The organism is Psychrobacter sp. CX14, assembly GCF_057396205.2.
This window is the reverse complement of sequence record NZ_CM183187.1, coordinates 576,715-634,385: the sequence shown is the minus strand read 5'-3', so window position 1 is coordinate 634,385 and position 57,671 is coordinate 576,715. Positions and strand designations below refer to the sequence as shown.

Below are 57,671 nucleotides of genomic sequence, written 5' to 3'. Positions count from 1 at the left end.
AGAGCGCGTACTAAAAGGGGTTGAAGTACCTTTACCCGACGGTATTAGCGTGACTGACAAAGATGGTACAGTTCGACGACGTATGCGGGTCAGATGGTGGTTAAAGGATTTGCAATCGCAGCGCATTGTAGACATTGCACGTGCCTCAACCTTTGACTTAGCGCAAGTGCCTCAAGACGCTGTTATTGACCATGTAGATTTTGAACTGAAGACGGATAAGCCAGTATTTATTGGTCATTATTGGTTAACAGGGACACCTCAACCATTAAGCCCGCAAGTAATATGTACTGATTATTCAGTTGCTGGTAACGGTTACCTAACCGCTTATCAATTTGATACTGAGAATCTGCTACCACTTTCAGAAAATAACTTTGTTCAATATAAACACGATAAAGCAGCAGATTAAACCTTAAATTAAATAAAGGATATGTCTGTGTTTGGCTTATATTTGCATGGGTGTACACTATAACCAATGATTTTTAAAAAGTTACTTTTTATTGATTCAAAAGTTTTGTATGATAGATGTTTTTTGTAAGGAAACTCAAACAATGGCGAATGCCAAAAACACCCAAACTTCAGAGTCAGCACTTGGTCCTATCCAGTCTCCAGAAGGCAGCCCGAAAGTCGGTATTATCATGGGATCGCAGTCAGATTGGGCAACCATGAGCTTGGCGGCACAGCTACTGGCTGACTTCGGTGTAGCATTTGAATGCGAAGTGGTTTCTGCGCATCGCACGCCTGACAAATTGTTTGATTACGCCAAATCCGCTAAAAGCAAAGGCCTGCAAGTCATTATCGCCGGTGCCGGCGGTGCGGCTCACCTACCGGGTATGTGTGCTAGTCAGACAGAATTGCCAGTACTGGGCGTACCTGTTAAATCATCGACACTGAGCGGCTGGGACAGCTTGTTGTCTATCGTTCAGATGCCAAAAGGCATTGCCGTTGGTACCCTAGCGATTGGTACGGCAGGTGCTTATAACGCAGCACTGCTTGCGGTACAAATCTTGGCACTGCATGATGAAGCGCTTGCTAAGCAGCTGGTTGAGTTCCGTCAAAAACAAACAGATACTATCTTAGCCAGTCCAACACCAGGTATTATTAACTAATAGACTTGCTGTAAATAGTTAAATAGTCACAGTAAATAGTACGATATTATGCCTATTCATTTAATTGATTGGCATAAAGGACGATATAACAAAGAGGTGCTATTGGCACCTTTTTGTTTTTCTGTCATTAACCTAATTTATTCTTTAGATAACAGATTTGCTTATTTTCAATTCACCTAATTTCATTGTATTAAGAGTCAACTATGACAACAGCTAATGCTTATCCTGCAACCCAATCTATCCGCACTATCGGTATTCTTGGTGGCGGTCAACTCGGTATGATGCTTGCAGAAGCCGCTATACCGCTTGGCTATCGCTGTGTGTTTTTAGAAGACGCGCCAAATTGCCCTGCGTCATTGTATGGTCAAGTGTTTACCAGCGAGCAACTTGAAGACTTTATTGCTGCGGCTGATGTTTTTACCCTTGAGTTCGAAAATACGCCTGCCGATACAGTTGCGCGCCTTAAGCAAATGTCTGAAGCGGGACAAAAACAAGGCATGTTCCCACCACCACAAGCGCTGGAGGTAGCTCAAGACCGACTCAAAGAAAAAAGCTTGTTTAACGAGCTCGGTATTAAAACAGTACCCTTCTTAAGTGTCGGCTCAAAAAATGAACTGCATTTAGCCTGTGATCAATTAGGGTTACCTTTGGTACTTAAGACCAGCCGTGGCGGTTATGACGGCAAAGGTCAATTTGTGGTGAAGACTCAACAAGATATTGACGACGCTTGGAATGCTTTAGGAGATGCGGTCAGCGGTGAAGGTGATTTAACCCCTACTCCCGCCCCACTGATAGCAGAAGGGTTTATTGACTTTAGCCGTGAAGTATCTATCATCGCGACCCGTGCGCAAGATGGCACGATGCGTACCTATGATTTAATAGAGAACAATCATTATCATGGCATATTAGCCACGTCACAAGCACCTGCGATTGGCACCAGTCACTTATTACCAGAAGCGAAATCCGCTATTGAAACCTTGATGACCCATTTGGATTACGTCGGCACGATGGCTTTAGAGCTATTCGTCACTAAGAATGAGGCGGGTAAAGACGTTATCTTAGCCAATGAAATAGCCCCTCGTGTTCACAACTCAGGGCATTGGAGTATTGAAGGCGCTGTCACCAGCCAGTTTGAAAATCATATCCGTGCCGTGGTTGGCTTGCCATTGGGGGATACCGACAATGTGCTCCCATCAATTATGGTCAATGTATTGGGTGAATATCCTGACGTATCAGACGTACTGGCTATCGATGGTGCTCATTACCATACTTACCATAAAGAAGAGCGTGCTGACCGCAAAATTGCTCATATTACCTTGATGCCAAACGATGTGGTGTATTTAAACCCTGCATTAAAGCGGTTAATATCCGTACTACCTAACAAAGTAGGTATGCAAGACCATATCCTACCTGAATTAAAGCCTCTCAAAGAATCTACCCAAGAACCAGTCACTGAGTCATCACCACCTAAGGACATCTAATGAAAATTTGGATTGATGCTGATGCCTGCCCTTTGGTCGTAAAAGACTTAATTACTAAAACTGTCTTGCGTACTAATACCCCTGCGATTTTTGTTGCCAATCAGGTCATAAAACTGCGCAAATCTCCTCTAATTACCATGAAAGTTGTGGGTTCTGGGTTTGATGTGGCTGATGATTATATTGCCGATAATATCGAAAAAGGCGACTTGGTGATTACCAGTGATATTCCTTTGGCGAATGATGTGCTGGATAATGGTGGTCAGGTGCTGACGCCACACGGCATTATTTATGATAAAAATAATATCAAACAAAAGCTGAACGCGCGAGACTTTATGGACACCATGCGCTCAACAGGCGTACTGGACTTGACTCAAATGGGCGGTCAAAAGCCCTATTCTGATAAAGACAAAAAGATGTTTGCCGATGGGTTAAATAAACTGGTGCGTTAAGCTTTAAAAAGCTTGTCCTTTCCCTACAAACTCAACGCCATCCGGTATGCAGCCACTCGTCCATTTTCCAACACATTCTCAATAACCTCAAAGCCATTGGCTAAATAAAATGGCTTTGCTGTTAAAGTCGACTCTGCGCTAAGCGTTGTCATCCTTTGTTGAATATAGTCTTCTTTCGTTCTATTCAGTAATTGTTTGCCTATCCACTGCCCCTGGCAATCAGGTTTCACATAGTTGAGCAATATCTCACCTTTTTTTGACACTAAAATAAAACCAACAATCTGCTCATCGTACTTATAAACCAATGCATAATTGTTGCTGATCCATTGTTCAACATTACTTTGCGTTTTATTCGCTAGCCACTGCTCAATTGCAACAGGATCATTTTGATGATCTGCAACGCAGGATAGAATACTGTCCCTAATCACATTCGCAATTTCTTCTGCATCCGCTATTTTTGCGGGTTCAATCATCTCAGCTTTCCTATTTTAGATTGCTTTAGAAACTCACCTTTTACCATTCCCACATCAAAACCTATAATATTATCGATACTATTTGAAACAATTATAACCATCCATAATCGTTCATCATTTGGGCTAAATAAGTTGGTGCATTAAAGATAAAAGTTAACTTATATATTAAAAATTTTAACTGTAATGCTCTTTAATAATTCTTAATGCCTTTTCTAAATAATTACTTTCCTCAGGTGAGGTAGCATCTCTTAAGTGGAAAGGAATAAATTCTTTAAATTCATCAAAACTACAAGGCGTTTCCATTAATAAAGCGTCTAACATCTCATCACGTAGTAACCTTTTATCTTCTGAAAGATTTGGATTATTTTTTTCAGATTTTTCACGCAACGCCAATAGTTTATTTCTTAAACTAACATTTTGGAATTCCTCAAAATCTTGCTTTAATTTGGTTTCTTCAAATGTTACAACAATATCGTTCTCTATATCTGAGGCTATTTCATTATTAAACGATTCTTGAAATTCATAATAAGTTGTTTTGCTTACTGATTTTTGCTTCTCAACAATAGCCTCTAACATTTGAACGATACGTCGTATTTGATCATCCGGATTTCTAAACCAATCTGTCGACCAAATACGTTGAATATTCCAACCAAGCCCTTCTAGTATTTCATGTCTTAACCTATCTCTATCACGAGCTGACTTTGCTGAATGATACGTAGCTCCATCACACTCAAGCCCCATAATAAACGCTTCAGGATAGTCGGGGTGTTTAACAGCTAAATCTATAAAAAAACCTGCTACGCCAACCTGCGGTTCACAATCGTAACCCTGCTCTTTTAATTTCTTCATGACTGATATTTCAAAGTCACTATCTGGCTGTTTTCCTGTAATTTGCGTTCCGTGTAAGTGACCTTTTTCGCAATATTCTAAGAAAGATTTTAATGCACTCACACCTTTACTATCTGTCCGAGATAAAACATCACTCGACCCCATTGACGATAAAATATGCATGCGCTTTCTTGAACGAGTAAATAATACATTTAGTCGCCTCCAGCCGCCTTGCTGATTTATGGGTCCAAACCTCTGAGCAACTCTACCGCCAACCACTTCTGGCCCATATGTCATAGAGATAATAATGACATCTCTTTCATCACCCTGTACGTTCTCAAGGTTCTTAATAAAGATTGGTTCTAACTTGTTCTCATACTGTTCATAGGCGCTGCTAAAGTGAGGATCTTCCTTAAGTTTAAGCTCAAGTAAAGCTTCTATTTCATCGCGCTGTCGACTGTTCATCGCCACAATACCAAGAGACTCATGTTGGTTGTTCTTTATCAGATCAGCAAGCAAATCAATAGACTTTTGTGCCTCTACGGTGTTTACACCTTGCAGGAACGTACCTTTGACATGACTGTATCGGATTCCAAATTCTTTAGACTCACTATAAGGCGATGGAAATAAAATCAGCTTAGAGTCATAAAATTGAGCATTAGAAAAGGCAATTAGAGACTCATGCCGTGAACGATAATGCCATTTTAACTTTCTCGTCGTAAATATAGGATTTACAGCATCTAAAATACTTTCTGACTCTTCTAAAGTCGTTGTATCTTGTGCTTCACCATCATCATCACCGTCATTACTATTAGAAACACTTTTAAAAAAATTGCTCGGAGGTAACTGCTTAGGATCACCAACTATAACAATGCTTTTTCCGCGAGCAATGGCACCTATAGCATCTTCTGGAAAAATCTGTGACGCCTCATCCATGATAACAAGATCAAACTCAAACTTGCCAGGCTTCAAATACTGTGCCACTGACATGGGGCTCATCATAAAACAAGGCATTAAGGCTTGAACTGCACTAGATGAACGATCAAGTAACTCACGAATAGCAATATGACGTGTCTTTTTACTCGACTCATGCTTAATAAGCGAGGCTTCAGTTAAAGTGGATACTAAACCTGAGCTATTACCATGAGGCACCTCTACTTCTGATGCATTGGAAGCAATTTGTTTTCTTTGCAAATCTAGAATTTTTTTATCGTACTCGCGAAACCTTTCAGCAATATCTATATGTTTGCTACTACTGAACTCTCTAATACCTTTTTGATTGGTGAGGATATCTTGACTAAGCTCGCTGTATAAACAAAACTCGACACTATCTTTAACCTGCTGAACGTTAATAGTACCAGTATATAACAGGGAAACCACATCAAAAAAACCACTATCTAATAGCGCTTTTTCGGCTCTTAATAATAACTGCCAATCCATTAAGTTACTTGAGCTATCTAATGCTGTTTTATTACGCTCAATTAACTTGGTCAGACTGTTGCCAACTTGTTGGGTCCAATCTGCTTCATGGACATGGTTATTATGATAAAAATCATTTTCAACCTGCTCATACTCTAAATAGAGCTCATAGACTCGTTTTGCTTCTTGCTGAAGGCCCTGATATGTTGCAACTGTTGGATTAGATTTCAAATAGTTAAAGATGGCTAAGTTTGTAGATAATTTTCTAGCAATACCTATCGTTTTCTTGTAGCTATCGATCAGTTCTTCTGATATATCAAAATTATTGATGGCTAATAGAAAATCCTCTCTTAAAAATGTGAACTTATCCAGAAATTTAAGAGCCTCTACCTGAGACCTTAATAAACTATGTAGACTCTGATTCGCAATCTCTAAGTCCTGTAATGATGTCTTAGGATCAATACTCAGTCTTTGTATCGAAGCAATAAAGTTATCCAAACTTCGTGCAAACTCACTCAAATCAGAGGCAGAATCATCTTTACTTAGCCTAGATAATAGAGGGTCATGAGAGTGATTAAAAAATATGCTGAAAGTAGACTGTAAAGACCTGAGTTCCTTCTCAATAATAGTTATTTCATGCTCTAAGTTACTGTTATAAATATCTTTCAAATCAAAAGCCAGCTTTTGATCCATTCTTAATAACGAGGTACCTATGTTAGCCCGTTCATCAAAGTTTGAGCCATATTCTTGGCGTACTCTTTTATACCATTGCCTTAGAGCAACTGCCCGTGCTATAGGCGTCTCAGCACCTTCAAACTGTTGCTGCATCGCTGGGTCACTATCACTGATACTCTTAGCTTTATTGATTAGTTCAATATAAATAATCAGTGCATCAATTTTAGGCTCTAACTGAGCTAAAGTAACCGCAGGTAGAGGACTCAAACTTAGAACATAGCTTTTAGAAGCTCGCCACTGTGATGAGAACCATCTAAAAAACCCACCCTGTTCTAAAATAACTTTATGTTGTCTTAATATATTAGCTTCAGGTAGCTTTGTTAAATCAAAAACCTCTGAGAGCTCTTTATGTAGTGGATCTATTTCTAAAAAAACTTCTGTTAGCTGAGGTAACACAATATCTAATGAGGCACTATCATAGACATCATTTCTATGATGCCATAGCTCATTTGGCAAAGCGTCGATCAACCCAACCAGAATTCTAAGTTCATTAAATCCACTTTTGCTAGCTTTTATAACTGGTTGAATGCTTGGCGGTAGCTGCTTGCTAATAGTATTTAATGTTTGATTAACGGCTTCGATGCGACTAAGTAATTTATGTACTCGTATAGATTCATTCGATAGCTCCTCAACGGTTAATGAGGGCATGTCCATTCGCTCAAACGATATCAGTGATTTTAAATGCTCAATATTTTGGTCAAACTCTTCTACATCATTAACCTCTAAACTAACTCCCTGTGGAAATATTGATAATAACTGATGGTAAGAGTCTCTTATTAAACCTATATCATCTAAAAACTGTTCAACCTCATTTGTATATGTGGTTATTTGAGCTAAGTGATTCAGCTTTATTTTCTCTGAAACAGCCGGTAATTGCGTAATAAAGGATAATGTATCCCTTAAAACGACAATATTATCTGTCTCTAATCTAAGTTGAGTCGCTATTGGAACCCAACTTTTATATAAATCTTTTAATACATCCTCCCAGTTTTGAAGTGAACTCAGCAGTTGTTTAGTCTCATAATCCATGTAGTCATCTTTCTTAACTCCATACCATGCATGTGACTCAATACTGTCATTACTGGATTGAAAGACAACTTTTGCATACTCTCTTTCAAAAATAGTAGCGTCTTCTAGGGCATTATGGATAGTCGACTCATTGATTGAGGCTGACTCCTCACGTTTATACTCAATATCACTTCTATTAATTCCAAGTTCAAGACTTAGCCGAGTAGTTCTGTTTAATATCTCGTATATCGTTCGCCCCGTATCTTTCCAGACAGTATTAATTAAAGCAACATAGTCATTTAGTTGCTCTTTATACCTTTCATAACGACTGATACTGGTTTCAAAGTCCTTTGGGGAATTATAGCGATTGAAGGACTCCAGCTGACTGCTTAAATCTTGTAGGATTTTTAATTTATTGGCTTTATGGCTATGTAGTTCTAGACAAAAACTTCCTAGACCAACATTATCAAGTTTAGACTTAACAACATTTAATGCTGCCATTTTCTCTGCAACGAAGAGCACCCGTTTTCTATTATTAATGGCACTCGCAATTAAATTAGTGATGGTCTGAGACTTTCCTGAACCAGGAGGCCCTTCTATTACTAAATTTTTACCACCAACTGCATCAATCAAAGCACTATGTTGAGAGCTATCAGCATCATAAACTAAGGGAAACTTATCATGGACATCTGCTATGTCGTCAATCGCATATTCTTGATCGTCATCATAGCCTGACTCTCGATTGTCGGAACTACCAAAGAGTTGAGAAAGTACAGGATGACTTTCAATTTTATTACTCCCCCAATTGCTTGGATCTAAATCTCTATACATTGCCTGTTTTGAAAAGTTAAGCAAAACGACACTAGCATAATATTTAATAGACCATTTTTTCTTTACCTGAATAATAGATTGCTCTACCTGTTTTAAATAAGCACTGGGAGACATATCCTCTTCAATCTCAGGTAGTAATAAACCAAAGTCATTAAGCAGCTTTTGCTTAAGAGTTAAGTTGGTTTGTAACTCTTCATCATTCATTTGAATGCTATAAAAGAAACCTGATCTCTTATCACTCTTTCTACTGATACTAATAGGTATATTAAATAATGGTGATAAATTAGCTACATCAGAGTTGTCATCTTCATACCACTCCAAAAACCCTAGGCTTATAAATAGAGTGTTAGCCCCCATCTCTTCAATAGAACTTTTAGCAGCTGATCTTATAACACGGGCTTTACTATCTAAGCTATTAGGATATAACAAAACCTGAATATCTTTTTCTGCTTCAGGAGACCTACACTCTTTAAGGTCATAGTCTGTTTGAATACCTAGATGCTTAGCCCATTCTTTCGCAGTTGGTGTACGGATAGATCTTTTATTATTTTTTTCATCTATAACTGTGAATTTTTCTAATGCCTCTAATTCTTTAATATCAGGCAAGGGAACAGCATTGATATTGATAGTATGTTTCTTTAATAAAAGCTCAGAGATATTATCTAACTGGTTATCTACAATCCTTAAGCTCTTAGCTGGGTGCTTATAATTTATTAATACATTACGTCGAGAAAGATCCAACATTCTCTTTCTTAGCTCCTCTAAAGAGCTGTATGAGAATTTATTGTCTTTTATTGCTGTATTGTCTTGATCTTTCGGCATGCTATAGGCACTCAAATTAAAGGTATATATATTAATATCTACTAAAATTAGGTTGTTAAATCTAATAAACCCTATCTCTATTCTAATAGATATAACTACGCAATGGGCACAATAAATAAAAATTATAGCAACCTTAATTATAAACAATCAAAGTTACTCTCACCCTCACCACGCCCATTAATTATTCCTACAAATACTGCGCTCACCCCTCAACTCATTCGATTAATCGTTTTTATTTAAAAAAATAACTATAAATCAAAGACTTACATTAATTCAAAAATAATTATCTAAAAAATTAAAAATAAGTGTAAGAAAAGCCGCCCGTGCGACGTCTAATTAATAACAGACAAATAACTTGCCATTGATTTGAGTACGACATCATTGAGAGGGCCATAAGTTTTGAGACTGTTATCACCTATCAATTATTTAACCCTATCAATGGAATACATCATGAAAAAATCAGCATTTATTACCAGCTTAGCACTAGGTTCACTTATGACCATGAGTGGGGCCAATGCAGCAAACCCTTTTAATGCCAAACCTATGCCAAACGCTCACCAAAGTGACAGTAAGGCAGCAGACGCTAAGTGCGGCGAAGGCAAATGCGGCACAGTCAAAAAACCTACCAAAAAAACGGATGCCAAATGTGGCGAAGGCAAATGTGGCGGCAGTAAATAGCGCCTCTATTGTTAAAACCAATTTACCCTTTTGATCAGTCGTACATTAAAACAGTCGATAATCTAAATAGTTAAATTTAACCAATCAATCTTATTTAAAACGGAATATTATTATGAATACCAAATCAATCGTTGCAAGTTTAGCCCTAGGCTCATTAGTTACCTTAGGTGGCTGTACATCAACCAATCCTTTTTCTGCAAATTCAATGGATTCAGGCTACAAAAATGGCGAAAAAGCCCATCAAGGGTCATGTGGCGCTAATAAAACAGCCGAAGCCAAATGTGGCGCAGAAAAAAGTGCTGAAGGCAATTGTGGTGCCGATAAAAAAGCAGATAGCTCGTGCGGTGCAGACAAGAAAATGGATGCTAAATGCGGCGAAGCCAAATGTGGTGGCAATAAATAGCATTGATTAATTGAACAAACTGCTACTGGGTTGACCTTCTAGCCTTACCCATACAATCAAAACTATAAAGGACCATTATGACGTTACCACTCTCTAGCTCAATTACTCCCTCTAAAGATACTACTGCGCAACCTATTAAACAGTTAGGCGGTGCAGGGCTTGGGTTTCGTCGTGAGCTTTTAGCAGAGATGGGTAAAGCAGATCTGTCTGCTATCGATTTTTTTGAGATATCGCCAGAGAACTGGTTAAATTCTAACGGTCAAATGGGCGGTCAATACCACAAGCAGTTAAGATCATTTACCGAACAACATCCCTTTGTTTGTCATGGTTTGTCGCTATCAATCGGTAGCACAGCCACTTTAGATACCGCACTTTTAAAAAACATCAAAGCCTTCATGCAGACCCATGATATCGGGCTATACACCGAGCATCTGTCTTGGTGTAGCGACACATCGGGTCATTTATATGACTTGCTCCCTATCCCTTGTACTGAAGAGGCGGTTTATTGGGTGGCTGATAGAATTAAGCAGGCACAAGATATTTTGGGTCAGCAAATTGGGTTTGAAAATGCCTCTTATTATTTTAGTCCCCCAACGAATGGCGTCAGCTGTGATATGAGCGATGCTGAATTTATCAGTGCCGTTGCCAATGAAGCAGACTGCTTACTGCATTTGGATGTGAATAATATTTATGTCAACAGTCAAAACTTTGGCTTTGATGCGCACGAGTACTTACGGCAACTGCCACTTGAGCGTACCTGTTATCTCCATGTGGCGGGGCATCATACTGAAGAAGATGGGCTAATTGTAGATACTCATGGTGCGAGCGTGATTGATCCTGTTTGGGTGTTATTATCGGACGCTTATGCTCTTATCGAGCAAAAAACAGGACGTCCTGCCAGCGCCTTACCGACCTGTTTGGAGCGTGATTTTAATTTTCCAAGTATAGATGAGCTGATTGGTGAAGTGGCCTATATTCGCCAGTTGCAGTTGCAATCACATACGTCAGATAAGCCACAAACGAGTTCTGCCCAAAAAGCGACGTTATCCTATCCGTCCTTGTCTGGTTATCAAACTAATAATGCTCAGCAGACTAAGGACGGTCAGCATGACCTTATCTAAAGTTATCCCTGCTGGCGCTGATACCTCGGTGGCTTCTGAATTAACAGGCATCTCACCTCTGGCAGAGTTTCAGCAAAATTTTGGTCAATATTTACGAGAACAAAAGACTGGGATCGATAATTCCAACTCAGACAGTGCCTCGCCATATCTTACAAACGAGACTCTCACAAATGTGACTCTCGCAAACGGAGCATCCATTCCCAGTCGTATTGGCAATTTATATCAAACTCTTGTATTTAATAATATTAAGGGCTTCTTAGATAAATGCTTTCCTGTTTGCCAAAGTTTGATTAGTGATGATAAATGGCTATATATTTGCAAGCAGTTTTTCCTTAAGCATCCTTGCCATAGTCCTTATTTCACAGAGATTAACCAGCACTTTGTTGAATATTTATCTGAACCTAATGTATTAGAATTATTTGAGCTTCCGCCGTATTTTGCCGAATTAGCACATTATGAATGGGTCGAACTTATGGTCGATACCTATATTCTTGAGGCTATGCCGAGTATTGCACCGACATTCGACACTGAGCAACCACTCAATGAATCGGCTTTGGATGCAAGCAATTTGGGCTTAAGCTATTTAAGCATTAATCCAAGCGTGCAAAACTTACACTATCAGTGGCCGGTACACCTGATTAGCTCAGACTATCAGCCCGAAGAGCCTGAGGACAGTTTTTATTTAGTGTATAGAGATTATCAAGATAAAGTACAGTTTATGACAGTCAATGCGCTCACTTATGCCCTCATCGACTTTATCAGTAGCTATATTAGTAGCCATGTCAGTAATCATAGTCCCATTGAGGCAACAGACAATGGGCTGACCAAATTAATGCAAGCGTTTGCCAACCACTTAGGGTATGAAGACGAGCAGATTTTAGTATCCTTTGGCATACCTTTAATTCATCAGCTAGTGGATCAGCAGGTTTTATTCACATCATAAATATACTATTACCGTCCAAATATTTTGAAAGTTTTTCTAACATTGCATTGAGAATATCATATGAGCTTTGCCAGCAACACACTTAGACCCTTTAACGCCGTTATTTCTCGGTTAGAATCGTTAGATTTTATTGCACCTTTAGCGATACGCTTATACCTTTCGCCAATCTTTATCAGTGCCGGCTGGAACAAGGTCACTGGCTTTGAAGATATTGTGCAGTGGTTTGGCAATAGTGATTGGGGATTAGGACTACCAATGCCGACGCTAATGGCAGTACTGGTTATTTTGGCAGAATTAGTTGGTGGCATTGCGTTATTATTAGGGCTAGGCACGCGCTTTGTGTCATTCTCTTTGATTATTACCATGTTGGTAGCAATGTTTAGTGTCCACTGGGCAAATGGCTGGTATGCCATTACCCCGACTGATCCTAGTACCAGTCTATCAAGTTTGATGAATATGTTTGGCTTTTGGGGCAGTGAGGCCAGTTTAGAGAATACCAATGAAGCGGGGTTACGCTTGGATAAAGCGCGAGAAATTTTGCAAACTCATGGTAATTATGACTGGCTAACCGAAACAGGTAATTTTGTGATACTAAACAACGGTATTGAGTTTGCGGCAACCTATACTGTTATGCTACTGGTCACCTTATTTTATGGCGCGGGTCGTTATGTGAGTTTAGATTATTGGTTAAACCCTTCTGCCTCTAAGCGCCAGTATCGTTACACGGCATAGTTAGCTTATACCTAGCACTTAAATTTATACCTTCAATACTAACAACCGTACCCGATAACTTGTCCAATAACGGTACACATAAGAGCTGTTAAAATGAACCACGCCAGTCAGCTTCCTGTCCCAGAGCATTCTAGTATTACCCCGCAGTTTGTCGAAGCAGTTCGTCATCAAATGCTTGCGTTTGCTCGCCTACAATTGGACGATTATCACCTGGCAGAAGATGTGGTTCAAGATGCGCTACTCTCAGCGCTGCAATATAGTGGTCAATTTAAAGGCAATGCGGCTTTTAAAAGCTGGGTATTTGCCATTTTAAAAAATAAAATTATTGATAATATTCGCAAAAATAGTAAATACTCTACGATATCGAGCCTGCAAGAGAGTAGCGATGGCAATGGGGATAGCTTATTGGATGCCCTATTTGATGAGGCAGGGTCTTGGTATCCAGAGTGTAAGCCGAGTCAATTTGATGACAGTTGGTGTGACCCTGAAGCTCATGTCCATTCTGAGGGATTTTGGCAGGTGCTCGAAGCTTGCTTAACCAACCTACCTAGTGAGCAGGCACGCGCATTTTTAATGCGTGAATATATCGAGCTTGAGACGAGAGAAATCTGCGAGTCGCTGAAGATAAGTAGCAGTAATTATTACGTATTAATGCATCGAGCACGACTTGGTCTTCAGACTTGTTTGTCCATAAAATGGTTTAACTATTCTGACGAATAACAGCTCTTTCGGATAATAGTTCTCTTGTAACACCCTGTGCTCTATTAAACTTGCCTCAAACTCGAAAACTAAAAATAATGTTAGAGAACTGTAGAGAATTCATCGAAATTAAGGCCATATAAACTATGAAAAACTGTAAACGTATTACCCAAATAGCCAGTGATGGACAAGAGCGCCCGTTACGCCTGACTGAGAAAGTACAACTGCATTCCCATCTGTTATTATGTCCGGGGTGTCGCGCCTTTTATGACAACAGCAAAACCTTAAGTAAAATCATGAAAGACTTCCAGTCCAAAGATACTAATAGCCCCTCTGAAAATTGATCTTTCGAGGTGGTCCAGTAAATAAACTACTAAAAGCTTCTTAATTGCTTAAAAAGGTTAATTGCTTAAATAGGTTAATTGCTTGACATTGTCGAATGGATGGCATACTAAGCCCTATCCACACCGAACCCTATCACCTCATCAATACTTTTTGCACCTGCTAATACCATCATTAGCCTATCAATGCCGAGCGCAATACCACTACACGCTGGTAGCGCATCGCAAGCCGCCAATAGACGCTCATCAATGGGCATAACAGGCAACCCTCGCTGAGTACGTTCAATATTATCCTGCTCAAATCGCGCCCTTAATGCCTGACTGTCCGCCAATTCATCATACGCATTGGCAATCTCAATGCCATTGATATATAACTCGAAGCGTTTGGCAACCTTATTACCGTCACTATCCGTTTCGATTTTAGCCAAAGCCGCGGTTGCAGGGGGATAATCGGTTATCAAAGTCAGACTATCGTGACCCAGATTAGGCTCTACTAGGTGGCTAAACAACAAATCTAACCACCCTTGATGATCCTCTCCCAAATCGATACCAGACAGACCATTATGCTCTGCAATAGTCGATAAAACATGGCAATTGGCACTCAAAGGGTTTACACCCACATGATCCATAAATGCTTGGCTATAACTGTAATGTGTTAGTACTTGCACACGTTCAGAAACCACAGTGAGCAATTCAGCCAGCTCTAAAGCCAGTTCATTTAGACTAAATCCAGGACGATACCACTCAAGCATCGTAAACTCACTGTTATGACGGTGACCCACCTCATTATCTCTAAATACAGGACAAATCTGATAAATCGCCACTTGCCAAGCTGCCAACATCCGCTTCATGACAAATTCTGGTGAGGTATGAAGGTAGTAAGTTCTTGGAGTATCTTGGAGGGTAATATTGGCAGAAATTGACGGCATAAACACATCTGTATTGCCCGCTTGAGAAAGCAGAGGCGTTTGCACTTCTAGCACATCACGCTCTGCGAAAAACTGACGTATCGTTGCTAACATTTGCGCCCGCTTTTGTGCCATCGCTAAGCTCATGGTTGGGTGATAATCTATTGGCTGAGCGATATGATTATTCGACATGGTTTGTTTTGCCGTATCCTGTTATTTTGAACTGAATGCTTAGGGTGTGTTAAGACACCAAACTCAACTACTACTGCGAATTTGACGGCTTATCGACCGCTTCCCATATCAGTTGCTCACCGGTATCAAAGTCTTGAATTAACATATAAGTGCCATTTGATGTTTTAGCTTGAGCATTTTTATCCGCCTCATCGTTGCTGTGTTTAGCATTGGCATAATAATTTAAGGTTAAATGACTGGTTGAGTGATGCATAAGCTCTCGCAATGTATCTTCTGCTTTTTCACCCATCATACTACACCCCATGAGCGTTTGCGGCCCATAGCCAATCAGTAGTTTATTATCTGGGGTCAACACATAATTACCGCCGATGCCATTACAGTCCGATGAAAAGCTGGCGTAGGAAAATGTGGCTTTGGTATATAAATCACGCTTTGCCGTATCAAACCGACCAAGTATCAGAATATCCGCATAACCAAACGCTTCGATAGGTTGACCACTACTATCAAGCGCTTGACGCAATCGCCAGTTATAGTCTTCAAGAAAGTCTTTGCTTAATAAGGCATTAACACCATTTGGCTTAACAATAGGCTTTAGCGCCCCCTTAAAAATCATACGTGTCGTGCTTTTAGGGTAGGAAGGCATGTCTAAGCTGATGGCTAAATATGCCGTTTGTGGTAACTTACTGGCAGCAGCGTTAGGCATATCCGCGAGCTGGTTATCACTGTTTATCCACTGTAGTCCAAATCTTCTTGAAATATACTGATGTGGGTCGGTTTCTCTCAATATCTTCTTAAGCTCTGATAATGCTATGCGTTGATTATCAGGCTGTTTGCTCTGACAGGTTGATTTCGTATTGATATCATTATAGCTATACGGAAAGTCGCCCGATAAATCATCCAAAAATGAAACATCATATCGCTGACAGGCATCGTTAAACACCAATTTATTTGGGCGAATATCAAGCGTCAAAGACTTAACATGGTCATGCGCTAAGTTTTGCTTTGAATCTTCGACGTTTACCAACTGCCATGTGTAGCGATTAACCAACGCAAACGGTGCCTGCTCGTAAGTTAGCTTTGGCGGCTTAGGGTAATTAGGCGTTGCCGAGGGCTCAACAATAATAGCGTCATTGCTAGTAATAACGGATTTAATACTTTCAACATCCTGCGCTACGTTTTGTCGAGCCTGATTTAGGTTATCAGAGCTCTCAGAAGCGATTGTATCAGCAGCTAACGCATTATAAGACCCTATCAGTAGTATTGCTGACAATAGAATCTTATAACCAAAGCATCTTTTCACCCTACACCTCTTCATCCTCTACTCCGATAAGCCAAGCTTAGTAAATAGCTCTTAATTGAAACCACCCTAATGCATGACGTTTAATTAGAACAGCCATTCACGGCGTAGCGCATAGTTTTTACGAAGGGCATCAAACGCCTTAGCAGATACAGCTTGCTCACTGCTATCGACACTGCCTCTAAGCAGCTTATCATCGGCTTTGATATCATAACACTCAGTCAGCTGTTGCGGATTATCTTTTAGCTGCTGCCACTGATATGGATTATCAGGCAATAAATCAGCCATTAAGTTCTGCTCTTTAATAGTCAAGATATCTGCCCCCCTATCGCCATAAGAGCGTACGAAAGTATCAAAAATCATCTGCGTGCCACGCAATTTACCCTCAAGCGTATAGCCTGCAATATGTGGTGTGGCAATCGTTAATCTATTCAATAACTCGGCACTAACGGTTGGCTCATGTTCGAACACATCAAGCACAACCTGACGCTCAGGATTTTTATCCAAATCCGCCAATAAATCTGCTTCATTGACCACAGCACCACGTGAGGTATTAATTAGCATTGTATCTGCCGGCATTTTTTCTAAAACAGTACTATTAATCATATGCTGGGTAGGCAACTCACTATAGCCCAGCAGGGTCAATGGCACGTGTAAGCTGATGACATCACTGTTATTAATCACTTCATCAAAGCTGGCATTATTAATCACGTTTCTCGATTGAAACGGATCATAACCCAACACTTCCCAGCCCAAATCAAGCGCGTAACGGGCCAGTGTGGTACCGATATTACCCAAACCAATGATGCCTAATTTGACAGGTTTATTTAATTTACTGGCATCATCTAACCAGTATTCTGGACGCAACTGCAAAATAGCAGTCATCACATACTGCGCCACTGAATGCTTACTACACCCTGCCGCATTGGCAAAGCGGATACCTCTTAGACTGACATAACCTTCATTGACATGATCGGTACCGATAGTCGCTGAGCCAATAAATTTAACGCTGCTATTGCTGTCTAATAGCTGTGGCGTTATCTGAGTAACCGAGCGAATCAACAGCACATCTGGCTGATGCTGCTCTATCGCCTCAGCATTAATATCACGACCCGCCATATCAATGACTTTTACCGGATGCTGTATAACCTTTTCATTAAAATAATCATGTAAATGAGCAATGTTACTGTCTGCTAAAATGGTAAGCATAATAGTGCGTCTTCCTGAGTTATTTTAGTTATGAAAGGCTGCTTTGAATTTCTTCTTATTGAAATACACTTATTCTGGATTTTTTTTGTTGGGTTTATCCTCTTCTGGCTCATCCGTAGAGTCCTCTTTTTGAGATAAATCAACAGGCATATCGGCAAAAGGATAACGACTAAAAGTTACCACATCTGGTGTAATTTCAAACGACATAGGACGGTCGGCCGGTTGCCATTGATGTTCATCAAGCTGTGCGTAACAAGGCGCAAAAATCACGTTTCTATGCTGAGTAATCCATTCGCGCCATACTGCTAGACCAATAGCCAATACCACAGGTCCGATAAATAAGCCGACAAAACCAAAGGCAGTTAGTCCGCCCAATACCCCAATAAAGATAATGATGAATGGAATTTTGGTCGCGCCTGAAATAACAATTGGACGAATTAAGTTATCTACCCAGCTGATGACCAACATACCCCATAGAACTAAGCCGACTGCTTCAGGCGTATGGCCTTGAGTGAATAACCATAAGGCCACCCCTGCCCAAGCGAATGGCGTGCCAAAAGGCACTAGGGCGACAACAAAAGTCATGAGGGTTAGTAAAATAGGGTTCGGTGCGCCGGATAAATAGTATCCCAGACCGGCTAGTAAAGCTTGAGCCAAGGCTGTCAAACCAATGCCATAGACTACTGCTTGAGTGGTTGAGCCCACTGAATCAATATAGCCATCGATACGATTGCCAATAATATTACGTAGTGCTTGGCGAATCTGTTTCATGAGATTAATGCCATCACGGTAGAAGAAGAACAGAGTCATTAGCGCCATACCCAGCTTTGCCATGGTACTTAGCGCCACATCTAGCGCTACTTTGCCATAGTACAAGTGTGATTGTAACCAAGCTCTAAACGTACTTAATGAGGCTTCAGGATCTTTGTTAATCTCCCATAGGATGTCTTTTATTTGCTGGCCGATTACAGGCAGATTTTTAATCTCTTCTGGCAAATCGACATAGCCGACTCTCACACGGTGCAATACTGTGCTATATAAGTTAATCGCTTCTTGCTGCAGCACAAATAGCCCGACAACAACTGGCACACCCAATATCAAAGAGATAGTAACGGTCATAATGCCAGCGCTTAAATCTGAGCTAAGCTTGACCTTCTCATGAAAGAAGTTATAAAAAGGAAACGTCACATAGGCCAAAATTGCCGCCCACAAAGCAGGCACAATAAAAAACTGCACCACTCTAAAGCACAGAACAAATAAAATGACCAATAAAGTAGCAGTTAACACGCGCTGCGTGACCAGCTCTCGTGTCCAGTTCTCAATCATAACAGCGCATACCCAATAAAAAAGTGAATAGAAAATTTGGCTCAAATTAGCTCAATATATATAGCTTAATATTATGCGATACCCACAACAAAATAAATAATGCTAACTTGTAATTTTTACTTACAATATTGCTGCGGGTAGTCACTTTAGAATAGCTCAAAGTAGGGATAACAACCTCTTATCATTCTAAAATCAGGAATCAAATGGATACTCCTCCTCGTCAACGCTTCCTTATCTTAAAACTCTCCGACACAAAAAAGCTGACCTAAAGCCAGCTTTTTTATTATTTAAACAGTCAGACATTTTAATCAAGACTGCATGATATCTGTTTAATTATTTAATGTCTAAAGCTTGATAATAGCGCAGGGATACCAGGCAACATGCCCACCATTGCCATTACGGCTGTTAACAAAACAAACATACCGGCAGGAATAATCCAGCGGCTCATACGGCTAAGACCCGCACTACGCTCTTTAGAACCAATTAAGCCCATGTTATCCAGTAGCATGGTTAATGACCAACCAAAAGCTGGGTTAACCAACGCTGATGCGAAAACCACAATCGCTGCAGATTGCGTAGTTTTACCTTCACGGGTCATCTCCATCCCTGCTTCAAGTAGCGGAATAAACACCCCAACAATCAAGGCCACACACATCACCGGCTCCCAAATGGCTAAGTCCATCGGATAACCCCAAACCGCCGCAACCACACAGAATAATGCAGTCAAAATAGCGCCGGCGGGAATTGGGCGCTTCGCAATCGCAGCTGGTACGATATAGGTTCCCCAAGAGGATGTGAAGTTTGCACCGCCCAATACAGAGCCTGCAATTTGACGAATTGAAGCACTGGTCATGGTGTCATCAATGTTCATCACCACACGTCCAGTACGCTTTGGATAACTGATTTTTTGGAATACTTGATGTCCTAGGAAGTCAGGTGACCACATCGCCACGGCCAGTACCGCAAACGGTAGTACCACCATAAAACTTTCTAGATTTGGCAGGCCCAACATCCAACCACTGTTCTCACCCCACCAATACATCGGGCTTAAATGCGGCATACCTGGCGCAGTTTCAAAGGCAAAAGGGGCACCTAATAAGTAAGCTGTGCCACCACCTAAAAAGCAGCTTAACGGAACCGCAAGCCAACGCTTTTGATAATTCTCTAATATCGCATATAGAACGATTGTGCCTAGAATCACAATAAATGCGATATGCGGCATGTTAATACTTTCTGACCAAGCCAATAGCTTAGAGACTTGAGATGTGGTGCCGATAAAGCCAAGGTAGAGCAGCAGACCACCACACACCCCTTTACTGGTCAAATTAGCTAGTAGACTCCCCCCTTTACTTACTGCCAGTATCAAACCAAATAAACCAATAAGCAGACCAAACGCCATTGGATGACCGCCTGCGAGTACCACAATAGGAATTAGCGGGATAAGCGGACCATGTGTACCGGCTAAGTTAGCAGTCGGTAGAATAAAGCCTGAAAACAAAATCACAAAGAATGAGACGATTAATAGCTCATACCGTACGTTTTCTAAAATAAAGGCATCACCCAAATTAAGCGCACCGGCGAACGTCGCAGCGATAGCACCAACCATGACTACTTTACCAATAGTTGCTGCTAGCGCAGGAATGGTATCTTCGATTTCAAAACGATAATCGCGAAAAGGTAAGTTAGCCGTCCAGCGCTTAGGCTGCATGATTTGTAGCTCGTGATTGAGATATTCATCGCGGCTTGAAAAGCTAGAGCTTGGTTTATGCAGCTCTTGGTAGGTGCCGGATAAGGCAAGGGTATCATCAGACACAGAAGCGTGCGGGGGTTGCCCTGATTCAGGCAGTGAGTGATTACTCATAGTATCTCCTTATACTAAAATATCTTCCATGAGTGAGGTTGGAGTAATTACTAACAATCGATTATCACTATAAATCTTGAATCAAAGTACTATCGACTATAACGTACATCTGTTTAATTATTGTATTCTAAGATTACGGAAAATACGAGCATAAATTGATGCTAAACAACTGATTTATCGATATAAAATAAAAAGAACCCTCAATCAATTTGATTGAGGGTTCTTTATTATCATCTAAAAGATGATAATACTGCTTGCGATAGTGCCGCTTAATCTAAACGATTAGATTAAACTTAGATACCTGGTGCAGTTTCTACTGCATCTGGAACGCCTGCGTCAGTTTTACTTTGAACACCTTCACGACGCGCAGATAACTTCTCGCGGATACGTGCAGATTTACCAGAACGCTCACGTAAGTAGTAAAGTTTCGCACGACGTACAGCACCGCGACGTTTCACTTCAATGCTATGGATAATTGGTGAATGAAGCTGGAATGCACGCTCAACACCGATACCGCTTGAAATTTTACGTACAGTGAATGCAGAGTTTAAGCCACGGTTACGCTTAGCGATAACAACGCCTTCAAATGCCTGTAGACGCTCACGATCACCTTCACGAACTTTTACTTGAACCACTACTGTATCACCAGCAGAGAAGTTAGGACGCTCAAGTAGTTGTGCACTTTCAACTGCTTGTACTAATGGATGAACATTACTCATGAGATTGCTCCTCACATGGGATGGCATAGGCTACCGCGCGTACCACCCGTTTATAATAATAACCCCACCGGCCCGATATGGGCGAGGATAGGGAAACAGGAATATGAAACTGGTTTTTCGATCGTTATTGATATGGCATCAATAACCTTAACAGCCGCTTATAATAAAGGGCGTTAGCTTTGAATCTAATATAGGTCAATTATAAAAGCACTTAACCACAGTTAAAAGCGGATCGGTCTATCACCGATTACTTTAAATCGTGCTTAGCCTTTTTAAGCAAGCGTGCTTGCTCAGAGGTTGGCGTGAACTTTCGCCACAAGTCAGGACGCCGTGTTTGCGTACGCTTTACTTGTTGTACAAACCGCCACGTTGCAATATTGGCATGATGCCCAGACAATAACACTTCTGGCACTTTTAAACCTTCAAATTCATGAGGCTTTGTATAGTGAGGACAATCAAGCAATCCTTCTACAAAGGAGTCTTGCTCAGCCGATTTTGCATCACCCATAACATCGGGTAATCGGCGTATCACACTGTCCATCAGCACCATTGCAGGTAGCTCACCACCGGTTAATACAAAATCTCCAATAGAGATTTCCATATCAACATAACGCTGCAAAAGTCGCTCATCTATGCCTTCATAACGCCCACACAATAAAATCATCCCATCGTATTGCCGCAATGACAATACAACCGACTCATCTAAGCTCTCTCCTTGAGGAGATAAATAGACGACCGGACAATGCTCTGAATCTGTGAGGCAGCCATGTTGACTGGCTTGCGACTTAGCAAATTCAATGGCTCTCGCCAAAGGTTCTGCCATCATTACCATACCGGGGCCACCACCAAAGGGGCGCTCATCAATACGGCGATAATTATCTGTCGTAAAATCACGTGGATTAATGCAGTCAATAACCACTTGCTTATTTTGTACGGCTCTACCAGTAATGCCATAGTCGCTAACAGCGGCAAACATTTCAGGTAAAATGGTGATGACAGCAAAATACATTAAGTCACCTCCACGTAAACAAGATAGCAATAACTGACTTTTTTAATCTGATAAAAACTTAATAGCAGCTAAGGCTAAAAGTCTTTTTCCCAATCAACAAAAATCTGTTTTGCAGCTAAATCAACATCATCGACAGTTTGCTTGTGCCAAGGAATCATGCGTGGCTCATCATCGATACTGTCGCTACTAGGCACTACCTTCATTATCGGGTGTGCACCGGTTTCAAACAGCTCTTTGATAGTGCCTAAATATTCTTCCTGTCTGTTAATGACGCTCAGTCCTTCAAGATCGGACCAATAGTACTCGTCATCTTCAGTGCCAGGTAAGCTGTCTTTATCAATCCAAATACTAACCCCATTCATGGTTTCAGCAATATTACGGTCCGGTATCTGCTCAAATTGAGCGACAATACCAGAGCCTTGCTTACGCCACTGGGTGACAGTTAAGGGCTTAAAGCCCATTGCTGTCTTCATCCACCAAGGAGAGTAACTAAAAATAGCTTCACGGTCCTCAGTTTCACTAAAAACCCATAACCAGCCTTTAATGCCGTATGGTTTTTTTAGTTGTCCTATTTTCATAAGACTGTCAGCGTTTGGTGTTGTCATAAGACGTGCTCAGCCACAGTTAAAACCAAAATAAAAAAACAATTACTTAAAACTTCGCTGCAATGAGATACACTCCCATTGCAGAACAAAGTATTTATTAAGCAGATGCTTCTTCAGTTGCTGGCTTATAACCTTTAGCAAGTGCTTTAACGCGATCTGAAGGCTGTGCGCCTTTTTCGATCCACGCATTGTAAGCTTCCATATCCAAACGAAGCTCAACATCTTGACCTTTCGCTAGTGGGTTATAGAAACCAATGTTTTCGATGTAACGGCCATCGCGTGAACGACGCTGATCTGCTACAACAACTTGATAGAATGGGCGTTTTTTGGCACCGCCCCGTGCTAAACGAATAACAACCATTTGAGTTCTCTCTTCCGTAGGTATACCAAAAAGGGCATAATTATATCAGAATACTATTGACTTGGAAACCATTAAGTTAATTAAAACTCTAACCACTGTTAAATGACTAAGCGATATCTCAATGACTAACCCATCATCCCGTCCATTTTTATCTCGACTACGCCTAAGACCTTACTCCAACACGTGGCAAACCACCATTGCAGTTATGCTAATGGTCACCGTCAGTGTGGTGGTATCTATCTGGTTTTTTTGGCGCAGCTTGTATCTACCCGAGCTAAAAAACCATGCTCGATACTTAACCACTGAGTTAAAGCTGGTAACAGCGACTCGTGAGTACTGGGCAGAAAATGAAGAGGTTTCTCACTGGATTCTCGCTAACAATCATGTTGTCGTCGTTGATGATCCAAGTCAGTTTCCTGATGTTTCAGATAAAGCTGTTGTTGGATTCTTTACCGATGTTATTCAGCAAGAGATCAGCCAACAGCTCGGTCGTGATAGTGTGGTTTACTTTAAATTTAAACCGACACCACAGCTTTGGGTTCAGGATACAGCATCTCCAGAGTTTTGGATACGTGAACCTGTTATATTTTATGCACAGTATAGCCCAAGTTCACTGGTTTTTTTCATTTTAGGTATCCCAATTTTTACTTTAATCACTATTTTGTTACTGATACGCCAGCTGAACCGACCGTTACGTAAGCTTCAGCAAGCAGCGACCAACTATATTCGTTTGGGCAGCGCCACCACCCTACCTACCAAAACAGGCACTACTGAGATTCGCCGTGTAAACATGGCTTTTAACCGTTTATTCACAACCTTGAACCAAGCACAAAAAGAAAGAACCATTATGCTTGCCGGTATCTCGCACGATTTACGTACACCTTTAACACGCATGCGCCTAACTGCAGAGATGCTGCCAGATGAGTTTTTACGTGAGGGTCTAATTTATGATATTGAAGATATGGATGCAATTTTAGAGCAATTTATCTCGTTTATGAAAGATGGCTCGGATGAAGCAGTACGCTTGACCAATTTGGAGAGCATATTTAATGAAGTCATGGTGCAATTTGCACCTATGGAGTTTATTTATCAGTCTGATGGTCTGCGAGAAGTACCAGTACGGCCATTATCCATTAAACGTCTTATTATCAACTTAGTGGTTAATGCACAGCGTTACGGTAAACCGCCTATTTATATGACAGCGACAATCACGCCCACGTTTAATTCTTCAGAAGTCGATTATGATGACGAGGATGTAGTGTCCACGCCAGGGATGGTGCGTAAAGCCAAAGAGCAGTTGATTATCTGCGTCCGTGATTGCGGTACAGGGGTTGCTGATGACCAGCTAGAACGCATTATGCACCCATTTGAGCGTGGAGAAGCGGCTCGTACTACCCAAGGTAGCGGATTGGGTCTAGCTATCGTTAAACGCATTACAAGCCTACATCACGGTACCGTTGAAGCGATTAATCACCCAGAAGGCGGATTGCAAGTCTGTGTACGTATTCCCCTACTTTCAGAAGTAGTACCTAATGGCAATACCTCTGCTCTTCAGGATAGCTCGAAAGACTAAGCTCAAGATTTAAAAGTTACACCCAAAATAAAAGGTCTACGGCAAATTGCTGTAGACCTTTTATTTTCATAGCTTATTATCTAATGCCAAAAAATTTGACTAATAGTAGGGCGTGTCCTCAATTCGTACGATTACATTTAAATGGGCTAAAAATAGCTAAATCTTGTCATACTGCCTCAAATAACGGGTAAATATCTCGATATTTACAGCATTATTTTCCTTGTCTGACTGCGATTTAAATTATTTTTATCACCATTTTCAAAATGAGGACACGCCCTAATCATTAACCTCTATTAACTAGCTTCTAAGCATCATCTTCGATAATTTTACGAGCGCCTTTTTCTTGCGTTAAATGATCTGCGGCAATCGTTTGGGCCAAAGGCTTAATTGGCCAACGCATGGTAAAGCGTGCGCCGCCAAGCGTTGGGCTCTCATCCACCGACATATTACCATTAAACCAGAATGCAATCCGTGACACAATCGATAGACCAAGACCGTAACCCCCTGACGCTCTAGTGCGGCTGTCATCAAGACGCGCAAACGGCACGAATACCTTATCGCGGTCTTCTTCAGGAATACCATGACCATTGTCTTCAACACAGACAAAGGCCTCACCCTTACGCACACCGGCACTGATAATAATCTTTGATTCCGCGTAACGTAACGCATTACCCGCAAGATTTTGCACCACACGGTGTAGGTAGCGTCTATCAGCAACAGCGGTCACTTTAGCAGATGGCGTCACACCGACCACTTCGATAGGCTTACCAAGGGCGTTGGTCTCACGTACAATTTGGTCGACTAGCTCTTTTAGATTAACCGACTCTAAATCAAGCTTTGGAGAGCCTTCCTCTAGCTTGGCATAAGTCAAAATCTCATCGATCAGACCGTTTAGTGACTCAATATCCTCATCAATATAATCGCGCTGCATTTCGCGTGATTCTTGATCATCGGTATCAGCAAGCATATCAACTGCAAAGCGAATACGGGCTACTGGGGTACGTAATTCATGCGATACCGCTCGGGTTAATTCTCGCTGTGATTCAATCAAACGCTTAATGTGCTCTGTCATGGCGTTAAAGGTTGCGGCTAGACGCGCAATCTCATCTTGACCAACCACTTGTACGCGCGTGTCTAGATTACCATCACCTACTTCATTCACGCCGGACTGAATCAGCTGCAACTTGCGCTCTAATGGGAAAATAAGCGCATAGACACCCAAACTGATTAAGAACATACTAATCAGTACCACACTAATAATTAAGTTGAATGGGAACCATTTAAACAAGGCAACAGGACCAATCACTACCACCATGTTATCGACTTTAGAAGGCGCGATAATTTTAATCGATGAATTATCTGCCAATGCGCTGTCTCTAAACAAGATAACCACCTCATCACGAGTAAGGCGGCGCATTTGATCGTCATCAAGTTCCATATCCTCCACCCGCTCGATACTAAGCGGAAAAGCAAATTGCTTTGATATTTCACTAAGACGCTTACGTTTGGCCTCGATGTCATCATAGTAAGACAAATCATTAAGCAGCAGAACCGCCATTGCACGCACCTGCTGCTCTGTTACTTTAGAGATGCGCACCGTAATGATATTGTCTTCACCCTCTACCGGGTGGAAGATATCGGCATGCGCAGGCTGAGGCACGTAACGTACGACCGTTTTCTGCTCTTCCAAACGCTTTAGCTCACTGGCCTTAAAGTCAATACTATCGGCCGGCTCAATACTAAAGGTATCACCAAACAACTTACTGATGTCATTTAACCAATACTGACGCTGTGTCTCTGAAGGTTGCTGCTTAAGACCCGAGCTTACTAAGTATAAGGCACCAGTGGCCATATTCTCACGATAAGCTTGGATACGCTCTTTATTGATGGTATCAACCAATAGCTGTGCAAAAAGCGCAACAAACAGACAGACCAGTAGCAGCCCTGCATAGATGCGTAAAAAAATACTATGTTTTAGGGAGGAAAAGATTGGCATAGGATATCTAATTGAATAAATTTTATCTTAGTTTACATGAAATCTAATGTTGAACCTATGTAGGCTATTGTAGATTATCTTTAAATTTATGTAGCTTTGATAGAGGAATAATAAAAAAGCCAGCGACAGCTGGCTTTTTTAATCACGAGGCAAAAAGCGATGAGTTATTATCCATGTATACGTAATAAACCATCCTGCTTTAAGAACGCTATTAGTTGCCTTCTTTTACAAACAAATAGCCTTTGCTACGCACGGTCTTAATACGTTTTGGATTTTCAGGGTCATCGCCAATTTTTGGACGAATACGTGAAATACGTACGTCGATAGAACGGTCTTGACCATCATATTCAATGCCACGTAGACGCTCAAAGATATCTTCACGAGATAAGATACGGCCAGCATTTGAGGCTAATAACCACAATAGATCATATTCTGCACTGGTGAAATCAACCAATTCATCATTTAGCGTCACTGAACGACCGCCATTATCGATGACTAGCTCACCAAATTCTAAACGCTGTGGCACTTCTTCAGACGGTGCATTTTCTGAGCGGCGTAATAGAGCACGAATACGGGCTAATAAAACGCGTGGCTGTGCAGGCTTGGCCACATAGTCATCTGCACCCATCTCAAGACCCAATACCTGATCCATATCTTCAGTGCGTGCTGTCAGCATTAAGATTGGGCTGTGGTAGTGAGGACGAACTTCACGACAAACAGTTAAGCCATCGCTACCAGGTAGCATCACGTCTAACACAACCAAATCAGGCTGCTCGTTAATAATACGGCGAATTGCACGGTTACCATCGGTTTCAATAGCGACATCCATACCATTCTTAACCAAATAATCTTGAGTTAACATCGCAAGGCGTTCGTCATCTTCTACGATTAGAATTCGCGGGGTTTGTTCATCTTCAATATTAGACATTATTATTCCTCAAAACAATTATCAGTGTTCAATGTAACTGCCTTCACCATATCAAAAGGCGGCTTTATAAATAACCATAAATAGATTAAGCACTTAGATGACCAATACATAGATTCAGTACAAACAGCATCTATAGAGATATGTATGACTATTGGTCATGATTAAACCTACCAAAAAACAGTTCATCAAGAGAATACTATCTATTGTAAACAAGATTCAGGTAACTTTGATTAGCTTAATCTTAACACATAAAAAAACAGCCTAGTATAGGCTGTTCTTTTATTTTAAAAAGTATTTAATATGTACACCTTCACCAAGACAACAGCTCTTAAGCGCGGTTACGATATTTTTTAAGTGTTTCAAGCTGTGCAACAGACTCAGCAAGTGCTGCTAATGCCGCATTGGTTTGGATATTATCCGACTGATTGGTAAGCATTTGCTCTGCTTTCTTACGCGCTTCAACGATTCTAGCTTCATCTAAGTCATTGGCTCGTACCGCAGTATCTGCAAGTACCGTCACAAGCTTAGGTTGAACTTCAAGAACACCACCTGATACGTAGATTACTTCTTCTTTACCGTCTGGCGTCTGAATGCGCATTGAGCCCGGCTTTAGTAGCGTAATGAGCGGGGTATGACCTGCTAATATACCCACTTCACCTTCACTACCCGTCGCAACTAACATACTGATATCACCAGCATATAACTCTTCACGAGCACTGACTATTCGGCACTGTAATGTTGCCATGCGACTCTCCGTAATTAACTCATTAACGTACTAATTTAATATAAACGTTTTAAAACCTGTCAGATTCAACAAAGTTTTAAACTCAACTTAGCTAATAAAAGATAGCTTATTAATATGGCATAGAATAATCAGTAAAACGTCAGTAATAATAAGATTAACGATCAAGCTATGCCACTATTAATACACTATAGATTGGCTATATTAAGCCGCTGATTTTGCTTTTATTTTCTCAGCTTTAGCAACCACTTCATCGATGCTACCTGCCATATAGAAGGCTTGTTCTGGTAAGTCATCATACTTACCGTCTAAGATATCACGGAAGCTTGCGATGGTGTCACGTAGTGAAACGTATTTACCAGGTGCACCGGTGAATACTTCAGCAACGTGGAATGGCTGTGATAAGAAACGCTGAATCTTACGAGCGCGGTATACAACCATCTTATCTTCTTCTGAAAGCTCATCCATACCTAGAATCGCAATGATGTCTTTAAGCTCTTTATAGCGCTGTAGCACTTCCTGAACACCACGAGCAACGCCATAGTGCTCTTCACCAATGACTAGTGGATCAAGCTGACGTGACGTTGAATCTAGTGGATCAATCGCAGGATAAATACCTTGTGACGCGATATCACGACTTAGTACAACCGTTGCGTCTAAGTGAGCAAAGGTAGTAGCTGGTGATGGATCGGTCAAGTCATCCGCAGGTACGTATACCGCTTGGATAGAGGTAATAGAACCGGTCTTAGTTGATGTAATACGTTCTTGTAATACACCCATCTCTTCTGCAAGTGTTGGCTGATAACCAACCGCTGATGGCATACGACCTAATAGTGCTGATACCTCAGTACCTGCTAGAGTGTAACGGTAGATGTTATCAACGAACAATAGAACGTCTTTACCTTTACCATTTTCATCAGTCTGGTCACGGAAATACTCAGCCATAGTCAGACCGGTTAGTGCGACACGTAAACGGTTACCTGGTGGCTCATTCATCTGACCGTAAACCATCGCAACCTTAGAGTTGGTGAAATTTTCAGTATCAACAACGCCCGCTTCTTGCATCTCGTGGTAGAAATCGTTACCTTCACGAGTACGCTCACCCACACCAGCGAATACAGACAAACCTGAGTGCTTAAGTGCGATGTTGTTAATCAATTCCATCATGTTTACGGTTTTACCGACACCGGCACCACCGAACAGACCAACTTTACCGCCTTTAGCGAACGGGCATAGTAAGTCAATAACTTTAATACCAGTCTCTAACAGGTCAGTACTGTTTGCTTGCGCATCGTATGATGGCGCTTGACGATGGATTGACCAATGGTCTTCTGAATTTACAGGACCTTGCTCATCAATTGGGCGACCCAATACGTCCATAATACGACCTAATGTCGCATCACCAACAGGAACAGTAATTGGTGCACCCGTGTTTGTTACTGGTAAATTACGCTTAAGACCTTCAGTAGATCCCATTGCAATAGTGCGTACAATACCGTCGCCCAACTGCTGCTGAACTTCTAATGTGGTATCAGTACTGTCAACAACTAATGCATCATAAACTTGAGGCACTTCAGTGCGACTAAATTCGACGTCAATAACTGCGCCAATAATCTGTACTATACGACCGCTACTCATGGCGTTCTCCTTGAACTTCTAAAATATAGGTATGTCAATTAGGAAACAGCAGCAGCACCGCCGACAATTTCCGAAATCTCTCGGGTAATTGCCGCTTGACGCAGCTTGTTATAAACTAACTGTAAATCATTAATTAGGTCACCAGCATTATCAGTTGCTGCTTTCATAGCAACCATACGTGCCGATTGTTCAGAAGCGATGTTTTCCATCACTGCTTGATACACAATTGACTCGATATAACGACCAAGAAGGCCATCTACAAGCGTTTTAACATCTGGCTCGTAAATATAATCCCATTGGCTATCGGTACGAACACCTGCATCTGTTGTATCAGTATCTATCGCATCTTCTGGTAGTGGAACGAGCTGGTTAACAGTAGGCTTTTGCGTCATAGCGTTCACAAACTTGTTGTAAACGACATAAATGCGATCTAGATGACCTTGGTCATAATCGTCAAGCATGGCTTGTACAGGAGCATTTAATTGCTCAAATGTCGGATTATCACCATAGTCAGTCACTGCTGAAGTTACTTTGCCGCCAAAACTCTTAAAAAAGCTAACGCCTTTAGAGCCAATTACAGCAAACTCAGCTTGTACAGACTGGTCTTGAAATTCTTTAACATGGTGCATCAACTTCTTAAACAGGTTGATGTTTAATCCGCCTGCCAAACCACGATCAGAAGTTACTAAGATGTAGCCAACACGGTTTACCGGACGGCTAGTCATATACGGGTGCTTATAATCTGTCGATGCGTTAACTAAGTGTGAAACCACTCGGCGCATACTTTCAGCATAAGGGCGACCCACTTCCATACGCTCTTGGGCACGGCGCATTTTACTGGCGGCTACCATCTGCATCGCACGCGTAATCTTCTGCGTACTCTTAATGCTGGTAACTTTAGCACGAATTTCTTTTAAACTTGCCATAACATTTCCAATTCGGCGGGGTTTAAATGAGGATTAATCTATCACACGCTTTAAATAGTGCGACTAGCCTCGCTAATCGCACCGTATTAATTTAGAACGTGTGGTTCTGTAAGAACGTTTCAACTGATGATTTTAAACGACCTGCGATGTCATCATTGTAGTTTGCAGTGTCATCGATTTCTTTCATCAAATCAGCTTGTTCGTCATACATGTAACGTAGGTAAGCTTCTTCCCATGCGCCGATTTTTTCAACTGGGATATCTGCTAAGTAACCTTCGTTTGAGGCATAGATAACAGCGGCTTGTTCAGCAACTGACATAGGCTGATACTGCTTCTGTTTCATAAGCTCTGTTACACGCTCACCATGATCAAGCTGCTGCTTAGTCGCGTCATCAAGATCAGAGGCAAACTGAGCAAATGCAGCTAGCTCACGGTACTGAGCTAGTGCAGTACGAATACCGCCTGATAGCTTCTTGATGATTTTAGTTTGGGCGGCACCACCAACACGAGAGACCGAAATACCCGCGTTTACAGCAGGACGGATACCTGAGTTGAATAGGCTTGACTCAAGGAAGATCTGACCATCAGTAATCGAAATTACGTTGGTTGGTACGAATGCTGATACGTCACCGGCTTGTGTTTCAATAATAGGTAGCGCAGTTAATGAACCTGTTTTACCTTTTACTTCACCTTTAGTGAACTCTTCAACGTAATCCGCGTTCACACGTGATGCACGCTCTAATAGACGCGAGTGAAGATAGAATACGTCACCTGGGTAAGCTTCACGACCTGGTGGACGACGTAATAGTAATGAAATCTGGCGATACGCTACTGCTTGTTTTGATAAATCATCATATATAATCAGAGCGTCTTCACCGCGGTCACGGAAGTATTCACCCATTGTACAACCAGAGTAAGGAGCGATATACTGAAGTGCTGCAGGCTCAGAAGCGGATGCCACAACCACCGTTGTATATTCTAATGCGCCAGTCTCTTCAAGCTTACGTACAACGTTAGCAATAGTAGAACGTTTCTGACCAATAGCAACATACACACACTTAATACCAGAGTTTTTCTGAGCAATAATCGCGTCAATCGCTAGAGCTGTTTTACCAGTCTGACGGTCACCAATGATAAGCTCACGCTGACCACGACCGATTGGAATCATAGTGTCAACTGCTTTATAACCCGTCATTACTGGCTCATCAACAGATTGACGTGCGATAACCCCTGGAGCGATTTTTTCTACTTTATCAGTAAGCTGTGCGTTGATAGGGCCTTTGCCATCAATTGGATTACCCAATGCGTCAACCACACGACCTAATAATTCTGGTCCAACTGGTACTTCTAAAATACGGCCTGTGCAGTAAGCTTTTTGACCTTCTTGAAGACCTAGGTAATCACCCAAAACAACCGCGCCTACGGAGTCTTGTTCAAGGTTCAATGCCATACCATAGACATCGCCTTCAAACTCAATCATCTCACCGTACATCGCATCTTCAAGACCATGAATCTGAACAATACCATCAGATACTTTGACAATAGTGCCTTCATTCTTAGCGGTTGCACCCGTATCAAGGTCTTGAATTCGCTGCTTAATCAGTTGACTGATTTCTGCTGGATTCAATTGTTGCATTGCCTTGTTTCCTTTAATTTGTGATTGCCTGCTTACTCGCCGGTTTATTAAAAGCTTAGATAACTATTTATTGGTTTATTAAAGTTATCATAGAAGCTTCTTAATGATGAATATCTTTGATAACGAGCCAAAAAGCTGCCATCACTTATCATCATTATTAATTATGCGTTAAGCAGTTAGCTGTGTTTTTAACTGTTTTATTTTTCCACGCATCGAGTCATCAACAAGCTTGTCGCCAATTTTAATGGTGGCACCCGCTAATAAACTAGGATCTACATCTTCATGAATAATCACAGATGCATGTAGTGATTCTTCTAATCGATTTTGAATCATAGTGCGTTGTGCATCGTCTAGCGGATAAGCAGACGTCACATATGCGTTGACTTGTTTGAGTGCTTTAGCGCGATTTAAACGATACTGCTCATATACTTGTGGTATTAAGCTTAAGCGTTCTTGTTCGGCCAATTGGTGCACAAAGTTTTTGATTTGAGGAGTAGCTGCCGGTAAAACATCCGTCGGCTGACCCTCTTTTTTATGACTTTGAGTGCTAAAAAGTAGCGACTTAAACACAGTCGCTTCCGGCGATGTTACTTGCTCATCATAAATACTGATAAGCATATCAGCTTTTTGGTCAGCAGTAACAACGGGGTTATCTAGCATTTGCACAAAGGCAGAATCACCAACCACGTTACTTGCGACAAACAAGAAATCTTCCCATTCACCAATGACTGAGTTTTCATGCGCATAATCAAATGCTGCCTTGGCGTAGGGTCTCGCTAGTGTAGATAATTCAGCCATTATGTCCTCTTAGCCACATATTTTATGTAAAACTTTTATATAAAACAAACCAGATATGAGAAATTGATTTTGATAAGAGTTAACCCCTATTGCACTCAATGACGTTCATAACGCTAAGCCTGCATTAAAATGCATAAGCCATATCACTATAAAGTCTTTTCCAGCTGATAAAACCAGCCTATAACAATAGTACCTTTAATTTAACTCTCTCAATTAAAGCTTAGACGCAAGCTCTTGTAACATGCTGTCGTGCGTCTGCTTATCAACTTTTTCTTTTAGAATTTGCTCAGCACCAAGTATAGCAAGCTCAGAAACCTGAGTACGTAAACCTTCACGAGCTTGATTGATCTCAAGGTCGATCGACTCACGAGCTTGCTCGCGAATACGTTCAGCTTCTACTTGTGCTTGTGCTTTTGCGTCTTCGATAAGCTGGTTAGCGCTTTTGTTTGCTTGTTCAATCAGTGCAGCAGCTTTAACTTTTGCTGATGCTAGTTCTTTCTCAACTGATTGTTCAGCACTTGCTAAATCTGCTTTTGCCTTCTCGGCTGCATTTAGACCATCAGCAATTTTCTGCTGACGTTCGTTAATGGCACCCATCAGAGCAGGCCAAATGAACTTCATGCAAAATATAACAAAAATTGCAAACGCTATAGACTGACCGATTAGGGTTAGATTAATATTCACACGATCACCTCTTTATTAATAAAAATCAGTATCATTGACCATTCGGTATCTGATAAAAAGTCAAAAGTACGTCGAATGGTCAACAGGAGTCACTGATGTTTAATTAAGCTCCAAGAGGGTTAGCGAATAATAACAACATCGCAATACCAACACCAATCATTGGTACCGCATCAAGTAGACCGGCAACAATAAACATGCGAGTTTGCAACTGTGAGCCAAGTTCAGGCTGACGTGCAACACTTTCTAGGAACTTGCCACCTAATAGAGCAAAGCCAATACCGGTAGCTAATGCACCTGCGCTGATAAGCATGGCAACTGCGATAACCGTGTAACCATTTAATGTTGTTGCTGCTAATACTGGATCCATTGATGTATCCTCATTTACCTATTGATTGATAGAAAATCTAACTAAATTAATGTTCAGTTTGTGATGCTAGTGATAAGTAGATTATCGTCAACATCATAAAGATGAACGCCTGAAGAGTAATAATTAAAATATGGAATATTGCCCAAGGTACTGATAATGCCCACTGAATCCAGAATGGCAATAAGGCAATTAATACAAAGACCAACTCACCTGCATACATGTTACCAAATAAACGCAAGCCAAGTGAAACTGGTTTTGCAATTAAAGTAACCAACTCAAGTATCAAGTTAATTGGGAATAAGATGATTTTTCCGATTGTACTTGAAGCACTAAAAGGATGCATGGTTAGCTCACTAATGAAGCCGCCCAAACCTTTTTCTTTAATGCTGAAGCCAATAATTAAGAAAAATACTGAAAATGACATGCCTAAAGTAACGTTGGGATCAGTGGTTGAAACAATCTTAAAGTACACGTGATGCGGGTCATGACCCATCGCGGCACCGATCTTCTGAGCAAGTACTGGAATATAATCGATGGGCACAAGGTCCATCAAGTTCATTAAAAATATCCATACGAAGATGGTTAAAGCCAGTGGTGCAATCAGTTTCGAAGTACCGTTATAAGAATCACGTACGTTTGTATCTACGAAGTCCACAACCATTTCAATTGCTGCTTGCAACTTGCCAGGTACGCCAGATGTTGCACGCTTGGCGACAAACCAAAACAAGGCACAAAATATAATACCAAGTCCAACTGACCAAAGCATTGAATCCAAGTGAATGGCCATAAAGCCCATTTCACCAGCTTCTTGAGCAGTATGGGCAACTTTCCAGCCTTCACCCGGCAAATAGCCAAAGGTCCAGTTAGTCAAATGGTGTGCAATATAATCAGACGAGGATATTTCAGCTGCCATAATCTAAGCTTCTTATAAGTTTGTGTTAACCATTAATTTAATTAGCAAAAAAACTGTATTTAGGACTCTTTGCTAATTAAATTTCGGCGCTCAAAAAATCTCTACTTATATTAAAGTAGAGCGGGAAAAGTGTAAAGAAAATGTTTATTTTTTTGATGTATATTTCAGTTTTGTAAGTTTCCTGCGTGCCGCTGCACAAAACTGCCACCGTATCATACACTATTTGCTATTAAATTTGACACCTTAAAAGCAGATAAACACCATTCAATACTTTAAGCTTAACGACATGCTAAAGCAGTTAATTTGATTTATTTTCGCTCTAAGAAGAATGATTATAGAACGACATGCTTACTATTAAAGGGGTTAACGACTTTGCCATAAGGTAATAAAATGGCCGATTTGCATCAAAATAAACCCTGTAATAACCGCAGCAGCAGATAGTGGCTTGATAGTCATAAAAATAATACTAAAGCCTATGATGACGATTATCCATTTAACAATTTGACCCAAATATAACTGGCCAACTATATTATGTCTCGCTTGGGCGCCGGTATAGCGAAAAACAAAGCTTGTAAAAACCGTTTGCGCTATCCAGTTTAATAACGCACCCACGGCCACGCTTCTGGCAATTGTTAAATTGGCTAAGCTGCCACCGTTTGTGTCACGACTTAGAAAAATGAAGTCAACGAAACAGGCAACAATAATAATGACTAAAAGAATACCGGATCGTATTCGAGCCTGTCGTCGTAATTTTAGTCGCTGCTGCTCTTTTCGCTGTGACGCTCGTAATGGCGTTTTAGAATGAGATAACATGGCTTTTCTATGACACAAAACGCCGACTATTATAGAGTTGGCATTGGTTTAAAGCAAGTAGAAAAATCGCTTTTGTCAAACAGTTTTTCTATACAAGTCTGTAAGTTTAATTTATCTAATCAGCGGTTTAAACTGGTTACTTAATCGAGCTATTGATGCAGTTTTGCACGTCCTTTACCAAAGCACGCCAACCACTGATAAAGTCTTTGGCATTACTCATGTCCTCCTGTTGCACAGTACTGGTAATATTGCCCAGTTTGCTTAACACACCTTGATTACTATCAGACTGTAGTAAGACGCACATCGTTGGTTGAGGGCGGTTTTGTTTTAACCAATGAAATTGACTGGCCTTTGGCGGCAGATGATGATCGGAAGTTAATGCACCAACCATGGTTAGGTTTAAGGTAGGCTCTAGATAACGAAAAGCATCATGATAAGCCCAGTAAGGTCTTGGCGTTGATGTATTAAAATCCCCCTCCCCTACCCCAGCGACTGCAGCATCCATTTGCTTGGCAAACTCGCGCACGTTTGCGGCATAGATATCTTTATATTCTGGGTTAGCACGGCTATAGATAGCGCCTAATGCTCGAGTAATGGCTTTGGCATTATTCGGGTCTAACCAAATGTGAGGATCTAAAGTGCCATTAATAGGCTTCGCTTTTACGTCTCTTAAAGAATGACGCTCGAAAGCATTGAGTCCAAACAAGCTGATAGTATTATTACTCTTTGCCAATGGCTTGGCTAAGTTTGATTCAAGCTGCTTACCAAACCACACTACATAGCGACTGTCTTTTACTGTTTTCATGTCACTTGGGCTCAAACTACCATGATGCCCCACATCACCAGGGCCCAATAATAAATGTCCAGACGGCGCCCCTTTGGTGACTGCTTCACTCAATAGAAATAAAGGATAATTGCTAATAGCAACGTCTGTTTTTGCACGTATGCTAGCAGGCACCTTATTAACGTCCGCGTAGGCAGCAATCTGATTTTTTAATTGGACGTTGTTATGGTCTGCCGTGGCCGCGTAGCTCGGTAAACTCGTAGACATCATACCGAACAAAGCCATGGCTGCAGCTTTAGTGGTTAACTTCTTACTCATTTTTGATAATAAATTAGCTTTCGAACTCGATACATTATTATGGTCAGTTGCTCGGTTGGCATTTTCTGGCATGTTAGATTTGGCGTGTAACAACATAAAGGATAACTCTCTATTATAGTATGGCCGGTTGCCATTAATATTTATTATAGGATTAGACTGTATTTATTATAGGATTAGACTGTCATGCTTGAAACATAACATCAGTGAACCCATAACTCTATTTGTAGATATGTTATACTATAACCTTTAAAAGTAACAGCCCTATTGAACATGAATATTTAACCCTATTAATAGCTGTCGTTAAGTAAAGCGTATCGTCGTAACAGATAATTTGCGATATCTATTAACCTTTTACCATTTTAAATGAGGTGACTGATGAGTCCGTATTCAAATGATAATCAAGCTGCGTTGGACGCTTCTTGCACTGTGCATCATGCGCCTCATATGCACGATGTCCATGCCCTAACCGCGCAAGAGGTTAATGAGCGTTTATTGGCCGCAGAGCAGCTGTGTAGCGCAAAAGGAGCACGTTTTACAGCGCTACGCCGTAATGTATATAAGCTGATTTTAGAATCAGACAAATCGCTTGGTGCTTATGACCTTATTCAAAGCCTGCAAGACAGCCGTGAACAAGACCAAGGCGAGAAAGCGAAGATGGTGGCACCGCCGACTATCTATCGTACCCTTGAGTTCTTATTGCAATTCGGGTTTATTCACCAATTAACCTCAATTAATGCCTTTGTACCGTGTTGCCATCCTCGCGATGAGCACAATGCAGTCTTTTTGCTATGCAACGACTGCCACCGAGTGCAAGAATGTAGCGGCTTGCCTGCCCAAGAGGTGGTGAGTTATGTGAAAGACGCTGCCGGATTTGAGGTGCAGCAAAGTGTGATGGAATTAAAAGGATTATGTCAGACTTGCGCCAATCCTTCTGATTCTAAGCCTGTGGAAGCCTAACTCATGTCGCCATTACAAACTGTGTCGTTATCACACCCTCATTCCGATGCATCATTCTCAGAGCAAACGCCGCTTATGAGTTTGGAGTCTGTTGGCTTTGCGGTCAGTGACCGTGGCATGAATAATAAACGCCTATCTTCGGGTTGGCTATCGGGCGCTCGTTCGAGCAAAGCATTGCCTACACAAGCGGATAATAATAAACAGCTGCTAAACAACATTAGCCTACAAATCAGACCGTACGAAAAAATGAGTGTTATCGGTCCTAATGGTGCCGGCAAATCGACATTAATGAAGCTGATTTTGGGGTTAATCACACCCACATCAGGTCAAATTACCCGCCATCCTGACCTTGAGATTGGCTACGTACCGCAAAAGTTTGTGCTTCCTTCAATATTACCGCTGCGTGTTCAAGATTTATTGGGCCAAATTAAAACGCGATTAACCGAAGATCAGCATTCATTTTTGTTCGAGCGCTTATCGATTACGCCGCTCTTAAAAAAGCAGGTTATTCATTTGTCAGGTGGTGAGACACAAAGAGTTCTATTAGCACGCTCTTTATTAAGCAAACCGAACTTGCTGATTTTAGATGAGCCAATGCAGGGCTTAGACCCTGAGAGTGAACGCTGGCTTTATGAGTTTATTGATGATTTACCTGAATTCCTACAATGCGCCATGGTTGTGGTATCCCATGATTTACACTGGGTAATGCGTGGCAGTCGCCGTGTGATTTGCCTGAATAAGCATATTTGCTGTGAGGGTCAGCCAAGCGATCTTGGCGTCTCTGATGAATTCAAAAAGCTTTTTGGTCATCAATATGAACAGCCTTATATTCATCAGCCACATGAATGCCAACATCATGAGCCTACCGCTCATTAGCAGATAGCGACTGCTTCATTGCTATAGAACAGGATTTAAGCCATATCTGGTCTTCATTACCCTATCTATTTATTACTATTACTGTTGTGGAATTGCCGTCCTATGCCCACCTTATTCACCGAATGGCTTGATATTATTGCTCCTGCTTGGATTGCCGGTAGCCTTTTGGCCTTGTTATCAGCACCTTTAGGCTGTCTTGTATTATGGCGACGCATGGCATTTTTTGCTGATGCTCTAGCGCATGGAACCTTGTTCGGTGTGGCATTGGCGGCATTATTTCACCTACCTTTTGCCATTGGTATTACTGTGGTCAGTATCTTGGTGGTGTTAGGGCTTATTTGGCTAGAAGATGAACGACTGCCTAATGATGCGGTATTGGCCGTCGTTTCTGTGACTATGCTGTGCCTGGGCTTATTGACCTTAACCCATCTGACTCAAATGCAGTCGAATGTACTGGGCTATTTATTTGGTAATTTATTAGAAGTCAGTTGGGCTGATTTACCGGTGTTATCGGTTTGCGTTGGTATTGGTCTGGCGGTGCTGATAATTATCTGGCGCTCACAAATTATCTTAGCGACGCATACTGACTTGGCGCAAGTAGCCGGCATCAATGCTACCCGTCAGCGCCTATTCTTTATGGGCGTATTGGCAGGTTTCTGTGCATTAGCACTACAAGCAGTGGGTAGCCTGCTGATTAGTGGTTTGCTTATTCTACCGGCATTAACTGCTCGCCTATTTGCTCACTCTCCTAAGCAAATGGTCATTATCTCAGTGATTTTGGCACAGCTTGCGGTTACTGGCGGTGTTTGGGGCAGTATTTTACTCGATATCCAGACTGGTCTCGCAATTGTACTGGGTCTGGCTGTGGCCTTTTTTGCAGCTTTTATGGTGTCTCGAGCCTAATAGCACCTTTATCTCCTTTCCCTCACCTTCCACTCTATCAACTGCATTTAAACGATACCGCCCAACGCCTCCTCTAGATAAATGGGCGTATCGTCCCCATATAGTATAGTGTGAATAATACGATTGACATTTAACACGTTTTTCAACAGTACTCTTATTATTGATATTAATAGGCATACGCTTAATGACGCCAATCACAGCGACGCCCACGCATATCGAAACGCCTGATGGCACAGTTAATATTTTGCAACTGACGGATCCTCATTTGTATTTAGATACCTCGGTCAGTACGGCTGGTATTAACAATCACCACAGCTTTATGACTTGTTTGCAGCAGGCATTGAGCGAGAATAGACGTTGTGATTTGATTTTATTAACCGGTGATTTGGTCAATGAGGTCAAACCTGAGATATACGACCGAATTTATCAAACCTTAGGCGATACCGGTATTGATTTTGCCTGTATTGCAGGCAATCACGATGTGACCGATGAGCTGGGCTTAGATTTGCCTTTCGAGCAGCGTCAATTTGTGCCGCATCAGCCTGATAAGCGATTGTTATCACGTCATTCTATTAACCTAAACAACTGGCAATTATTGCTCATAGATTCGAGCGTACCTGGTCAGATCTTTGGTGAAATCGATAACACAACTCTCGACTGGCTACGCCAAAAAGTACAGGCAAGTCACAATCCTGTCATAATAACCATGCATCATCACGTGCACCCAATGGACTCCGCTTGGATTGATACACATATGGTCAAAAATACGGAACCTTTTTGGCGATTCGTTGAGCAGCACTCCAATATTAAAGCCATTGTAAGTGGTCATGTTCATCAGTCATACGCGCAAGAGCATGGGCAGGTTAAGGTTTATACTACGCCCTCCACCTGTTATCAGTTTCTGCCAAAGCAAGATGATTTTGCGATTGATAGTCAGGCAAGACCGGGATATCGCTGGCTGGCGCTGCATCAAGATGGCACGTTAGACAGTTGGGTGACACGATTAAAGCATGACCATCTGTCTGACCCTGAAGCGTAACTTCATTGGTTATGCGCAGACAAGGCTCAATGCCGTACTTGGTGTAAAGTTTCTAGTAAATGGAATTAAACTGTGGTATAAGAGTCAATTATTTTATTTCAGCTCCTCTACTTAAATGGATATAGGAAATTGTCATGAGTCAAACTGCTACTGACGACCTAATTTTTAAGCCTTATGACGCAAAAGCCGATGAGGAATATATGTCGGATGCTCAACTTGAGCATTTTGAAGCCATTCTTAAAGCATGGAAGCAGCAACTGATAGGCGATGCTGACCGTACGAAAAGCTACATTCAGGACGAATCAGCCTCCCTTTCAGATACCAACGATAGAGCCACTCAAGAAGAAGAGTTTGCGCTAGAGCTGCGTACGCGTGATAGAGAACGCAAATTGCTTCGTAAGATTGATAAATCAATCGCCGAGATTCACAGTGGCGATTATGGGTTTTGCGAAACCTGTGGTGTTGAAATTGGTTTGCGCCGTCTAGAAGCCCGACCTACTGCGACTCAGTGTATCGACTGTAAGACTCTTTCTGAAATCAAAGAGCGTCAGAACTGGGGCCACTCTTAGTTTTTTAGCGCTTTGATTTGTAGTATATTGCAGGTCACACTTTTAACCTATATTGTCTGACCTATGCCAATACACGATTTAAAACGGTCCACCGCTAGGCCTATTTATAGGCCGGCTGTGGGCCGTTTTGCACCTTCCCCTACCGGCAAATTGCATTTGGGCTCATTGACCACAGCGATTGCCAGTTATTGTCATATCAAATCAATCAATGGCCATTGGTTATTACGTATCGAAGATACCGATCGTCAGCGCTGTCATCCAAAATTCAGTGAACAGATATTAATTGATTTGGATAATCTGGGGCTACACTGGGATGGCGATGTTTGGTATCAGTCTGAGAGAGAGGATATCTATAACGAGCTACTGGCAAACAACTTAAATCAGCGTGTTTATGGCTGTCAGTGCTCTCGCAAACAGCTACGTGACTATGATATCTACCCCCGCTTTTGCCTGCCCAAGCCAACATCTACTCTCTCAAACAACACAATAGACGCTTCAACATCTGATTTGACTGATGTCAAAATTCGCATTCAATTGCCCAACTATAGTATTGGATTTTTAGACGGTCTACAGGGCATGCAGTGGGTAAATCCACAGAAAATGCTAGGCGATGTGGTAATTCTGCGTGCTGATGGCATTGTGAATTACTTTTTGGCAGCCAGTGTTGATGATGGGCTACAAGGTATTACTCATGTGATGCGCGGGCTAGATATTCTACCACTGACCACGGCTCAGATTGCTATCATGCACTATCTTGATCTGCCCGCCGTTGAGCACTGGTATCATCTACCTTTGGTCGAAAATGAGCAAGGACAGAAGCTGTCTAAACAGAATCTGGCCAAGCCAATTGATACCTCGAGTGTCGAGAAGTGTCAGCAGCTTATTCATCAAGCGTTACAATTGTTAAAGCAGCCTAGCGTCGATACCGATAAGCCAGAGATTATGATGGCTCAGGCAGTAAGCCAGTGGCAAAACGAGCCACTCAAAAATCAGCAACGGTTGGGGCAAGTACAACCCCCAAATATTTAGCTCTTAAAGGTTGTCCAAATTAGGTTGCTTATGTCATTTAACCAATAAAAGGGCCCTATAGAAATTCTATACGGCCCTTTTGCGGTAGTTATTGTGGTTTGAACGTGTAACCACTCTGCTCTTAATAGGCAGATTGCTACTACTAACTAATAGCTACGACAATTACTTGCTGGAATTTTCGGACTGCGTTTGTGAATCTTCAATAAGATGCCAATCATAATCAAACTAATGACCATTGAAGAGCCACCATAGCTAAAGAACGGCATGGTCAAGCCTTTGGTCGGCATAATACCCATGTTCATACCGCCGTTAATCATTACCTGACCAATAAAGATAACCGCAAAACCATAAGCGGTATAACTTAATCGCATCTGATGGTTTTTTAATGCAATGTAACTGATACGCATAGCACTAGCAATAATCAGGGCTTCTAGCAATAGTACGGTTAACACTCCAATCAGTCCTAATTCTTCACCAGTAATCGCCAACAAGAAGTCGGTATGTGCTTCTGGTAAATGTGCTAGCTTTTGGACACTTTCACCATAGCCAACACCGGTCACCTCACCCCGCCCAAATGCAATTAAACTTCGTGCCAACTGATAGTCCGACCCTTGAATATCATCAAAGGGATCTAGAAAAGAGGTCACACGACTCATACGATAGTCTTGGAATATAACCGCAACCGCACCAGCAAAGCCCCCTGCAACCAGCAAGAATAGTGATTGACTCCAAGGTGCTCCAGCGACAAAGAAGATCGCTAATATCACACCAATGACCATAACTAGTGAGCCAAAGTCGGGCTGTTTTAAGAATAAAAATACCAGTATGAATATCAGAGCACCCATACGTAATATACCACCTATACCTCGTCTCACCTCATTACCCCGACGAACAACAAAGTCAGCGGTAAAAATAACCATGATTAGCTTCACCAGTTCAGCAACTTGGAAGTTAAATGGACCTAACTCAAGCCAGCGCTTAGAACCATTAATCTCATCACCAAATATTAAAGTCAACACCATCAGGGTTAACATCAACAGTAACCCCAAGCCAAGTGTTGACATGTCATAAAGTAATTTCAGGGGGATAAGCTTATAAGTAATACATCCTGCTATCACGCCCACAATCATATAGGTCAGTTGCTGCTTAAAGAAATAGAGCTGACTGATATCATGCATATTAGCGAAAGGAATAGAAGCCGATGCCACCATCACTAGGCTTAAAACCAGTAGGCAGCACACGCTAGCAAACAGGACACTGCCCGCTGATGGCAAGGAAAATACGCCTGTTTTGTTACGTTTACGTTGGGAAAGTGCATTGGGGGTATAGCCAGATGCGTTAGCAGTATTTTTTGCCATAGGGTATCAACTGTACTTAAAACAATGTATTAAAGAGGGTTAACGAAAATGAGCTTAAACACAGTAAGTGATTGAACTCATGATAACTTATAAAAACTAAGAGGCTTTTAACATCTCAACAAGCTCACAGAAATGCTCACCACGCTTGGTATAACTTGGGTATTGATCAAAGCTTGCACAGGCCGGTGACAATAGCACTGCTGCCACCTGAGATAGGCTACTTGCCGTTAAAGTTTGCGCTTTTTCTATCGCTTTTTCTAGCGTCTGACATCTATGCACATCGACTTCATCGCTAATTTTTGCCTCAGTTAAATGCTCATAAATAATCGGCGCATCTTCACCAATCAAAATAACTTGGCTGACATGTTTGTTGATCAGCGCAGTTAATTCACCAAACTTCTGACCTTTGCCTTGCCCACCTAAAATAAGTAGTAGCTTACTTTTGCCTTCATTTTGAGCACTGTAAACCGAACCTAAGCCTGAGATAGCAGCTAGGGTTGAGCCCACATTGGTGCCTTTTGAGTCATTAAAATAATCAACGTTATTGACTCTATCGACAAACTGACAGCGGTGCGGTAATCCAGAAAAGCCTTTTAGCGTCTCTACCATGCTTTCAATAGGTAGACCGGCTAACTCACCTAGTGCCAAAGCTGCCAAGCCGTTAACCAAGTTGTGTTTCCCTTTAATTTTTAACTCGTCGGCATTAATCAGTTTTTGGGTGCCTTTGGCTAGATACAGACTACCATCGCCTTCGGTAAGGATGCCATATTCGCCTAAGTCAGGCGCATTCGAACCGATACTTAATCGAGGCGTATCATCAGCAATTAACGGACGCGATAAAGCATCGTCACGATTGACCACAATAGATTGTGCGCCTTGGAAAATACGGTGTTTGGCTTGATGATAACCCAACATATCGCCGTGACGGTCTAGATGATCTGGTGACATATTCAGCACGGTGGCGACTTTTGCACCCAAATTGGTCACTGTCTCAAGCTGAAAGCTCGACAGCTCCAATACCGCAAGCTGCATCTTATCACCAAGTGACTCGTCTTCTAATAAACTTAACGCGGGTAGACCAATATTACCACCCACCCCGACATTGATGCCGGCATCTTTGGCCATTTGACCAACCAAGGTTGTCACTGTACTTTTAGCGTTAGAGCCCGTAATCGCCACAATTGGTGCACTGCATGCTTCTTTAAACAGTTGAATATCGCTGACAATCTCAATACCGGCTTGCTTTGCTTGCGCAACAGCCGGCGTAGTTAAAGCCACACCTGGGCTAATAATAATACGCGACGCTTGTAACAACAATTCTGCATCAATGTCACCAAATGCACGAATACTGATGCTTGGGTCTAACGACTCAGCCAAGTTTGGTTCAGCATTGGTATCGGTAATGGCAACGCTGTAACCACGACGGGCCAAATAATTAGCCGCTGCTAGGCCAGATTGCCCTAGGCCAATAACAACATGTAGGCCACTGCCTTTTTGAATGAGGGAGGACGAATCAGACTTGGGTTTTGGCGTGTATTGCTCTGCGCCGCTATTGGGCTTAGATGACTGTGAACGATAAGAGGAGCTGGTAACGGTTTGGTCAGTACTCATGGTCTGTCCTTGTCTCTTTATTGTGATATGATGCACCCATTTTTGTTGCTATTTTATCGCATGGCTGAACGCTGGTTCTTATCTATTCAGGGTATTTATTATTAATAGACATATGTCCTATTGATTTGAGAACCTACTTAGCGCTTTGCTGCGATTATCTACCTGCAATTGACCTATAATTGGTTTTTATTGATAAGGGTATTTAATGCTAAAATAGCCGCGACACCGCTGCCGGTTTTGGGGGTTATTTATTCTACCATGACCCTAGCGGTAATGACCTTAATTTACTAACGCTTTATCGCTAAATATTTAATTTAGCATAAAAAGCAGCTTATTTAGAGACGTTTAGAGACGCATTTAAATAAATAGCACGATAACGGCCTTACGTTTATCGATTGCTCACTTTTTTTTATCAAAACCCATGCGATTTGCATCCCCTTTTTGTGCGGTGATTGTCTGCTGTTATCGACGCGCTGCACACTGAAATATAACCTAAAAATTAAGTAGCCGACCCAAAGCCTATGAGAGTACCTTCTATAAATACGATTCAAGACGAGTGGTTTTCTAATGTGCGCGGCGATGTTCTATCCGGTTTGGTTGTCGCTTTGGCACTCATCCCTGAAGCCATTGCCTTCTCTATTATCGCGGGTGTAGATCCAAAAGTTGGACTCTACGCCTCTTTTTGTATTGCCGTTGTCATCAGTTTTGTGGGTGGTCGACCAGGTATGATCTCTGCTGCCACCGGTGCGATGGCACTGGTCATGGTAACTTTGGTTGCCGATCACGGTTTGCAATATTTATTAGCCGCGACCTTACTGTGCGGTGTGATTCAGTTCTTTATGGGGGTGTTTAAACTTGGCAATCTCATGCGCTTTGTCTCACGCTCGGTGGTCATTGGCTTTGTTAACGCGCTCGCCATTTTAATCTTTATGGCGCAGTTGCCTGAATTAAACCCTGCGGTTGACCGCGTTGGTATCCCTGTTTATATCATGACTGCGGCCGGTTTGGCTATTATCTATGGTTTCCCGCTGATTCCAAAGATTGGCAAAATCATCCCATCACCGCTTATTTGTATCGTGGGTCTCACCATCGTTGCTCTATATATGGGTCTGGATATCCGCAATGTGGGTGATATGGGCGAACTACCTGATACGCTGCCGATGTTCCTATTGCCAGATATTCCATTGACCTTAGAGACCTTAATGATTATCGCGCCTTATTCAATTGCGCTTGCCATAGTGGGCTTGCTTGAATCGATGATGACCGCAACCATCGTTGATGATTTGACCGACACCCCAAGTGATAAAAATCGTGAGTGTCGTGGTCAAGGTATTGCCAACGTTGCTTCTGGTTTCTTTGGTGGTATGGCAGGCTGTGCGATGATTGGTCAATCGGTCATTAACGTCAAATCAGGCGGCCGTACTCGCTTATCCACATTGATTGCCGGTGTGGTACTGCTGATTATGGTGGTATTCTTAAGCGAATGGGTCAGCCAAATTCCGATGGCCGCGTTAGTCGCTGTGATGATTATGGTGTCTATCGGTACCTTTAACTGGGAATCTATTCGCGAATTTAAAACCCATCCTAAGTCGTTTAACGTAGTGATGCTAGCAACCGTATTAACGACTGTCTTTACCCATAACTTAGCGTATGGTGTGTTGGTCGGTGTATTGTTATCAGCACTGTTCTTTGCCAATAAGATTGGTCAATTCTTAAGTGTGGTTAGCGAATATGATGATGCCAGTAATACTCGTTATTACTACGTGCAAGGTCAGGTATTCTTTAGCTCTACCACTCAGTTCTTAGACAGTTTTGATACCAAAGAAGCGCTAGATAAAGTGGTGATTGATGTGAGCCAAGCTCATTTTTGGGATATTACTGCTGTTGATACGCTAGACAAACTGGTTATTCGTTTTCAGCGTGAAGGTATCGAGGTTCAGGTCGTGGGTCTTAATGATGCCAGCCGCACCATTATCGACAAATTCTCAATCCATGATCGCCGCGATATTGGCTTACTGGATTAATATTGCTACACTCGATAAGCCCACGCTTGCTTTTGGCCATCTTTAAATAAAGACGGCTTATAATCCTACTCTAGTAGTGCTAGAGTGGGATTTTTGATATGCGTTGTCTCAAAATACATTTAATTGAGTGATTCTTATGAGTAATTTACGACCTGACAGTGTTATCGCTTGCCTTGACTGCCCTAACCATGTTCAAGCGGTATTGGACGCCAGTATGTGGGCGGCTAAGATGTTCCAGGTACCCATCGGCTTGCTTCATGCCGCGCCGAGCGTCCATCATAAAGGCGCGATGGATTATTCCGGCTGCTTGATAGCCGATGATGGCGATCATTTATTAAATCAGTTAACCATAGAGGAGCGTGATAGTAACGGAAAACTGCGTGATCAAGGTCGCCTGCTACTAAAGCAATCTGAAAACTACTGCGAGCAGCATCAAGGCCGTTATGAGCATCATATATATACTTTGCACCGCCATGCCTCTATTGCTGAAAGTCTAGATTATGTTGATGAGACAGCACAATTGGTGGTTATCGGTCATCAAGTGACCTGTAAAGACACGCTTTCACAGCTGATTCGTGCCAGCCGTTGCCCTGCTCTGGTCACTCACGAGACCTTTAAAATACCCAAAACTGCGCTATTTGCGTTTGATAATCGCCGGACTTGTCACGCATTATTAGACTGGCTGTGCAGTAGTAAGCTGATTAGAAATCTTACCTTGCATGTGGTGATGGTTGGTGAAGAAAATGAGCGTAATAAGGATGCATTAAGAGAAGCTTATGCGCGTTTAAAACAAGCCGGTGTCCAGTGTAAAAAAGCACTCATTTCAGGCCATGATGTCACCTCGTCAATAATCTATTATCAAGATCAGCATAATTTGGACTTATTGATATCTGGTGCCTTTGGCGAATCACGCTTGCATGAGCTGCTGCACGGTAGCGATACTCGCAAGCTATTAAGCGCCAGTAAAACGCCTTATCTACTTTATCCAAAAATGTAGTTTGCCAAGATTTAAACAAAAAGGGCGGTCAAGTTTGGATCACACACATCAAAAGGGGGACGGATGAACGGAACCCCTTTTGACACCTCTTCCTCAATTCCCTTTAATGCACACTGTTTAGCGCCTTCTAAAGTCTGAGTCTTTTTGACATCGTGCCAGAATGGGCGACCACCGATAAGAAGGTCAGTATCAGTCAAATAATAAGACGAGGTCAGCCCAACTACTAAAGTTAAGGCAGTAAATCCAGTAAGCAATACTAGCAGCAATGCTTTACGGTTGATATTTACAGACAGGTGCGAAGACTCGCGACCCTTTGTTTATTAACTGTATAACAACCAACAGTGCGGTGCATCTTGTTCATGCGTGTGAAAAATTGATTTTTATTATATTTATATCTATTAATGCACTGATTTTCTTATGTAAATTTGAATTTGACTGCTGTCTTTGAATGATTATAAAGAAAACTATTATTAGAATTACAGTTTCTTTAACTTGATATTAATATAAATATCAGATTTATAAAGTAATAACCTATCCTTTATTATTAACGATAAGTAACTGGGTAACCAAACTATCTACTAATATAACCCATAGGTAAATCACTCAATAAATTGCGAGCGGCTTAAACGTCAGTTTCCCTATTAGATTTTAACGACAAGCAGCTTGATTACTAATATTTTACGATGCGCAATATTAGCCCTTTTGATATGCCCAAATGACGCCTGATTGACCACCTGCAATTCTTTCACAAATTGCTAACCAATGGCTAACCCTCTTTTAGGAAACTTCGCTATAATAATCTAGCTATTATCTGATATGGTGCACACCAAAATGGTGCGTTATATTTTTAACGCACTATTTTGATGCAATAAAAGCCCTAAAAACGTCTTCCCCCTTCGTTTTTAGTTGGCACAATTCTTGAAACAATGACATCAATAGTAGATAAGTAGTTTGTTGTATTAGCAGACTGTTTGTTTCCAATAATTATCAAAATCATTAACAAGGAATTTCCTATGAAATTGATTACCGCTGTATTAAAACCTTTTAAACTGGATGATGTGCGTGAAGCCTTATCTGAAATTGGTGTGAAAGGTGTGACCGTTACTGAAGTAAAAGGTTTCGGACGTCAAAAAGGCCATACCGAACTGTACCGCGGTGCAGAGTATGTTGTGGACTTCTTACCAAAAGTAAAAGTAGAAGTTGCTGTAACCGATGAGATGGTAGAGCCTGCCATTGAAGCGATTACTCGTATTGCAAGCACGGGCAAAATTGGCGATGGTAAAATCTTCATCTCCCCACTGGAGCAAGTTATTCGCATCCGTACTGGCGAGACGGGTCCTGATGCAATTTAAGCATCAACAATTATTAAAAAAGACACATTTGCCGCGCTTAAGCCAAATACCAAAAACTTAACCGCTCAAATAACGTCTTGCTAATATCGATTGCATTCCAAGGGGGAATCATTATGGAAAACCAGATTTTTGAACTACAGTACGCACTAGACACCTTTTACTTCCTAATTTGCGGCGCACTGGTTATGTGGATGGCGGCAGGCTTTGCTATGTTAGAGGCCGGTCTTGTTCGCGCTAAAAACACCACTGAAATTTTAACCAAAAACGTCGGTCTCTTCGCCATTGCTTGTACCATGTACATGATTTGTGGCTATCAGTTTATGTATGGCGGCGGATACTTCTTAAGCGGTATTACTGGCAGTGAAACCTTGGTTGCCGATGCACTAGCCGCTTCTGCTGAAAATGGCTTTGATGGTGATTCAGTATATTCTTCTGCCTCTGACTTCTTTTTCCAAGTGGTATTCGTTGCAACCTGTATGTCTATCGTATCGGGCGCGGTTGCTGAGCGTATGAAACTTTGGGTATTCTTCGCCTTTGCAGTTGTGATGACGGGCTTTATCTATCCAATGGAGGGCAGTTGGACGTGGAATGGTCAATCTGTCTTTGGTCTATTCTCATTAGGTGAAATCACAGACGACGCAGGCAATGTGATTCGTGCAGGCTTTACCGACTTTGCAGGCTCTGGTATTGTACATATGGCCGGTGCTGCAGCCGCATTAGCTGGCGTATTATTACTCGGCCCACGTAAAGGAAAATATGGCAAAAATGGTCAAATCCGCGCGATTCCTGGTGCAAACTTACCGCTAGCCGCTTTAGGTACTTTTATCCTATGGTTAGGTTGGTTCGGCTTCAATGGTGGTTCGGTTCTAAAGCTTGGTGATATTAATAGTGCACATACTGTTGCCCTGGTGTTCTTAAATACAAACGCAGCTGCCGCTGGTGGTGCTATCGGTGCCCTGTTATTGGCCCGCATGATCTTCGGTAAAGCCGATTTAACCATGCTATTAAACGGTGCATTGGCTGGTCTGGTTGCCATTACCGCAGGTCCTGATACCCCAACACCGCTACTTGCTACCGTGTTTGGCTTTGTCGCCGGTATGATTGTGGTTGGCTCTATCTTAATCTTAGACAAAATGAAGATTGATGATCCGGTTGGTGCCATCTCAGTACATGGTGTGGTGGGTCTGTTTGGTTTATTGATTGTTCCTATTACTAATGACAGCACCACTTTTGGTATGCAGCTTATGGGCGCAGCGACTATCTTTGTTTGGGTATTTGTGTGTAGCTTAATCGTCTGGGGCGTTCTAAAAGCAGTCGTTGGCCTACGTATCTCAGAAGAAGAAGAGTATGAAGGCGCAGACCTCTCAGAGTGTGGTCAAGAAGCGTATCCTGAGTTCGTTAACTAGATGTTAATCACGTACGATAGCTTATAAGATCATAACTATAAAAAAAGGAGCCGATTGGCTCCTTTTTGCGGTTGGTGACGCGCTATTCTAATTGACGTTGACTATAGATATTAAGCTTGTATCCATTGGACAATACGTTCCTCTAACTCATCTTCATCGACATACTTCTCACTGATACAGCGTCCAGCGACGCCGACGCCATCCTCTTTCATACCTTGCTTGGTTTTCTCGATATCTTGAGTAATCAATAAATGCCACTCGGGCAATCCTTGTCCTAAATACAGACGTTTATAAGCGCAATTACTTGGCAGCCACATCATATCTGGCAATTTTTCTGCGGTTAGCGACACACACTCAGGTACATACTGTTTGCGATTTTCATAATTTGAGCAATAGCCGGTCGAACAATCAAGTAGCTTACAAGATACATCAGTATATTCCACCTCGTACGGCTTATTGGGATTATCCAAAAACTTCTCCAAACAACAGCCACCGCAGCCATCACAAAGCGCTTCCCATTCAGCGGTTGTCAATGCCTCTAGTTGATACTGTTGCCAGAAGTTAGGACGTATCAGTGTGTCAGTTGCCATAAGTTTTCTCAATCGACCGGTGCGATTTTAATCAGTGTATGCATTTAGTTAAGTACTTATTATGACGACAAATGACGAGTTATCAATACATAGCGATAAAGTCGTCTACAAATCTAACGGCTATTAAACCTCATTCTCCAAACAATAAAACATCTTCACATTTCTTTAATCGAAACTGGCGATAGACTTTGTTATGTTAGTGGAGTCATTAAAATTTCAATTTCATTTATTGATTATTAATCACTATTGTTCCTTTTTATTTGGTTCAATTTTATTTCAAACAATCCCAATAATAAACATAAGGAAATAAAAAGATGGATATTAAAAGCTATGAGCTAAAAACAACTGTTGACTATGGTATGGAGCTAATCAGCTATGTGTCACTGCCAGAAAACACCACTGATAAAAGCTCAGTGCCAGGTATCTTGGTTGCACCAGAATGGTGGGGCGTGGTAGATCATCCACGTGAAGTGACCGAACATTTAGCACGTGCAGGCTTTGCAGCGATTGCGATGGATATCTATGGTGAAGGCAAATTAACCACAGATGCAGCGCAGGCCAATGAGTGGATGACTCAAATGCTTGATGACCAAGACAAATTAATGGGTCGTTGCCGTGCCATCTTAAACGATTTTGCTGATCAGCTGCCTGTTGATGGCGATAACTTGGCTGTTATCGGCTATTGCTTCGGCGGTAAAATCGCTTTAGATATGGCTCGTGAAGGTATGCCAGTAAAAGCAGTAGCGACCTTCCATGGTAACTTGACACCTAAGCGGCCTGCTGAAAAAGGTAAGTTTAAAGCAGACGTATTAGTCGCTCACGGCCGTGAAGACAGCATGGTATCTATGGATGCCGTTGAAGCGCTAAAAGCAGAGCTTGATAACGCAGACGTTAACTACACCATTGATGTGTACGATAATGCAAAACATGGCTTTACCAATCCAAAAGCAGATCAACGTGCCGCTGAAAATGGCGTAGACTTAGGCTACAACGAAACTGCTGCCAATGAAAGCTGGAACAAAATGATTGAGTTCATGCGTCAAAAACTACACAACCATTACGAGTAGTTTTAAAACAACGCTAATAAATGATAGTAGGTTACTTACTTGACTAGCTGTCAGTTAACCCTTGCGTTTAGCTTAAAATAACATCATCATCGTCTCTTATACCAACAATGGTTTATTCGAGGCGATGGTGATGTTTGACGTTTGGGTGCTTAATATTTTATTCATTGGGGCTTTTATTATTTTATGGGTATTCACAAAAGATAATATACGCCGGCTAAAACAAGATATTTTAGACTTACGCAGTGAACTCAGTACCACGCAAAAGACCCTTGAGCAGCTAGATAAGCAGATTCATAGTATTAAAGCTCAGTCGACTCGAACGCTGCCCACTCTTACTAATGATACTTTATCAGAGCAGCCCGAGACTAGCCCGCTACCTAACAGTACAATAGACTCTGCTTTCGATGATACGCTTGATGACACAAACATCGAGCCCTCTATTGCTGCCCCTGTTACCCCCTCTATTTTAAATACTGAGAATAAAGCATTAGATGAGAATAGCACCTCAGATCTAGAATCTGAACAACGTCCTATATTAACCAAAACCCAAAAAACCGCACCTTCTAAAACGACCGTATCCACCCTTAAAAAACGCACGGTCCAACCCAATCGTGCTGAACCCGACGAACAATCGACGCCTATCGTCACCTCTTTACTACATACGTTAAAAAACTGGTTCTTTGGGGGTAATTTAGTAGTGCGTGTCGGCGCCATTGTGCTACTAATGGGTGTGGTACTGCTCCTTCGTTTGCTAAGCGAACACTTTGAAATGCCGATTGAAATTAAACTGTTTGCGGTCGGCGTAGTCGGTTTATTAGTCGCAGGCTTGGGATTAAAGCTAGTCAAAAAACGCTTTACCTATGGCATTACTTTGCAAGGTGCTGGGCTGTCTGCCGCCTATTTAACCGCCTTCTTTGCCTATCAGGTGTATCACGTTATCCCTAGCCTACCGAGCTTTGTACTATTAGGTGTGTTGTCTGCGGTGACTGTCGCTTTAGCCTTACGCCAAAACGCATTCCCGTTGGCATTACTTGCCTTCTCAGGCGCCTTTTTAGCACCAATATTGACCAGTGACGACAGCGGTACTGTGACCGTGTTGTTTGGCTATTTCTTACTATTAAACGTGGCTATTGCTATTATTGCGCACTACCGAACCTGGAAGGTACTCAATCTACTCGGGGCGACGGTTACCTTTGGACTGGCCTATTACTGGGGCTTTGAGGGTTTACTCGACGCACAAATAGAGGCGCAGCGTACAGAGTTGACCGTGATTACTATTCTGCATTGGCTACTGTATTTATTTATCGCCATTCGTTATGCGCAGCAAGTTATTAAGTACAACGCCTCCTTAGTAAGTCCTGCTTTAAGCAGCCAAACTGAAACAAATGCTGATGACAATAATCAGCGGCCGATACTGCCCATTGATACAGGTTTGATGTTTGCTACGCCACTATTGGTATTTGGCCTGTTAAATACTCTATTGGGCGATATTGATAATGCCTTAACCATCAGCAGCGCCCTTATGGCCGCGGTCTATCTAATAGCCGGCTTTATTTTTATCAAACACAATCGCCGCGGTCAGCAGACCTTGATTATTGAAGGTATGCTAGCCCTTGGTTTTGGCTTTACCGCTTTGACCATTGCCTTAGCCTTTGATGCCAATTGGATAGCGTGCGGCTGGAGCTTACAAGGTCTAGCACTGGTCTGGTTTGGACGTCGCCTGTTACGTGGTTGGACAGTATTATTTGGTTTGGGACTGCAAATACTGGCTATCGTGCAGTTAGTATCGCTATTTAATACTTACGATTTATCGCCCAGTTATTTAGCGCTTAGTGTTTCAGTGGCCGCTTGGATGGTCTCAATGTTTGTACTGCGAGAGCCCAACAACCCATTAAACTTAAAAACCGCCCCTAACCGAGCGTTATGCTTAACCGATTACCCTTCTTTAAACCAAACATTCACCAAAAGCTGGGCGTTTGGTGTGGTATGGCGATCGCCCATCTTTATCACGACTCTTACCTTCTTTGGTGCCGCTTGGGCATTATTCGCCAGTTTATATATCGTGCTCGATGTCCTTGATGACTCAATACAAAATATCGCCAACGTCATCGCATTTGTCATCCTGCTGCATCTTATTGCCTATTGGATTATAAATCGCTGGCAACAATGGCGCGAGGTCAGCTTAATCAGCCAAGTCTGGTTACCTGTGTTTTATTTAATCTTGTTATTGGTACTGCCAATATGGGATAGCTTTAGCAATGATGCTCTGGTGAAACCACAGGGGGTTGTTTACGTATTTAGCTTAATAGCCGGTTTTGTGCTTGCGCAGCTTTGGATAAAACACTGGTCAACAGACAAGGCGGTGGTCTCATTCCACAGCACCCTGTGGCTAACGGTCGTTATTTTGCTAATCGCTGAATTTGCCTACTATCTAATTCCTAATGCCAATGGTGTTATTGCTATATTAATACCAAGTTTGTGCTTGATTGGCATGACTTATGCGGTGACTAAAAACAAGCTGACCATGCCAACATGGTTTGATTGGAAAACCGCATTAACTGGTAGCAGTTATCTATTTCTACCGCTACTGCTCGTTTGGGTAGTGGCAACAAACTGGTCGCATAATGGTATGGTTTGGGGTTTGCCTTATATTCCACTGCTTAACCTATTTGACATCACCATCTTAGCCGTACTAGGCTATGGATTAAGCTTATATCGGTTGGATATGCCCAGTTCAGATATTCAATCAAAATCAGCCGGTCATTCAAAATTAGCCGCCAATCTTTCGCATGATGCCAATCAAAAACTCATGCTCAAGGCACTGGGACTGATTGGCTTCTGGGCACTCTCTAGCCTATTGGTGCGTACCTTACATGCTTATGCCGGCACCCCACTTTGGGACCAGGGCGCGTGGTATAGCGAGCAAGTTCAGACCGGACTAACTATCCTTTGGACGTTGACTGCACTTATCGCCACCTTTATGTCAAGCCGCAATGGCAAACGCTTTTGGTGGTTTATGGGTATCAGTTTATTGGCTTTGGTAGTGATTAAACTAGTAGTGGTCGACTTATCACAAACCGATGCCATCTGGCGTGTGGTGTCCTTTATCGGTGCCGGTAGTTTGATTCTATTAATTGGATATCTTGCACCGCTACCCCCTGAGCAAGAAACAGTGAATGATGACGAACTCGATACCCCTGATGCGTTCTCATCTTGATAAGCCCAATGCGCCCCTATATGAATAAAAATGTTCATATTTGAGCAAAGCACTACCAAATAATCCCTTATATAACAATGACCGCCGCTATTTGCATATGGTGGCGGTCTTTCTATAGTAAAATAGATTTAATATTAATGAATAGACAGCAATGGAAAGACCAATGAGCCAATATAACAACCAGAGCCAAGCCATTATTCAGTGGTTCCCAGGGCATATGAACAAAGCCCGCAACGAAATCAAAGAAATCATGCCGGATATGGATGTGGTCATCGAAGTGATTGATGCGCGCATCCCTTACAGTAGTGAAAATCCGATGGTTGCGGCGCTGCGTGGCCAAAAACCGGTCATTAAAATCTTGAACAAGTCTGACCTTGCTGATCCCAATCAAACTCAAGCGTGGATTGAATATCTAGAGGCGCAAGACCAAGTAAAAGCGGTCGCCTTTGATGACAATAAAAGCTCTCAAGTCAAACAACTGGTGAAGCTAATAAAAGACTTAATGCCTAATAAAGTCGGCACTGGCCGTCAAATCAAAGTGCTGATTATGGGCATTCCTAACGTCGGTAAATCAACCTTAATTAACGCTTTAGCAGGACGCAGCATTGCCAAGACCGGTGACGAGCCAGCGGTCACCAAATCTCAGCAGCTGATTAAAATTGATAACGACATTATGCTGTATGACACCCCAGGTATGCTGTGGCCAAAGATTGAAAATCCGAACTCTGGTTTCCGTTTGGCAGCAACCGGCGGTATTAAAGACACTGCTTTTGACTTCGCTGATGTGGCCAGTTATACCGCCGAATACCTAATTAAAGCGTACCCAAATCTATTAAAAGAGCGTTATAAAATCGAGGACTTACCGCAAAGTGATTGGGAGTTCTTTGAAGTGGCCGGCCGCAGTCGCGGATTCTTAAAGAAAGGCGGTGTGGTCGATACTTACCGTATGTCTGAGATTCTGGTTAATGAGCTGCGCAGTGGCCAACTGGGCCGTATTACCCTTG

The 57,671-nt window shown here is 41.9% G+C and carries 52 protein-coding genes (2 of these 52 only partly in view); 25 read left to right on the top strand and 27 right to left on the bottom strand.

The annotated features are described in order from the left end of the window. The 4 genes from AC2SLO_RS02670 to AC2SLO_RS02655 form a co-directional block, all read left to right on the top strand. On the top strand, positions 1 to 406 hold the 3' end of the coding sequence (locus tag AC2SLO_RS02670) for a metallophosphoesterase (RefSeq protein WP_486541987.1). 611 nt of this gene lie to the left of the window's left edge; the window shows 406 of its 1,017 coding nt (coding positions 612-1,017); its start codon lies off the left edge, out of view; it ends in the stop codon at positions 404 to 406. A gap of 142 nt (positions 407 to 548) precedes the next feature. Beyond that, positions 549 to 1,106, top strand: a complete 558-nt coding sequence (gene purE, locus AC2SLO_RS02665; protein ID WP_486541985.1) for a 5-(carboxyamino)imidazole ribonucleotide mutase — start codon at positions 549 to 551, stop codon at positions 1,104 to 1,106. A gap of 203 nt (positions 1,107 to 1,309) precedes the next feature. Then, positions 1,310 to 2,587: a 5-(carboxyamino)imidazole ribonucleotide synthase gene (locus AC2SLO_RS02660; protein WP_486541983.1), complete on the top strand. Its 1,278-nt coding sequence runs from the start codon at positions 1,310 to 1,312 to the stop codon at positions 2,585 to 2,587. Next, complete coding sequence (locus AC2SLO_RS02655; protein WP_486541981.1) at positions 2,587 to 3,036, top strand: YaiI/YqxD family protein; 450 nt, start codon at positions 2,587 to 2,589, stop codon at positions 3,034 to 3,036. The genes AC2SLO_RS02660 and AC2SLO_RS02655 overlap by 1 nt, the downstream gene beginning before the upstream one ends. 23 nt (positions 3,037 to 3,059) lie before the next feature. Here AC2SLO_RS02655 and AC2SLO_RS02650 read toward each other — a convergent pair whose 3' ends face one another. Together AC2SLO_RS02650 and AC2SLO_RS02645 are read right to left on the bottom strand one after the other, a co-directional pair. Continuing rightward, a complete protein-coding gene (locus AC2SLO_RS02650; RefSeq protein WP_486541979.1) occupies positions 3,060 to 3,509 on the bottom strand; it encodes a GNAT family N-acetyltransferase in 450 nt (149 codons plus the stop codon). Between the two features lie 174 nt (positions 3,510 to 3,683). After that, a complete protein-coding gene (locus tag AC2SLO_RS02645; protein WP_486541977.1) occupies positions 3,684 to 9,152 on the bottom strand; it encodes a PDDEXK-like endonuclease domain-containing protein in 5,469 nt (1,822 codons plus the stop codon). Positions 9,153 to 9,602: 450 nt separating this feature from the next. Between AC2SLO_RS02645 and AC2SLO_RS02640 the strand changes: the two genes are divergently transcribed. The 7 genes from AC2SLO_RS02640 to AC2SLO_RS02610 all read left to right on the top strand — a co-directional run bounded on the left by AC2SLO_RS02640 (position 9,603) and on the right by AC2SLO_RS02610 (position 14,072). Then, complete coding sequence (locus tag AC2SLO_RS02640) at positions 9,603 to 9,830, top strand: HvfA family oxazolone/thioamide-modified RiPP metallophore (protein WP_486541975.1); 228 nt, start codon at positions 9,603 to 9,605, stop codon at positions 9,828 to 9,830. A gap of 112 nt (positions 9,831 to 9,942) precedes the next feature. Continuing rightward, a complete protein-coding gene (locus tag AC2SLO_RS02635) occupies positions 9,943 to 10,233 on the top strand; it encodes an HvfA family oxazolone/thioamide-modified RiPP metallophore (protein ID WP_486541974.1) in 291 nt (96 codons plus the stop codon). Between the two features lie 77 nt (positions 10,234 to 10,310). Then, positions 10,311 to 11,354 (top strand): HvfB family MNIO-type RiPP peptide maturase, encoded by a 1,044-nt coding sequence (locus AC2SLO_RS02630; protein ID WP_486541972.1) that lies wholly within the window; start codon positions 10,311 to 10,313, stop codon positions 11,352 to 11,354. Continuing rightward, the gene (locus AC2SLO_RS02625) at positions 11,341 to 12,297 is read left to right on the top strand and encodes an HvfC family RiPP maturation protein (RefSeq protein WP_486541970.1); all 957 of its coding nucleotides are present in this window, start codon (positions 11,341 to 11,343) and stop codon (positions 12,295 to 12,297) included. The genes AC2SLO_RS02630 and AC2SLO_RS02625 overlap by 14 nt, the downstream gene beginning before the upstream one ends. Before the next feature lie 60 nt (positions 12,298 to 12,357). Next, positions 12,358 to 13,029: an HvfX family Cu-binding RiPP maturation protein gene (locus AC2SLO_RS02620; RefSeq protein WP_486541968.1), complete on the top strand. Its 672-nt coding sequence runs from the start codon at positions 12,358 to 12,360 to the stop codon at positions 13,027 to 13,029. 93 nt (positions 13,030 to 13,122) lie between these two features. Beyond that, positions 13,123 to 13,749, top strand: coding sequence for a sigma-70 family RNA polymerase sigma factor (locus AC2SLO_RS02615; protein ID WP_486541966.1), 627 nt, complete (start codon positions 13,123 to 13,125; stop codon positions 13,747 to 13,749). A 125-nt stretch (positions 13,750 to 13,874) separates the two neighbouring features. Then, on the top strand, positions 13,875 to 14,072 hold the full coding sequence (locus AC2SLO_RS02610) for an anti-sigma factor family protein (RefSeq protein ID WP_486541964.1): 198 nt from the start codon (positions 13,875 to 13,877) through the stop codon (positions 14,070 to 14,072). Between the two features lie 107 nt (positions 14,073 to 14,179). On the opposite strand, the gene epmA is transcribed toward AC2SLO_RS02610, so the two are convergent. The 9 genes from epmA to rpsP form a co-directional block, all read right to left on the bottom strand. After that, a complete protein-coding gene (gene epmA, locus AC2SLO_RS02605; RefSeq protein ID WP_486541962.1) occupies positions 14,180 to 15,169 on the bottom strand; it encodes an EF-P lysine aminoacylase EpmA in 990 nt (329 codons plus the stop codon). Between the two features lie 70 nt (positions 15,170 to 15,239). Continuing rightward, positions 15,240 to 16,439, bottom strand: a complete 1,200-nt coding sequence (locus AC2SLO_RS02600; protein ID WP_486541960.1) for an META domain-containing protein — start codon at positions 16,437 to 16,439, stop codon at positions 15,240 to 15,242. 114 nt (positions 16,440 to 16,553) lie between these two features. After that, positions 16,554 to 17,675: a 4-phosphoerythronate dehydrogenase gene (locus tag AC2SLO_RS02595; RefSeq protein WP_486541958.1), complete on the bottom strand. Its 1,122-nt coding sequence runs from the start codon at positions 17,673 to 17,675 to the stop codon at positions 16,554 to 16,556. Positions 17,676 to 17,744: 69 nt separating this feature from the next. Beyond that, entirely contained in the window at positions 17,745 to 19,001 is a 1,257-nt protein-coding gene (locus AC2SLO_RS02590; RefSeq protein WP_486541956.1) for an AI-2E family transporter, read from the bottom strand. Positions 19,002 to 19,338: 337 nt separating this feature from the next. After that, positions 19,339 to 20,862, bottom strand: a complete 1,524-nt coding sequence (locus tag AC2SLO_RS02585; protein ID WP_486541954.1) for a DUF3360 family protein — start codon at positions 20,860 to 20,862, stop codon at positions 19,339 to 19,341. A gap of 293 nt (positions 20,863 to 21,155) precedes the next feature. After that, the gene (gene rplS, locus AC2SLO_RS02580) at positions 21,156 to 21,581 is read right to left on the bottom strand and encodes a 50S ribosomal protein L19 (RefSeq protein ID WP_486541952.1); all 426 of its coding nucleotides are present in this window, start codon (positions 21,579 to 21,581) and stop codon (positions 21,156 to 21,158) included. Between the two features lie 247 nt (positions 21,582 to 21,828). Beyond that, positions 21,829 to 22,590 (bottom strand): tRNA (guanosine(37)-N1)-methyltransferase TrmD, encoded by a 762-nt coding sequence (gene trmD, locus AC2SLO_RS02575; RefSeq protein WP_486541950.1) that lies wholly within the window; start codon positions 22,588 to 22,590, stop codon positions 21,829 to 21,831. A 74-nt stretch (positions 22,591 to 22,664) separates the two neighbouring features. Continuing rightward, positions 22,665 to 23,195 carry a ribosome maturation factor RimM gene (gene rimM, locus AC2SLO_RS02570; protein ID WP_486541948.1) on the bottom strand — a complete coding sequence of 177 codons (531 nt, stop codon included), beginning with the start codon at positions 23,193 to 23,195 and terminating at the stop codon, positions 22,665 to 22,667. Positions 23,196 to 23,292: 97 nt separating this feature from the next. Further along, the gene (rpsP, locus tag AC2SLO_RS02565; protein WP_486541946.1) at positions 23,293 to 23,556 is read right to left on the bottom strand and encodes a 30S ribosomal protein S16; all 264 of its coding nucleotides are present in this window, start codon (positions 23,554 to 23,556) and stop codon (positions 23,293 to 23,295) included. 121 nt (positions 23,557 to 23,677) lie between these two features. Here rpsP and AC2SLO_RS02560 point away from each other — a divergent pair, with 121 nt between their 5' ends. Beyond that, positions 23,678 to 25,129 (top strand): ATP-binding protein, encoded by a 1,452-nt coding sequence (locus AC2SLO_RS02560; protein WP_486541944.1) that lies wholly within the window; start codon positions 23,678 to 23,680, stop codon positions 25,127 to 25,129. 304 nt (positions 25,130 to 25,433) lie between these two features. Here AC2SLO_RS02560 and AC2SLO_RS02555 read toward each other — a convergent pair whose 3' ends face one another. The 12 genes from AC2SLO_RS02555 to AC2SLO_RS02500 all read right to left on the bottom strand — a co-directional run bounded on the left by AC2SLO_RS02555 (position 25,434) and on the right by AC2SLO_RS02500 (position 37,768). Next, positions 25,434 to 27,125 carry an ATP-binding protein gene (locus AC2SLO_RS02555; protein WP_486541942.1) on the bottom strand — a complete coding sequence of 564 codons (1,692 nt, stop codon included), beginning with the start codon at positions 27,123 to 27,125 and terminating at the stop codon, positions 25,434 to 25,436. Between the two features lie 211 nt (positions 27,126 to 27,336). Next, entirely contained in the window at positions 27,337 to 28,053 is a 717-nt protein-coding gene (locus AC2SLO_RS02550) for a response regulator (protein WP_486541940.1), read from the bottom strand. Positions 28,054 to 28,381: 328 nt separating this feature from the next. Beyond that, entirely contained in the window at positions 28,382 to 28,798 is a 417-nt protein-coding gene (locus tag AC2SLO_RS02545; protein WP_486541938.1) for a F0F1 ATP synthase subunit epsilon, read from the bottom strand. A 201-nt stretch (positions 28,799 to 28,999) separates the two neighbouring features. Next, positions 29,000 to 30,433: a F0F1 ATP synthase subunit beta gene (atpD, locus tag AC2SLO_RS02540; protein WP_486541936.1), complete on the bottom strand. Its 1,434-nt coding sequence runs from the start codon at positions 30,431 to 30,433 to the stop codon at positions 29,000 to 29,002. A gap of 38 nt (positions 30,434 to 30,471) precedes the next feature. Then, the gene (atpG, locus tag AC2SLO_RS02535; protein WP_486541934.1) at positions 30,472 to 31,359 is read right to left on the bottom strand and encodes a F0F1 ATP synthase subunit gamma; all 888 of its coding nucleotides are present in this window, start codon (positions 31,357 to 31,359) and stop codon (positions 30,472 to 30,474) included. Between the two features lie 91 nt (positions 31,360 to 31,450). Continuing rightward, positions 31,451 to 32,995, bottom strand: a complete 1,545-nt coding sequence (atpA, locus tag AC2SLO_RS02530) for a F0F1 ATP synthase subunit alpha (RefSeq protein ID WP_486541932.1) — start codon at positions 32,993 to 32,995, stop codon at positions 31,451 to 31,453. A 168-nt stretch (positions 32,996 to 33,163) separates the two neighbouring features. After that, positions 33,164 to 33,793, bottom strand: coding sequence for a F0F1 ATP synthase subunit delta (locus AC2SLO_RS02525; RefSeq protein WP_486541930.1), 630 nt, complete (start codon positions 33,791 to 33,793; stop codon positions 33,164 to 33,166). Between the two features lie 213 nt (positions 33,794 to 34,006). After that, positions 34,007 to 34,477: a F0F1 ATP synthase subunit B gene (locus tag AC2SLO_RS02520; protein WP_486541928.1), complete on the bottom strand. Its 471-nt coding sequence runs from the start codon at positions 34,475 to 34,477 to the stop codon at positions 34,007 to 34,009. Positions 34,478 to 34,580: 103 nt separating this feature from the next. Continuing rightward, positions 34,581 to 34,844, bottom strand: a complete 264-nt coding sequence (gene atpE, locus AC2SLO_RS02515; protein ID WP_486541926.1) for a F0F1 ATP synthase subunit C — start codon at positions 34,842 to 34,844, stop codon at positions 34,581 to 34,583. Positions 34,845 to 34,890: 46 nt separating this feature from the next. Further along, a complete protein-coding gene (gene atpB / locus AC2SLO_RS02510) occupies positions 34,891 to 35,757 on the bottom strand; it encodes a F0F1 ATP synthase subunit A (protein WP_486541924.1) in 867 nt (288 codons plus the stop codon). A gap of 363 nt (positions 35,758 to 36,120) precedes the next feature. Next, positions 36,121 to 36,570 (bottom strand): ATP synthase subunit I, encoded by a 450-nt coding sequence (locus AC2SLO_RS02505; RefSeq protein ID WP_486541922.1) that lies wholly within the window; start codon positions 36,568 to 36,570, stop codon positions 36,121 to 36,123. Positions 36,571 to 36,706: 136 nt separating this feature from the next. Further along, positions 36,707 to 37,768 carry a metal ABC transporter solute-binding protein, Zn/Mn family gene (locus tag AC2SLO_RS02500; protein WP_486541920.1) on the bottom strand — a complete coding sequence of 354 codons (1,062 nt, stop codon included), beginning with the start codon at positions 37,766 to 37,768 and terminating at the stop codon, positions 36,707 to 36,709. Between the two features lie 279 nt (positions 37,769 to 38,047). On the opposite strand from AC2SLO_RS02500, the gene AC2SLO_RS02495 reads away from it, so the two are divergent. From AC2SLO_RS02495 to gluQRS, 6 genes are all read left to right on the top strand, one after another. Continuing rightward, on the top strand, positions 38,048 to 38,629 hold the full coding sequence (locus AC2SLO_RS02495; RefSeq protein ID WP_486541918.1) for a transcriptional repressor: 582 nt from the start codon (positions 38,048 to 38,050) through the stop codon (positions 38,627 to 38,629). Positions 38,630 to 38,704: 75 nt separating this feature from the next. After that, on the top strand, positions 38,705 to 39,505 hold the full coding sequence (locus tag AC2SLO_RS02490; RefSeq protein WP_486542068.1) for a metal ABC transporter ATP-binding protein: 801 nt from the start codon (positions 38,705 to 38,707) through the stop codon (positions 39,503 to 39,505). 102 nt (positions 39,506 to 39,607) lie between these two features. Beyond that, positions 39,608 to 40,408 (top strand): metal ABC transporter permease, encoded by an 801-nt coding sequence (locus AC2SLO_RS02485; RefSeq protein WP_486541916.1) that lies wholly within the window; start codon positions 39,608 to 39,610, stop codon positions 40,406 to 40,408. Positions 40,409 to 40,592: 184 nt separating this feature from the next. Continuing rightward, positions 40,593 to 41,447 carry a metallophosphoesterase gene (locus tag AC2SLO_RS02480; RefSeq protein ID WP_486541914.1) on the top strand — a complete coding sequence of 285 codons (855 nt, stop codon included), beginning with the start codon at positions 40,593 to 40,595 and terminating at the stop codon, positions 41,445 to 41,447. 134 nt (positions 41,448 to 41,581) lie between these two features. Then, entirely contained in the window at positions 41,582 to 42,016 is a 435-nt protein-coding gene (gene dksA / locus AC2SLO_RS02475) for an RNA polymerase-binding protein DksA (protein WP_486541912.1), read from the top strand. A 63-nt stretch (positions 42,017 to 42,079) separates the two neighbouring features. Beyond that, entirely contained in the window at positions 42,080 to 43,045 is a 966-nt protein-coding gene (gluQRS, locus tag AC2SLO_RS02470; RefSeq protein ID WP_486541910.1) for a tRNA glutamyl-Q(34) synthetase GluQRS, read from the top strand. A gap of 146 nt (positions 43,046 to 43,191) precedes the next feature. On the opposite strand, the gene ftsW is transcribed toward gluQRS, so the two are convergent. Further along, positions 43,192 to 44,403 (bottom strand): putative lipid II flippase FtsW, encoded by a 1,212-nt coding sequence (gene ftsW / locus AC2SLO_RS02465; protein ID WP_486541908.1) that lies wholly within the window; start codon positions 44,401 to 44,403, stop codon positions 43,192 to 43,194. Between the two features lie 96 nt (positions 44,404 to 44,499). After that, the gene (gene murD / locus AC2SLO_RS02460; protein ID WP_486541906.1) at positions 44,500 to 46,014 is read right to left on the bottom strand and encodes a UDP-N-acetylmuramoyl-L-alanine--D-glutamate ligase; all 1,515 of its coding nucleotides are present in this window, start codon (positions 46,012 to 46,014) and stop codon (positions 44,500 to 44,502) included. A gap of 521 nt (positions 46,015 to 46,535) precedes the next feature. Between murD and AC2SLO_RS02455 the strand changes: the two genes are divergently transcribed. Both AC2SLO_RS02455 and AC2SLO_RS02450 read left to right on the top strand, forming a co-directional pair. Next, a complete protein-coding gene (locus AC2SLO_RS02455) occupies positions 46,536 to 48,038 on the top strand; it encodes a SulP family inorganic anion transporter (RefSeq protein WP_486541904.1) in 1,503 nt (500 codons plus the stop codon). Between the two features lie 136 nt (positions 48,039 to 48,174). Beyond that, a complete protein-coding gene (locus tag AC2SLO_RS02450; protein ID WP_486541902.1) occupies positions 48,175 to 49,035 on the top strand; it encodes a universal stress protein in 861 nt (286 codons plus the stop codon). Positions 49,036 to 49,046: 11 nt separating this feature from the next. Here the strand turns inward: AC2SLO_RS02450 and AC2SLO_RS02445 are convergent, their stop codons facing one another. Beyond that, positions 49,047 to 49,289 (bottom strand): hypothetical protein, encoded by a 243-nt coding sequence (locus AC2SLO_RS02445; protein WP_495637086.1) that lies wholly within the window; start codon positions 49,287 to 49,289, stop codon positions 49,047 to 49,049. A 759-nt stretch (positions 49,290 to 50,048) separates the two neighbouring features. Here AC2SLO_RS02445 and AC2SLO_RS02440 point away from each other — a divergent pair. Together AC2SLO_RS02440 and AC2SLO_RS02435 are read left to right on the top strand one after the other, a co-directional pair. Then, positions 50,049 to 50,387 carry a P-II family nitrogen regulator gene (locus AC2SLO_RS02440; RefSeq protein WP_007394533.1) on the top strand — a complete coding sequence of 113 codons (339 nt, stop codon included), beginning with the start codon at positions 50,049 to 50,051 and terminating at the stop codon, positions 50,385 to 50,387. A gap of 113 nt (positions 50,388 to 50,500) precedes the next feature. After that, complete coding sequence (locus tag AC2SLO_RS02435; RefSeq protein WP_486541898.1) at positions 50,501 to 51,793, top strand: ammonium transporter AmtB; 1,293 nt, start codon at positions 50,501 to 50,503, stop codon at positions 51,791 to 51,793. A gap of 110 nt (positions 51,794 to 51,903) precedes the next feature. Here AC2SLO_RS02435 and AC2SLO_RS02430 read toward each other — a convergent pair whose 3' ends face one another. After that, positions 51,904 to 52,383, bottom strand: coding sequence for a YcgN family cysteine cluster protein (locus tag AC2SLO_RS02430; protein WP_486541896.1), 480 nt, complete (start codon positions 52,381 to 52,383; stop codon positions 51,904 to 51,906). Positions 52,384 to 52,697: 314 nt separating this feature from the next. Here AC2SLO_RS02430 and AC2SLO_RS02425 point away from each other — a divergent pair, with 314 nt between their 5' ends. The 3 genes from AC2SLO_RS02425 to ylqF all read left to right on the top strand — a co-directional run. After that, positions 52,698 to 53,450 (top strand): dienelactone hydrolase family protein, encoded by a 753-nt coding sequence (locus AC2SLO_RS02425; RefSeq protein ID WP_486541894.1) that lies wholly within the window; start codon positions 52,698 to 52,700, stop codon positions 53,448 to 53,450. Between the two features lie 130 nt (positions 53,451 to 53,580). Further along, complete coding sequence (locus AC2SLO_RS02420) at positions 53,581 to 56,667, top strand: DUF2339 domain-containing protein (protein WP_486541892.1); 3,087 nt, start codon at positions 53,581 to 53,583, stop codon at positions 56,665 to 56,667. A 163-nt stretch (positions 56,668 to 56,830) separates the two neighbouring features. After that, positions 56,831 to 57,671 carry the 5' portion of a ribosome biogenesis GTPase YlqF gene (gene ylqF / locus AC2SLO_RS02415; RefSeq protein WP_486541890.1) on the top strand. 131 nt of this gene lie beyond the right edge of the window, so 841 of the gene's 972 nt are visible here — the first part of the coding sequence; its start codon is at positions 56,831 to 56,833; its stop codon lies off the right edge, out of view.

Excerpts from the sequence above, each read along its gene's own strand:
- AC2SLO_RS02585 (WP_486541954.1), bottom strand. The coding sequence starts at position 20,862 with ATGAGTAATCACTCACTGCCTGAATCAGGGCAACCCCCGCACGCTTCT.
- atpD (WP_486541936.1), bottom strand. The coding sequence starts at position 30,433 with ATGAGTAGCGGTCGTATAGTACAGATTATTGGCGCAGTTATTGACGTC.
- rplS (WP_486541952.1), bottom strand. The coding sequence starts at position 21,581 with ATGAGTAATGTTCATCCATTAGTACAAGCAGTTGAAAGTGCACAACTA.
- AC2SLO_RS02560 (WP_486541944.1), top strand. The coding sequence starts at position 23,678 with ATGACTAACCCATCATCCCGTCCATTTTTATCTCGACTACGCCTAAGA.
- AC2SLO_RS02555 (WP_486541942.1), bottom strand. The coding sequence starts at position 27,125 with ATGCCAATCTTTTCCTCCCTAAAACATAGTATTTTTTTACGCATCTAT.
- ftsW (WP_486541908.1), bottom strand. The coding sequence starts at position 44,403 with ATGGCAAAAAATACTGCTAACGCATCTGGCTATACCCCCAATGCACTT.
- AC2SLO_RS02620 (WP_486541968.1), top strand. The coding sequence starts at position 12,358 with ATGAGCTTTGCCAGCAACACACTTAGACCCTTTAACGCCGTTATTTCT.
- atpA (WP_486541932.1), bottom strand. The coding sequence starts at position 32,995 with ATGCAACAATTGAATCCAGCAGAAATCAGTCAACTGATTAAGCAGCGA.
- murD (WP_486541906.1), bottom strand. The coding sequence starts at position 46,014 with ATGAGTACTGACCAAACCGTTACCAGCTCCTCTTATCGTTCACAGTCA.
- AC2SLO_RS02615 (WP_486541966.1), top strand. The coding sequence starts at position 13,123 with ATGAACCACGCCAGTCAGCTTCCTGTCCCAGAGCATTCTAGTATTACC.
- epmA (WP_486541962.1), bottom strand. The coding sequence starts at position 15,169 with ATGTCGAATAATCATATCGCTCAGCCAATAGATTATCACCCAACCATG.
- AC2SLO_RS02660 (WP_486541983.1), top strand. The coding sequence starts at position 1,310 with ATGACAACAGCTAATGCTTATCCTGCAACCCAATCTATCCGCACTATC.
- rpsP (WP_486541946.1), bottom strand. The coding sequence starts at position 23,556 with ATGGTTGTTATTCGTTTAGCACGGGGCGGTGCCAAAAAACGCCCATTC.
- AC2SLO_RS02500 (WP_486541920.1), bottom strand. The coding sequence starts at position 37,768 with ATGTTGTTACACGCCAAATCTAACATGCCAGAAAATGCCAACCGAGCA.
- AC2SLO_RS02590 (WP_486541956.1), bottom strand. The coding sequence starts at position 19,001 with ATGATTGAGAACTGGACACGAGAGCTGGTCACGCAGCGCGTGTTAACT.
- purE (WP_486541985.1), top strand. The coding sequence starts at position 549 with ATGGCGAATGCCAAAAACACCCAAACTTCAGAGTCAGCACTTGGTCCT.
- gluQRS (WP_486541910.1), top strand. The coding sequence starts at position 42,080 with ATGCCAATACACGATTTAAAACGGTCCACCGCTAGGCCTATTTATAGG.
- dksA (WP_486541912.1), top strand. The coding sequence starts at position 41,582 with ATGAGTCAAACTGCTACTGACGACCTAATTTTTAAGCCTTATGACGCA.
- AC2SLO_RS02595 (WP_486541958.1), bottom strand. The coding sequence starts at position 17,675 with ATGCTTACCATTTTAGCAGACAGTAACATTGCTCATTTACATGATTAT.
- atpB (WP_486541924.1), bottom strand. The coding sequence starts at position 35,757 with ATGGCAGCTGAAATATCCTCGTCTGATTATATTGCACACCATTTGACT.
- AC2SLO_RS02430 (WP_486541896.1), bottom strand. The coding sequence starts at position 52,383 with ATGGCAACTGACACACTGATACGTCCTAACTTCTGGCAACAGTATCAA.
- AC2SLO_RS02610 (WP_486541964.1), top strand. The coding sequence starts at position 13,875 with ATGAAAAACTGTAAACGTATTACCCAAATAGCCAGTGATGGACAAGAG.
- AC2SLO_RS02525 (WP_486541930.1), bottom strand. The coding sequence starts at position 33,793 with ATGGCTGAATTATCTACACTAGCGAGACCCTACGCCAAGGCAGCATTT.
- AC2SLO_RS02495 (WP_486541918.1), top strand. The coding sequence starts at position 38,048 with ATGAGTCCGTATTCAAATGATAATCAAGCTGCGTTGGACGCTTCTTGC.
- rimM (WP_486541948.1), bottom strand. The coding sequence starts at position 23,195 with ATGACAACACCAAACGCTGACAGTCTTATGAAAATAGGACAACTAAAA.
- AC2SLO_RS02435 (WP_486541898.1), top strand. The coding sequence starts at position 50,501 with ATGGAAAACCAGATTTTTGAACTACAGTACGCACTAGACACCTTTTAC.
- AC2SLO_RS02420 (WP_486541892.1), top strand. The coding sequence starts at position 53,581 with ATGTTTGACGTTTGGGTGCTTAATATTTTATTCATTGGGGCTTTTATT.
- AC2SLO_RS02490 (WP_486542068.1), top strand. The coding sequence starts at position 38,705 with ATGAGTTTGGAGTCTGTTGGCTTTGCGGTCAGTGACCGTGGCATGAAT.
- AC2SLO_RS02645 (WP_486541977.1), bottom strand. The coding sequence starts at position 9,152 with ATGCCGAAAGATCAAGACAATACAGCAATAAAAGACAATAAATTCTCA.
- AC2SLO_RS02545 (WP_486541938.1), bottom strand. The coding sequence starts at position 28,798 with ATGGCAACATTACAGTGCCGAATAGTCAGTGCTCGTGAAGAGTTATAT.
- AC2SLO_RS02480 (WP_486541914.1), top strand. The coding sequence starts at position 40,593 with ATGACGCCAATCACAGCGACGCCCACGCATATCGAAACGCCTGATGGC.
- AC2SLO_RS02450 (WP_486541902.1), top strand. The coding sequence starts at position 48,175 with ATGAGTAATTTACGACCTGACAGTGTTATCGCTTGCCTTGACTGCCCT.
- AC2SLO_RS02485 (WP_486541916.1), top strand. The coding sequence starts at position 39,608 with ATGCCCACCTTATTCACCGAATGGCTTGATATTATTGCTCCTGCTTGG.
- AC2SLO_RS02625 (WP_486541970.1), top strand. The coding sequence starts at position 11,341 with ATGACCTTATCTAAAGTTATCCCTGCTGGCGCTGATACCTCGGTGGCT.
- AC2SLO_RS02650 (WP_486541979.1), bottom strand. The coding sequence starts at position 3,509 with ATGATTGAACCCGCAAAAATAGCGGATGCAGAAGAAATTGCGAATGTG.
- AC2SLO_RS02655 (WP_486541981.1), top strand. The coding sequence starts at position 2,587 with ATGAAAATTTGGATTGATGCTGATGCCTGCCCTTTGGTCGTAAAAGAC.
- trmD (WP_486541950.1), bottom strand. The coding sequence starts at position 22,590 with ATGTATTTTGCTGTCATCACCATTTTACCTGAAATGTTTGCCGCTGTT.
- AC2SLO_RS02425 (WP_486541894.1), top strand. The coding sequence starts at position 52,698 with ATGGATATTAAAAGCTATGAGCTAAAAACAACTGTTGACTATGGTATG.
- AC2SLO_RS02440 (WP_007394533.1), top strand. The coding sequence starts at position 50,049 with ATGAAATTGATTACCGCTGTATTAAAACCTTTTAAACTGGATGATGTG.
- AC2SLO_RS02455 (WP_486541904.1), top strand. The coding sequence starts at position 46,536 with ATGAGAGTACCTTCTATAAATACGATTCAAGACGAGTGGTTTTCTAAT.
- atpG (WP_486541934.1), bottom strand. The coding sequence starts at position 31,359 with ATGGCAAGTTTAAAAGAAATTCGTGCTAAAGTTACCAGCATTAAGAGT.
- AC2SLO_RS02630 (WP_486541972.1), top strand. The coding sequence starts at position 10,311 with ATGACGTTACCACTCTCTAGCTCAATTACTCCCTCTAAAGATACTACT.
- AC2SLO_RS02550 (WP_486541940.1), bottom strand. The coding sequence starts at position 28,053 with ATGTCTAATATTGAAGATGAACAAACCCCGCGAATTCTAATCGTAGAA.
- AC2SLO_RS02635 (WP_486541974.1), top strand. The coding sequence starts at position 9,943 with ATGAATACCAAATCAATCGTTGCAAGTTTAGCCCTAGGCTCATTAGTT.
- atpE (WP_486541926.1), bottom strand. The coding sequence starts at position 34,844 with ATGGATCCAGTATTAGCAGCAACAACATTAAATGGTTACACGGTTATC.
- AC2SLO_RS02640 (WP_486541975.1), top strand. The coding sequence starts at position 9,603 with ATGAAAAAATCAGCATTTATTACCAGCTTAGCACTAGGTTCACTTATG.
- AC2SLO_RS02505 (WP_486541922.1), bottom strand. The coding sequence starts at position 36,570 with ATGTTATCTCATTCTAAAACGCCATTACGAGCGTCACAGCGAAAAGAG.